The following is a 57671-nucleotide window of genomic DNA, read 5'->3' as shown; positions in this document are numbered from 1 at the left end:
CGGGCTTTCCAGCGCCAGATCGAGGCGGCGGTTTTCATCCCCCAGCGGTAGGTGTAGTAACCCTACGGCGCGTTTTGGCGTCGCGGAACGAGATTTATCACCGGGACGCACCACCAGCGTACTGAGATAGAGATCGTGGCGATTCCAGGTTTTATCCACCGGAATCGTGAGCTCCAGACCTTGTGCCGGCACATCGATCGCCTGCCACCACAGCGGACCATCGCTGGACTCCACCATCGCATAACCTTTACCGGCGACCGGCGCGGCGATATGCAATTTCATGGTGTCGCCTGGACGATAATTCGCTTTATCCAGTTTGAGGGTGACGCGATCCGGACGCGCCGCGCCGCTACCGTCGCTGTTATCCTGCCAGCTATAGCCGGCCCAGAAACGAACGCTGCTGACCGTCTCATTCGGCGCTTTGACCTCCAGACGGTACGCGCCCCATTCCACCGGGAAGCTGACTTTTCCGGTTTCATCCGCGTTCAGATCCAGCGTCTGCTCGCCCTCCACCAGATCTTTTTGATCAAACTGCGACTGCCAGCCTTCGCTTTCCGACCAGTTCCAGTAATAGTCGCGACGCTCGCGGATGAGCCGCACCTGTAAACCGGACACCGCTTTTTTCTCGCCCTGCGCGTTGGCGTAAACAATATCGAATGCGGCGTTGCTGTCTTCGTCGACAATCGGTTGATTAACGGTGGTATCCGTACGGTAGTCGTATACCGCTTTGGCGGCGAACTGTGGACGAATTCCCGGTAACGTATCGGCAGGCCAAATCGCCTGCTCTACGCGACGAGTGACCGGACGACCGCCAGACTCCAGCAGGCTGGCCTGTAGAATTACCTGCAGCGGCGAATGCGCTTCTTGCCACTGGCTGGCAGCACTCACTTCACCACGTCCGCCTTTATCCAACGTCAGTTGAACTTCGTCCAGGCTGCGCGAAAGATTCTCTTCGGCAATATTGCCGAACTGGAAGCCAGGCAACGCCGCGACAGCGTCGCGCAGCGGACGCAGGAAAAGTTGCCCTTGCAGGGTATTGCCGATAGCAGGCGCGCCATACAAGTAATAGCCGACAACGGAGAATTTCACCTCATCCGCAGGCGCCAGCGGTGTTTTTTGCGCCGTCAGGTTGAGCGCCATCCGCTCCGGCATAAAGTCTTCCACATGGAAATCCCAACTCCGCAGCAAATTATCGCCGGTGTTGGCGCGGACATGCCACAAGCCGGTCGGCGCGTTGATATCCAGCGGATAATTCAAACGGTATAGCCCGTTTTCCGGCTGGCTGACGATGGTACTCATCACCTGTCCGTCTGGTTTTACCACTTCCAGCTTAACGGGTTGATCGGGCAGCGTTTTACCGTCGCTATCGCGCAGTAATCCGTTGAGGATAACCGTTTCGCCCGGGCGGTAGAGATCGCGCGGGCCGAACATAAAAAACTGCTTGCTGTAGCCGGGCGCGCCAGCGACATTAAATTCCGACAGATCCAGAGCCGGAAGCGTGAGATCGAGCAGCGTGGTCTGCTCCTCTTTACGCGCCAGTAATAGCGCCGCCGCTTTATCAGCTTCCAGTTGCACATGTCCCTGCGCGTCGCTCGTCGCCTGCGCCAGCGTCTGCCCTTTATCATTCAGAAGAACAATCTCAATTCCCGACTGCGCCGCGCCGTTTTCCAGGCTTTGCGTAAAGATATCCAGCCGATTATGGTAACGGTGCGCGGACACGCCGATATCGCTAAGGGTAAACAACGTAGCGGCATTACTATAGTTGTAGTGTCCAGCCTGATTCATTACCGCCACATATACGCCCGCCTGTTGCAGCGGCTTAATATCGCTTAATGGCAGCAGCAGTTTCTCACGCGTATTGCGCGCCGGATTAAGATCAAAACGACCGGTATAAACCAAATCCGCCATTTTCAGCAGATTGTCGGACTCCCAGTTAGAGAGAGAACTACGGTACTCCCACTGGCTGACAAATGACGCCAGCGATCCGGGCTTAACGCGGAAAAAGTTCACATCAACGTGGTTGACGTTAAGCGCCATGACCGGCAGTCCTTCCGCGATTTTCCCCGGTAGCAGCGATCCCCGGCTGGCAAAGCCGACGCTGGGCTGGACATCACGCGTGGTAATCGTTTTTTCATAAGACTTGCCGAAGGTGGCGTTATTCAGCGCTTTAACGGCGGGATCAACCGTGACCACCAGCACGCGTTCAGGTTCCAGATGACGTAACCTTAGCTCTTTTAAATTTGGCGCCAGCTCCCATGCGCCGTCAACGCTGCCGCTTTTCTTATCAACCACGTGAACCACACGGGAGAAATCCTGTTCAGGATCTAAAGGAATTGAAAACGTCAACACCAGCGTCGCCGCGCCGTCGAGCTGCGCTTCGGAGGCGTCTAATAGCGTGAGCGCTTTGCCCTGGCTTTGCTGCGCCAGCTTTTGTAGCTGTGCCGGGTCTTGCGCGGGCGAGGGCTGCGCTACGGCTGGCGCTTCGCTTTTAGTCGTCGGGGCGGTTTTATCGTTGTTATCGCATCCCGCCAGCGCCAGCATGATCATGCAGGCCACCACGCGTAAATGTTTCATCTTTCATCCCTGGCCTTAACGGCCTGTCAGCAACGGTTGATGAGATATTATGCGCGAGAAATTTTATTGTGTAAGTCCGTATTACTGTGATGATGCGAAAATTTTACGCAGAAATGTGGTTTCGCCAGCCAAAACAGCCTCTTCTACTTGTCCCTTTTCGGGAAACGTCCGACAATTTGTCCATAATCAGGTAACAATGGAGATGCCCATGACCACCGCCTTTTTTGTCGCCGCCGACTGGCTTGCCGAACATATTGATGATCCGGAAATACAGATTCTTGACGCCCGTATGGCGCCGCCAGGACAGGAACATCGTGATATGGCGGGCGAATATCGCGCCGGACATATTCCCGGCGCGCTGTTTTTTAATATTGAAGCGCTTTCCGATCGCGCATCGCCGCTGCCGCATATGATGCCGCGCCCGGAAGCGTTTGCGGTGGCCATGCGTGAACTGGGTGTTCGTCAGGATAAACACCTGGTCATATACGATGAAGGCAATCTGTTCTCCGCTCCGCGGGCATGGTGGATGCTGCGCACGTTCGGTGCCGAGAAAGTGTCCATTCTGGCGGGCGGACTGGCGGGCTGGCAGCGCGACGAATGGCTATTGCGCGAAGGCGAAGAAGCGCATGAAGGAGGCGAGTTTGAGGCGAAATTCGCGCCGCAAGCCGTGGTGCGTCTCACCGACGTATTGCTGGCAAGTCATGAAAAAACCGCGCAAATCGTTGATGCGCGTCCGGCGGCGCGTTTTAACGCTCAGGCTGATGAACCGCGTCCGGGGCTGAGGCGCGGACACATTCCTGGCGCGCTAAACGTCCCGTGGACGGAACTGGTGTATGAGGGCGAATTAAAAACCACTGACGAACTGAATGAGGTTTTTTTCAGCCACGGCGTGAGTTTCGACAGACCGATTATCGCCAGTTGCGGTTCCGGCGTGACGGCCGCGGTCGTGGTGCTGGCGCTCGCCACGCTGGATGTGCCTGACGTCACGCTTTACGACGGCGCGTGGAGCGAATGGGGCGCGCGTACCGATTTACCGGTTGAACCCACTTAATATCTGCCATGCCGGATGGCGCTCACGCTTATCCGGCCTACCGTTCAGGCTGATTTAAAACGAATCTACATAAATACTGTTTAAGCAGGCCACAAAAAAACCGCTCAATTGAGCGGTTTTTTTGTGCTGGTCCGGTTCGCGGCCTTTCCAGCAGGCTTTGTTGCCATAGCAACGCAGGCACACCGTAGGGGATTAATACTCCCTTTTAAGGGAGCAAATGTCAATATAATTTACCAGGAAACTATTCAACATTTGAGGTATTATCTTTCCCGGCCCTTTCCGCCGTCTCGCAAACGGGCGCTGGCTTCAGGAGAGGATAACCCATGGCCGTAAGCGCAGGCACACCGTAGTGCCTGCTATCACGGCATTATCGCCAGCGGTGCTGCCGTGATGCGGTCTTCGCAAGGACCGCAACATGAAGGTACGATGCTTTTGTGTCGTGCTTCTTGTTTCTGGCACGTTATGTCTTCACGCAGACAGAAGCTACCCAGGTAATTCTGTTCCCGTAACGCTCAACGTCCAGAGCAGGTAAGCCAGGAGGCCGCCCTGTTGGGCGGCTTTCTTTTCTTCAGATGATGCGGTTCTGTTTAAAATCGCGCAGGAACCCGCCCCAGCGGCGCTCGTAGAACGGCGCGATATGCTCAGTGATAAAGTGGCTGATACCCTGCTCGCCCTTCCTCACCTGACAAATATCGATCGGTTCGTCACCCGGTAACGTGTCGGTCGCCACATTGCCCGCTGCGTGAATGATCTCTTCAATATCGCCGTCAGCCTCAATGCCAATCAGCAGATTGGGTTGGGCGTCCGCATGTTCTTTAATCGCGCAGAGAAATGCGCGTTTCACCGGTTTGATGGTTTTAAACAGCGTAGTGAGGGAATCAATCATCTGCGACGGCGGCTCGGCCACTTCGGATAAAATAAGCGACTCGCCGCCTTCCAGCACTTCCTGCGTACTTAACGGACTGCCTTCCTCAGCGAGAAGCAGGCTGATTTCACGCGGCATAAACTCTTTGCCGGTCGGCAATTTAGCGTTGAGGAATAACGTTTCGCCAAGCGTCATTTCAAACAGCGTGCGCGCCGGCATCACCACAAACGCCTGTTCGTCTTCCACGGCCTGCTGCAGCGCCTCCAGAGAAGTAAAGAAGGGAATGACGGTCGTGCCGTCTTCTTTTTCCCAGTGCTGCAAATCCAGAGCGCTGTCTTCCACAATCGCCTCGCCTTCGGCAGCGCTGCCCGGCACCCAGACGGTGGACTCCAGTAAGGTACGGAAAAATGCCGGACGATGCGCGGGCTCAGTCGCCGCTTTCTCCAGCAAGATTTCTAATTCATTTTTAGTTTCGGACATAGGAATCACAAATTATGTATATGGGTTGTAGGCCTGATAAGACGCACGGCGTCGCCATCAGGCAAAATGCCGGGTGGCGCTTCGCTTACCCGGCCTACAAAAACACCGTTCAGGCGGTCAGCAAATTCGCGATGGTGCGCACACCCAGACCGGTTGCCCCGGCAGCCCACTGCTCAACCGGCGCTTTGCGATAAGTGGCGGAACAGTCAATGTGCAGCCAGCCTTCGCGGTAATTTTCAACAAAGTGCGACAGAAAACCCGCGGCGGTGCTTGCCCCAGCGGGATACGCCGCGCTGCCGGTGTTGTTCAGTTCTGCAAAGTTAGACGGCAGTTGGTTACGGTGGAACTCTGCCAGCGGCAGACGCCAGAACGGTTCATTCTCTTGCGCCGCGCTGGTCAGCAAGCGCCCCGCCAGCGTATCGTCAAAACTGAATAGCGCATGGTAGTCGTTACCCAGCGCCGTTTTCGCCGCGCCGGTTAACGTCGCCATATCAATGATTAGCTGCGGGTGTTGTGCGCTGGCGTCAATCAGGCCATCCGCCAGCACCAGTCGCCCTTCCGCATCGGTATTCATGACTTCGACATTCTTACCATTACGGTAGCGAATAATGTCGCCCAGTTTAAACGCATTGCCGCTGATCAGATTATCGGCGCAGCACAGGAACAGTTTTACGCGTTTATTCAGCCCACGGGTAATGGCGAACGCCAGCGCGCCTGTTACTGTCGCCGCGCCGCCCATATCGGATTTCATTGAGTCCATAAAAGCGCTTTGTTTGATACTGTAGCCGCCGGAGTCAAAGGTAATACCTTTACCGACCAGGCAGGCATAAACCGGCGCATCTTTGTCTCCCGTCGGGTTGTAATCCAACGCCAGCAGCACCGGCGGACGCTCAGAACCACGGCCTACGGTATGCAACCCCATATAGTTCTGCTCGCGCAGATCTTCGCCTTTGGTGATACGGTAAGTGACGCTATCGCACGCGACGCTACACAGCAGATCCACCGAGCGCTGCGCCAGTTGCTCCGGCCCAAGCTCTTCCGCCGGAGCATTAATGGTGTCGCGCACCCAGTCAATAATAGTCAGGCGGTTATCCAGCTCCTGACGTTGGGCATCGTCTAAATCCGGCCACATTACGGTACGGACGCCTTTTGGTCCTTTGTAACCCGCCCAGAATGCCCAACAACGCTCGGTATCCCATCCTTCGCCTGTCAGCGCGACCTGTTTTATTCCCAGGCCGTCGATTTTACGCGCCGCACGCTGGATCAACCCCAGATCGTCTTTACCGTTAAGATGCAAGGTAATACCGTCGTTATTAATACTGTAAGTGGCTTTATCGCCCCAGCGCGCATCGGCAGGCTGCGTGGAAAGCGTAATTTTCATGGCTTCTGTCATTGTTATTTTCCTTATTAGCAAACGGGCCGCCGTAGGGCAGCCCGTTATTTGACTTACTCTGCTTCATCCAACCAGACTAGCAGAATCGCCTCCAGAATTTTTTCATTGGATGCGTTAGGGTCGTCGTCAAAATCGTCCATTTCGCAGATCCACTGATGCAGATCGGTGAAACGAACGGTTTTAGGATCGACATCAGGATATGCGTCGTATAACGCTTCGCCGATCTCGCGGCTATCGGTCCACTTGAGTCCCATACTACCCTCTGTTAATGCTCACGCGCATGGTTGATTGTGTAACGTGGAATTTCGATAACCAGATCGTCGTCGGTAACGTGGGCCTGGCAGCTCAGTCGACTTTCCGGCTCCAGCCCCCACGCTTTATCCAGCATATCGTCTTCTTCTTCCGAACTTTCCGGCAAGGAGTCGAAGCCTTCACGTACAATACAGTGACAGGTGGTGCAGGCGCACGATTTCTCACAGGCGTGTTCAATCTCGATGCCGTTGCGCAGCGCAACGTCAAGAATGGTTTCACCGGTCTCAGCTTCCAGAACTGCGCCATCCGGACAAAGATCCTGATGAGGCAGAATAACAATCTTCGGCATGTTAAACCTCGTCTACGGAATGGCCTTTCAACGCGCGACGAACCGACTGGTCCATGCGGCGAGCGGCAAATTCCTGGGTTTGTTTATCTACGTTTTTAATGGCTTGTTCTATGGCGTCAACATCATCGCCTTGTGCGACCGCGCTTAAATGTGCGGCGGCATCATCAATGCATTGACGTTCTGCGGCGCTTAACAGCGCGGCGTCGGCAGTTAGCGCGCCGGTCAAACTTTCCAGCACGCGCGCGGCTTCGACTTTTTGCTCCGCCAGCATACGCGCTTTCACGTCCTGCTCGGCAAAACTCATGGAATCCTTGATCATTGAGGCGATTTCACCATCGGTCAGGCCATAGGAGGGTTTGACCTGAATGGAGGCCTCGACGCCAGTGGATTTTTCCATTGCGGTGACGCTCAACAGGCCATCGGCGTCTACCTGGAAGGTCACGCGAATATGCGCCCCGCCCGCCGGCAGCGGCGGAATCCCGCGCAGCGCAAAGCGCGCCAGCGAGCGGCAGTCCTGCACCAGTTCGCGTTCGCCCTGCATCACATGGATAGACATCGCGGTCTGACCGTCTTTGAAGGTGGTGAAATCCTGCGCGCGCGCCACCGGTATAGTGGTGTTGCGCGGAATGACTTTTTCCACCAGGCCGCCCATCGTTTCCAGCCCAAGAGAGAGTGGAATCACGTCCAACAGCAGCATTTCGCTGTCCGGCTTGTTGCCGACCAGAATATCGGCCTGAATCGCTGCGCCGATAGCGACCACTTTATCCGGGTCGATAGCGGTTAACGGCGTGCGGCCAAAAAATTCGCCCACCCGCTCACGAACCAGCGGTACACGGGTCGAACCGCCGACCATGACCACTTCCAGAACGTCCTGGGGCTCAACGCCGGCATCTTTCAATGCGCGACGGCAGGCCAATAGCGTGCGCTTAACCAACGCGGAAATGAGATCGTTAAACTGCTCGCGAGTGATCTCCCCCTGCCAGCCCGCAACATTAACGCGAACGGTATCGGCATCGCTTAAGGCGATTTTCGCCGCAATCGCGGCATCCAGCAGTTCGCGCTGAACGCGATTGTCGCTACGATCGGCAATTCCCGACTGCTCGCGAATATAGTCCGCCAGCAGATGGTCAAAGTCGTCGCCGCCGAGCGCAGAATCACCGCCCGTCGCCAGCACTTCAAACACCCCGCGGCTCAGGCGTAAAATAGAGATATCGAAGGTACCGCCGCCGAGATCGTAAACAGCAATAACGCCTTCTTTGCCTGAGTCCAGACCGTAGGCAATCGCCGCCGCCGTCGGTTCGTTGAGCAGGCGCAACACATGCAGGCCTGCCAGCCGCGCGGCGTCTTTCGTTCCCTGACGTTGGGCATCATCGAAATAGGCGGGAACGGTAATCACCACACCATCCAGCTCGCCGGAGAGCGATTCGCTAGCCCGCGCGGCCAGCGCTTTGAGAATATCAGCCGATACGCGTACCGGATTGAGCAATCCAGCCGCCGTGTCAATCATCGGCAGCCCATTAACGCTTGCCTTAAACCGGTAAGGCAGATGCGGATAGCGCGCCTGGATATCCGCCAGCGAGCGTCCCATCATGCGTTTCACAGAGCTGATAGTGTTGGCCGTATCCTGCGCGGCATTGTCACGCGCAGCGTAACCGACCGTATGGCCCTGCTGCTGATAGTGTACCACTGAAGGCAACAGGTGGCGCCCTTCGTGGTCAGGCAGAGTTTCCGCCTGGCCGCTGCGAACCGTCGCAACCAGAGAGTTGGTAGTGCCTAAGTCGATACCCGCCGCCAGACGACGCTGATGCGGCGCGGCGCTCAGACCAGGCTCACTAATTTGTAATAAGGCCATGTTAGATTCCAGTTAAAAATCGAGCAGCTTTTCTTCGAGTTGTTCTGCGCTGCTTCGTAGTTTATCGAGAAACCGCAGTTTGCGCACCGTATCCGCCGCCGCGTCCCACGCGGCGTTGTCCAACTGTTCCACCATTTGCTGAAGACGAGCATCAAACATCTTTTGTACGCGTTTGATGAAGCTTTCCAGCCGCACGTCGTCTTTTGATTGTTCGATATCGTCCAGCTCTTCGCGAAGCGTGAGTTGTTCCATCAGAAACGCGGTGTCGCGTACCGTATGCTGCTCGCTGGCCAGATCGAACCCGTGTAAGGAAAGCAGATACTCCGCGCGCGTCAAAGGGTGACGCAGCGTTTGCCAGGCCTGGTTGATCGTGGCGGATTGCTGGACGGCGGCAAGCTGCTGCGCCTGAGTGCCGTTGGCAAATTTGTCAGGGTGATACTGGCGTTGCAGATCCTGAAAACGAAGGCTCAGCGCCTGGGTGTCAATCTGATAACGGGCTGGTAAGCCAAAGAGGGTGAAGTAATCCATAACATTCTCAGGGATAGCCTGTCAGAACAAACCCCACACGCAGGCGACCACGGTGGGGTTATACCTTCTTACTTCGCGCCGCAGATGCGTTGTCTGCGCGGGTTCCCCCAGTCATTTACTCAAGTAAGCGCCTGGGGATTCACTCGCTTGCCGCTTTTCTGCAGCACGAATGCTCGGTATAACAGCGGAACACGGTTACACGTGGAAGCTTTCGCCGCAACCACACTCATCTTTCACATTCGGGTTGGAGAATTTAAACCCTTCGTTCAGACCTTCTTTTACGAAGTCCAGCTGTGTACCGTCCAGAAATTGCAGGCTCTTGCCGTCAACCACTACCTTAACGCCTTTGTCTTCAAACACGGTGTCTTCCGCCGTTGGCTCGTCAACAAATTCCAGTACATAAGCCATACCTGAGCAGCCGGAGGTTCTCACGCCCAGACGCAAACCAAACCCTTTACCACGGTTGGCCAGGAAGGTATTAACTCGCGCTGCTGCACTGTCGCTAAGTGTAATCGACATAACAAAACCTCAATGTTAACGTTCTATTTTATTTCGCTTCGCGTTTGCTTTTGTAATCCGCAATAGCGGCTTTAATCGCGTCTTCCGCCAGAATAGAGCAGTGAATTTTCACCGGCGGCAGCTCCAGTTCGTCTGCAATGTCGGTGTTTTTAATCGCCTGCGCTTCGTCCAGGGATTTCCCTTTCACCCACTCCGTTACCAGAGAACTGGAGGCGATAGCGGAACCGCAGCCGTAAGTCTTGAAGCGCGCGTCTTCAATGATACCTTCATCGTTAACTTTAATCTGCAACTTCATGACGTCGCCGCAGGCCGGAGCGCCAACCATGCCGCTTCCCACGTTATCGTCGTTGTTGTCAAACGACCCTACGTTACGCGGGTTCTCATAGTGATCGATTACTTTTTCGCTGTAAGCCATTATAAATTCTCCTGATTCCGATACCGATTAATGATGTGCCCATTCGATGCTGTTCAGATCCACACCCTGCTTGTACATTTCCCACAGTGGAGAAAGGTCACGCAGACGGCCAATGGATTTACGAACCAGATCAATGGTGTAGTCGATCTCTTCTTCAGTGGTAAAACGACCTAAAGAGAAACGGATAGAGCTATGCGCCAGCTCGTCATTCATGCCCAACGCGCGCAGCACGTAGGACGGTTCCAGACTGGCGGAGGTGCAGGCGGAACCGGAAGAGACCGCCAGGTCTTTCAGCGCCATGATCAGCGACTCGCCTTCAACGTAGTTAAAGCTCACGTTGAGAATGTTTGGCGCGCCCTGCTCAAGGTCGCCGTTCAGGTAAACTTCTTCAATATCTTTGATGCCGTTCCAAAGACGGTTACGCAGACCGCGCAGACGGGCCATTTCGGTCTCCATCTCTTCTTTCGCGATACGGTAAGCTTCGCCCATGCCGACGATCTGATGGACAGGCAGAGTACCAGAGCGCATACCGCGCTCGTGCCCGCCGCCATGCATCTGCGCTTCAATGCGAATACGCGGCTTACGACGCACATACAGCGCGCCAATGCCTTTCGGACCATAAATTTTATGACCGGAGAAGGACATCAGATCCACTTTCAGTTGGCTCAGATCGATAGGCAGTTTGCCCACGCTCTGGGTGGCATCAACGTGGTAGATGATACCGCGCGCGCGGCACATTTCGCCGATGGTTGCGATATCCTGCACCACGCCGATTTCGTTGTTCACGTGCATGATGGAAACCAGAATGGTGTCGTCACGCATCGCTGCTTCGAGCTCGTTGAGATCGATGATGCCGTTGCGCTGCGGCGCCAGGTAGGTCACTTCAAACCCTTCGCGCTCAAGCTGACGGCAGGTGTCCAGCACCGCTTTGTGCTCGGTCTTGCTGGTGATGATGTGCTTGCCTTTTTTCTGATAAAAGTTGGCAGCGCCTTTAATCGCCAGGTTATCAGACTCCGTCGCCCCTGAGGTAAAGACGATTTCACGCGGGTCGGCGCCGACCAGTTCAGCAATCTGGTTGCGGGCGATATCGACGGCTTCTTCAGCCTGCCAGCCGAAACGGTGTGAACGAGACGCCGGGTTCCCAAAGGTTCCGTCCAGGGTCAGAAACTGCATCATTTTCTCGGCAACACGCGGGTCCACCGGCGTGGTTGCGGAGTAGTCGAGATAAATCGGTAATTTCATTGCTCTTAAACTCCGTACATCACTCAATGCAAGGAATCAGGCAACCGGCTGGATGTACGACCGTGTTGACGGGACGTCCGCGTCCCGGCCTGATTCTGAATTCTTTTTTACGCTTCATCCTTCAGACGACCGCGGCATTCACCGCATGAGGCCGCCAGAAGAGATGGCGTAATATTTTAATTAAGCACGTAATTTAACGTCGATAGCGTCCTGCGCACGACCACTGGCGCGCGGCGCGTCATGCGTGTGCTGGCGACCAGACACATCCAGAACTTCCTGGTTATTCACCAGCTCGCCTAAGGTAATATTGTTGAGAAAACCGGTCAGGCGATCGCTTAAATCACGCCACAGCGCATGGGTCAGGCATTTATCGCCGCCCTGGCAGCCGCCTTTGCCCTGGCAACGGGTCGCGTCAACGGATTCATCAACCGCGCTGATCACTTCGCCGACCGCGATACTGCCAGCATCTTTACCCAGCAGATAGCCGCCGCCTGGCCCGCGTACGCTGGAAACCAGACCGTTTTTACGTAAACGGGAAAATAGCTGTTCCAGATAAGAAAGGGAAATCCCCTGACGTTCAGAAATATCAGCCAACGGTACCGGGCCCGCTTCGGAGTTGAGCGCAACGTCTAACATTGCGGTCACGGCATAACGCCCTTTAGATGTCAGTCTCATGTCTTACTTAACCTCAAACTCGCCCCTGCCCGGGGTTTTTTATTGTAAAATGGGGGTATTGCATAGCAGGGACAAGTCTGACATTCCCGAGTAATTTGGTCAACTATTTACTTGAGTAAATTAGTCAGGTATTTAGCGTTCCGTGCGGTATTAACGCGGTTACTTGCCTTTATTCTGCTGCTCAATAGACGCCAGAATCCCACGCAGAATATTCAACTCCTGGCTTTCCGGGCGGGCGCGGGTAAACAGACGGCGCAATTTATTCATCACCTGCCCCGGATGGTTTTCGCGAATAAAGCCAGTGGAGAGCAACGTCTGCTCCAGATGGCCGTAGAAACGTTCAAGATCGTCCACCAGCGGATACGGCGTCTCTTCATGATCTGCCGCGTCGCCGTTTTCCTGCGTCGCCAGCCAGGCCATGCGGACTTCATACGCGATGACCTGTACCGCCATCGCCAGATTCAACGAGCTGTACTCCGGGTTAGCGGCAATCGCGACGTGATAATGGCATTTTTGCAACTCATCGTTAGTCAGCCCGACACGCTCACGACCAAAAACCAGCGCAACCGGCGTATTTGCTGCTTCCGCCACGCTTTTTAAGCCGCACTCGCGCGGATCAAGCATCGGCCACGGCAGAGTGCGGGAACGGGCGCTGGTGCCGACCACCAGGCTACAGCCAGCTAACGCTTCATCCAGCGTATCGACGATCTGCGCATTACCGATCACATCGCTGGCGCCTGCCGCCAGGGCGATGGCCTGGGAGTCCGGTTTCACCAGCGGGTTTACCAGCCACAGGTTAGTTAAGCCCATGGTTTTCATAGCGCGAGCCACAGAGCCCATATTGCCGGTGTGAGAGGTTTCCACCAGCACAATTCGAATGTTTTGCAGCATTGTCTTTCTTCAGCTAAAGATTATTCTGACATCTTACCATAAAACCAAGACAGATTCCGATCTCGCTGCTATACTCTGCGCCGTTTTCCCGTTCTTTAACATCCAGTGAGAGAGACCGATGCATCCGATGCTGACCATCGCCGTGCGCGCAGCGCGCAAGGCGGGTAATGTAATTGCCAAAAACTATGAAACTCCGGACGCTGTAGAAGCGAGCCAAAAAGGCAGTAACGATTTTGTGACCAACGTAGATAAGGCCGCTGAAGCGGTGATTATCGACACCATTCGCAAATCTTACCCGCAACACACTATTATCACCGAAGAAAGCGGTGAGCACGTTGGCACAGATCAGGATGTTCAATGGGTTATCGATCCGCTGGATGGCACCACCAACTTCATCAAACGTCTGCCACACTTCTCTGTTTCCATTGCTGTACGCATTAAAGGCCGTACTGAAGTGGCTGTCGTTTACGATCCGATGCGTAACGAACTGTTCACCGCCACCCGCGGTCAGGGCGCGCAACTGAACGGCTACCGTCTGCGCGGCAGTACCGCTCGCGATCTGGACGGCACTATCCTCGCTACCGGCTTCCCGTTCAAAGCCAAACAATACGCGACCACCTACATTAATATTATCGGCAAGCTGTTCACCGAATGCGCCGATTTCCGCCGCACCGGTTCCGCCGCGCTGGATCTGGCCTATGTGGCTGCAGGTCGTGTCGATGGTTTCTTTGAAATTGGCCTTCGTCCGTGGGATTTCGCTGCGGGCGAACTGCTGGTTCGTGAAGCAGGCGGTATCGTCAGCGATTTCACCGGCGGTCATAACTACATGATGACCGGTAATATCGTGGCGGGGAATCCGCGCGTCGTTAAAGCCATGCTGGCGAATATGCGCGACGAACTGAGCGATGCGCTGAAGCGCTAAGTCTCTTCGGCGGATGGGGCCACTCATCCGCCGTGCCTTTTCAGGCGTTTTTCCTAAACACAGCCTCATTGCTTTACTTGCCTGCATGTTTTTGTACGATCGCTCCCTGCTCCGCTATTGGCATAAAGCGGCAAGGAAGCGAACATGACCCTTCAACATACCCGACGCATCGTCAAATCCCTTTTTATTCTGTTTATCATTGTGGTCTGTATTTACCTGCTACCCCGCGTAGCGATCAATGCCTTTTATTACCCGGACAATAAAGTCTATGGGCCACCCCCTGCCGAAGCTGAATCCATTACCTTTACCGCCAAAGATGGCACGCATCTACACGGCTGGTTTATTCCCACTGCTTTCGGCAGGCCGGAAAACGCCGTCGCGACGGTGATTCATGTCCATGGCAACGCCGGAAATATGTCGGCGCACTGGCCGTTAGTCAGTTGGCTGCCAGAACGCAACGTAAACCTGTTTATGTTTGATTACCGTGGTTTTGGCGAATCTGAGGGCACCCCATCACAAGAGGGGCTACAGGACGATACGAAAAGCGCGATAGATTATGTGCGGCATCGCGACGACGTTAATCCCGAGCGCCTGGTACTGCTGGGGCAGAGCCTGGGCGGCAATAATGTACTGGCCGCCGTAGGCCACTGCGTAGGCTGCGCAAATATGCGCTACGCCGACCAGGCGGGCATACGTGCGATTATCCTCGACTCAACGTTTTTATCCTATTCCTCCATCGCCAACCAGATGATCCCGGGCAGCGGCTATTTGCTTGATGACCGCTATAGCGCGGATCGCAATATCGCCAGCGTCAGCCCCATTCCGGTATTGATTCTTCATGGCACGGCAGACCATGTTATTCCCTGGCAGGACAGTGAGAAATTGTATGCCCTCGCCCAAGAGCCCAAACAAAAAATCTTCATTCCTGGCGGCGATCACATTGATGCTCTTTCCGGGCGTTATGAAAACCTTTACCGCGATGCAATGATTAATTTTATTCAGACCGCGCTATCCGCTAAATAGCGCGACGCTGTATATATGCATATTTTATGACTAAGAATATATTTATTATACCGATAGTAAAAACCATTTTTTCCCGTTAGCGAAGGCGGTGGATTAGCGCTAGCGTAACAGTAATATTCAACTGATTTTTATAACAATTTATTTTCATTTGTTTTTCCTGAATATTACTGTGGAGTATGTGATGGCTATCAAAATTACGCCTGACGAGTTTAGTTTGCTTATCCAGCGATTAAACAAAAAATGGCGCGTGTTTGCCCCGTCCGCAGAGTTTCGCGGCGGACGTTTTTCCGACACTGACAACATTATTTATCAACGAATTAGCGGCTGGCGCGATCTCATCTGGCACGAGAAATCGCACATGTCGCCGAATACCATTATTGCCCCTATCACCGAAACGCTCTTTTATTTCGATAAAGACACCATTCAAATTGCCGAGACAGACACCTCCCCGATAATCGTCTTTGCCCGCTCCTGCGACATTAACGCCATGTCGCGGCTGGATTATATGTATTTATCAAATGGGAATAATTCCGATTACAGTTATCAACTGCTACGGGAGCATATTCGTTTCGTCCTTATTGAGTGTGAAGAAAGCTTCGAAAATTGTTTCTGCGTCTCAATGGGTACTAATAAAACTGACTGTTATAGCGCCGCTATGCGTTTTAGCGATGAAGGCGCGCTTGTCAGCATCCGCGATCCCTTTATCGAGGCGGCGATACAAGGGCTGGGGCAGGAGGCTGACTATACCCCCTCTTTCGTCAGCGAAAACCGGGAAACCGTCGTCACGCCGGACAGCGTTTGCCGCGATCCGCAAAAAATTCGCGACATTCTCACCCGCCATCCGCTATGGGACGCCTACGACAGCCGCTGCATCAGTTGTGGTCGCTGCACTACCGGGTGCCCAACCTGTACCTGCTATAGCGTCTTTGACGTCGCCTATGATGAAAATCCGCAGCGCGGCGAACGCCGTCGCCAGTGGGCAAGCTGCATGGTGCCGGGCTTTAGCGACATGGCCGGCGGTCATGGTTTTCGCGAAAAACCCGGCGAGCGTCTGCGCTACCGCGCCCTGCATAAGGTCAATGACTACAAAGCGCGCAACGGCATTGAACATATGTGCGTCGGCTGCGGCCGCTGCGACGATCGCTGCCCGCAATACATCAAATTTTCTTTGATTATCAACAAAATGACCGCTGCCGTTCGGCAGGCGCTGGCAGAGGAGGCATAACGCATGTCACATTGTTCCTGTCATGATAAACCGCAGCACAGTTTGCTGCCTGCGGCGTACCGCATCCTCAGTATTACTCGCCACACGCCGCTGGAGTGGAATTTCCGCGTGGCCGTCGATTTTCCCGCGCACTGGGGGCAATTTGTTGAGGTGTCGCTGCCGCGCGTCGGCGAAGCGCCCATCTCCGTTTCCGACTACGGCGACGGCTGGATAGATCTGCTGATTCGTAATGTCGGAAAAGTGACCAGCGCCCTCTTTACGCTGAAAGAAGGCGACAACGTATGGCTACGCGGCTGCTATGGCAATGGCTATCCGGTCGATACGCTGCGCCATAAACCCTTACTGGTTGTCGCAGGCGGCACGGGCGTCGCGCCGGTGAAAGGCTTAATGCGCTATTTCGTTGAGAATCCCCAGGAAATTGGTCAGCTGGATATGATTCTCGGCTATAAAAATCGCGATTGCGTGCTGTACAAAGAAGAAATGGCGACGTGGCACGGCAAGCATAATCTGGTGCTCACGCTGGATGAAGGCGAGGCTGATGACCGTTACCAGATTGGCCGGGTGACCGATCGGCTTGCCGACATGACGCTTAGCGATATCGACACTATGCAGGCCATCGTCGTTGGGCCGCCAATAATGATTACCTTTACCGTAAAAATGCTGCTGCAAAAAGGGCTCAAGCCGGAGCAAATTTGGGTGGACTACGAACGCCGGATGGCCTGCTCCGTCGGGAAGTGCGGCCACTGCCGTATGGGCGAAGTGTATGTCTGCACCGACGGCCCGATATTTAACTACGCCGTCGCGCAACGTTTTGCCGATTAAGGAGAACATCATGAGCATTGATATTGATATCATTAAAGCCCGTGCGAAAAACGAATATCGCCTGTCAAAAGTGCGCGGCGAAGCCATGATCAGCGTCCGCATTCCCGGCGGTATTTTGCCCGCGCATTTGCTAACGGTGGCGCGTGACATCGCCGAAACCTGGGGCAACGGACAAATTCACCTCACTACCCGCCAGAAGCTGGCGATGCCGGGTATCCGTTACGAAGATATCGACAACGTGAACGCCGCGCTGGAGCCGTTTCTTCGCGAGATTGAAATAGAACTGTGCGACGTCCAGGTTGAGGATACCAAAGCGGGCTATCTCGCTATTGGCGGGCGAAATATTGTCGCCTGTCAGGGGAACCGCATTTGCCAGAAAGCCAACACTGACACGACCGGTCTGTCCCGTCGTCTTGAAAAACTGGTCTATCCCAGCCCTTATCATCTCAAAACGGTCATCGTCGGCTGCCCGAATGACTGCGCGAAGGCGTCAATGGCCGATCTGGGGATTATTGGCGTGGCGAAAATGCGCTTCACTGCCGATCGCTGTATCGGTTGCGGCGCCTGCGTGAAGGCCTGTAGTCACCACGCGGTAGGCTGCCTGGCGCTGAAGAACGGCAAAGCGGTCAAAGAAGAGTCCGCCTGTATCGGCTGCGGCGAGTGCGTGCTGGCCTGTCCGACGCTGGCCTGGCAACGTAAGCCGGATCAGCTCTGGCAAGTCCGTCTGGGCGGACGCACCAGTAAAAAGACGCCGCGCGTCGGCAAGCTCTTCCTCAACTGGGTGACTGAAGATGTGATAAAGCAGGTGATCGTTAACCTGTATGAATTTGAAAAAGAGATGCTCGGCGGAAAACCGATCTATCTCCATATGGGCCATCTGATCGACAAAGGCGGCTACCTGCGTTTTAAAGAACGGGTACTGCGCGGCGTTCAGCTCAATCCGGAAGCGATGGTCGCCGAACGCATTTACTGGGCCGAAGACGAATCCGTCGCGCGGATGCATCTCAAACCCGCCGGGCACTAATCAACCACGCCATGGCCGCAGCCCGCCCACAGGCTGCGGCACGCTAAACCACATGACCAACGCCGCAACAAGCAGTATGACCCCTCCGGCCAGCGCCAGCGTTGACCAGCCTACTTGCCGCCATAACGCCGGCGCTTTGTTTCCACTGAGTTTCACCGCCAGAGCACGAAAAGTGTGTACCAGCAGCGCCAGCGAGGTAATCGTTAGCGAGGTTCCCGCCGCCATCGCCAGTACCGACGCCATTCCCCAGCTAAAAACGCCAATCACTTTACTGAATAACAGCACCATTATCGCGCCGGAACAGGGCCGCATCCCCATAGACAGTACGATCATGAGTCGCGCGCGCCAGTCATCGCCGCTATGCAATTGTTCCTGCGTCGGTAGATGCTGATGTCCGCAGCCGCATTTTTCATGGTGAACATGGCGCGGCGTAAAAGCGATAAAGACAGGTTTACGTAGCAGCGCGCGTAACCTTTTTATGGCCCGCCAGCACAGCAAGATGCCCAGGCCGCCAACTAACGCATAGCTCCCCTTTTCCAGCCAGAAGCCGCTCAGATGGAGCTGTCTGGCCGGAAGTTGCAATACGGTCAGCACGCCCACCACCAACCCGATAGCCACGAGCCCCTGTAATAACGCGGCGGCGAGGGTTAACACGATACTTGATTTCAGCTTCGAAGGATGCGTCGCCAGCCATGTCGAGATCACCACTTTGCCGTGTCCCGGCCCCAGCGCATGAAGCACGCCATACATAAAACTCAGCAGAAGCAACGATCCGCCCGCCCGCTCGGGATGCGTCGCCACCGCGTTAAGCAGCGCGCTCAACTGCTGATTTACGTCCCGCTGCCAAAGAGCGCTTTTCAACATCACCTGCGGCCAGGCCTGCCACATCCACAGACCGCCAACCAGCATCAGTAGCAGGAATAACGCCAATGGCCACAGCGAGAGCCAGCGCCGCCCCGGAGCGCGTTGAGAAAAAATTACTGACATTGCAAGGTCACCGTTTGGGCAAACTGTTTACCTAAATCCATATCCTCCGGCGGCGCGTCCTCTTTATCCAGCGACTGGGCGAAACGTAGCGTCTCTTCGCCGGGCGCAGGAGTATAAACCTGAATCCGACACTTTTCGCGCAGCGGTTCCGGCATCGTGATATCGCTGTCCTGGTCATAATGCATATCGACATAATAAGAGGGATCAAACGTTGAAAAGGTATAAGTCTGACCGCTTAACGGCTGCGGTTCAGCCAGCGGCAGCGTAAAGGTCAATACCGCCTGATGCGCGTCACGCGTCATATCGTATTCTGTCGGCCTGTTTTTAAACTTCACTTTCGCGCCATTGCGCCACACTTCTGTAAAGTAGTGCTGCCCAAGTACGTTAGCCATCACTTCCGCCGCCAACTTTTTCCATATTTCTGACCCCGGCGCCGCGTTTCCGGCGTCATACAGCAGATCTGCGGACGTCAGCGCGTCCATTGTCCAGCGCATTTTTAACGCCACAAATTGCTCATTTTCACTGACCACCTGCGTTTGCAGACGGATGAAGCTGTGCGGATGCGCCGCCGCCACGAAAGATAAAACGGCAAGAAATAGTGTTAAGGCGCTGCGTTTCACTGACTTCATCTGTTCCTCGCGATAAAAATTCTGTGACGCTCCTCAGCATTCCTGGCCTAAAAGCACGCTTATCACATTTTTCACACGCAAACTTTAGCTATCCTTACCAGACAAACTAACGGGAGACCTGACAGATGATGCCGACAATTGCCCCACCATCTGTACTTTCCGCTCCCCAGCGCCGCTGTCAGGTATTGCTGACGCTTTTCCAGCCGGAGCCAATTGCCACGGTGGAAATCTTCAGCGCGCTTAATGGCGTTGATGATGATACTGCCCGTGAAGATATCACTGAGACAAGCCTGGAGATCCAGCGCTATCATCGCCTTGCCATCACAACATGCCAGAACGGTTGCTATCGGATCGAAGGTACAGCACTCGATCAGCGCCTTTGCCTTTTACACTGGCTCAGGCGCGGCCTGCGTTTATGCCCGACCTTCGTCACGCAACAGTTTACCCCGGCCTTAAAAAACGCGCTAAAGCAGCGCGGTATCGCGCGTCCGCTGTATGACGATATTAATCTGCACGCGCTCATCAATCTGTGCGCCCGTCGGTTGCAAAAACCATTTGAACATCGCGACGTGCAGTTCCTGCGTCTCTTTTTACAGTATTGTCTGCTACAACACCATGCCGGCATCACCCCGGAATTCAACCCTGTGCAGCAGATTTGGGCGCAGTCGTGCGCGGAATATCCACTCGCCCAGGAAATTGGTCGTCACTGGCAGCGCCACGTGATGCAGGCCGCACCGCTCAATGAAGCGCTGTTTATGGCGTTACTGTTTTCAATGATTCGCCTCCCCGACCCGATTCGCGACACGCATCAACGGGCACAACAACTGCGACTGGAGGTGGCGCGACTGGTGCTGCGCTTTCGAGAAAAAGGGAACGTACGCTTCAGCGACGAACAAGGGCTTAACGATCAGCTGTATGTCCATCTCGCCCAGGCGCTGAACCGAAGTTTATTCACGATTGGCATCGATAATACGCTTCCGGAAGAGTTCAACCGTCTTTATCCGCGTCTGGTTCGCACCACACGTGAGGCGCTCGCCGGGTTTGAAGCCGAATATGGTATCCACTTTTCCGAGGAAGAGACGGGGCTGGTGGCAGTGATTTTCGGCGCCTGGCTGATGCAGGATAACGATTTGCATGAGAGACAGATCGTATTGTTAGCGGATAAAAATGATGCGCTGGAGACGCATATTGAGCAGCAACTGCGTGAACTGACCCTGTTGCCGCTGAATATCAGACGGATATCGCTCCAGGCGTTTCAAAAAGAGGGATGCCCGCGCGGCGTAGCGCTGATTGTTACCCCTTACGCCACGCCGCTACCGCTCTTCTCACCGCCGTTAATTCATGCGGATCGCGCCCTCACAGAGCACCAACAGCAGCAGATCCGCAAGATCCTGGAATCATGACGCGGCAACCACTTTGGGCCGAAGAAAGATAGCGGGCAATGCCACCAGCGCCATAATCCAGAATACGCCGCCGCCCAGATGTTGATACAGAAAACCGGCAAATACTGTCATAATCGCGATGCTGCCGCCCATCGCCACAGCGGAATAGACGGCCTGCAAACGAATCACCTCGCTTCCCTGACGCGCAGCGATATAACGCATGGCGGCCAGATGGCAAACGGTAAACGTGCCACAGTGCAGGATTTGTATCACAATCAGCCACGGCAGCGCCGTACTCCAGCCCATCAGTCCCCAGCGTACCACGCCGCACACAGCGGAAAGCAACAGCAAGTCGCGGGCGCTAAACCGGCGGAATAGCTTTTTACTCAGGGCGAAAATGATCACTTCCGCCACCACGCCCAACGACCATAAATAGCCGACCGCCGATGCTGAATAGCCAGCCCCCTGCCAGTAGATGGCGCTAAAACCATAGTAGGCGGCGTGCGCCCCTTGCAGCAAACAGACGCAGGCGAGAAAACGCCAACTTTGTGCCACCAGCGTACGCCAGGCGGGCCAGCCTGCGCTCTCCTGCTGACGGCTTTCCCCTTGCGGCGGCACGCTGGGACGTAACAACATACCCAGCAACATCGAGGCGACGCCGAGCGTCAGTAGCGCCAGAATCGCCTGGTAATCGTATAAACTCACCAGCTTACCGGTCAGCGCCGACCCTATCACGAAGGCGATGGACCCCCACAGCCGCACCCGACCATAGTCCAGGGTAATTTGCTTTTGCCAGGTATTGGCCAGCGCATCGGTCAGCGGCACCAGTGGTGAAAAGAAGAGGTTAAACCCAACCATCACCACCATTAGCCACGCGACATGCGTTCCTGCCCAAAATGCCAGCGCAAATACCAGCGTCAGCAATGCCAGTACGCGCAGCGCGGAGATCAACCGCGAAGGATCGCTTACGCGAGGCGCAATGAGCAGACTACCGAGAAAACGCGCGACCAGACCCACGCCCAGCAGAAGACCAATGGTTTCCGGCGTTAGCCCAAGACCTTTGAGCCAGACGCTCCAGAAGGGCAGAAAAATACCGTAACTAAAGAAGTAGGTGAAATAACTGAGCGCCAGCCAGCGCGTGGAATGCAATGCCATGATTCCCTCCCGTTTGGAGGCGATAGTCTGGCGGTAAACGGTTGCGCTGGCAAGGGTAACATAAGATTAACAAGCGGAGGGAGAAGTTCAAACGGCAACGCCGCCGGATAATGACTTCCGGCGGCGTCACGTTATGGCGCATAAGTAATGCCCGACAGACGCAGCGCCATCGGGCCATTTTCACAACATAAGCGCTTACGCGTAAACCGGGAAGCGGGCGCAGATATCCAGTACTTTCGCTTTCACGCGTTCAATGGTGGCTTCATCATTGATGTTGTCCAGCACGTCGCACATCCAGCCAGCCAGCTCTTTCACTTCCGCTTCTTTGAAGCCGCGACGAGTAACCGCCGGAGAACCGATACGGATACCGGAAGTCACGAACGGGCTCTTAGGATCGTTCGGCACGCTGTTTTTGTTCACGGTGATGTTAGCACGGCCCAGCGCGGCGTCAGCTTCTTTACCGGTCAGGTTTTTATCCACCAGGTCCAGCAGGAACAGGTGGTTCTCAGTGCCGCCAGACACCACTTTGTAGCCGCGGTTCAGGAACACTTCTACCATCGCTTTGGCGTTTTTCGCCACCTGCTGCTGGTAAACTTTGAACTCCGGCTCCATCGCTTCTTTCAGTGCTACCGCTTTACCCGCGATCACGTGCATCAGCGGGCCGCCCTGCGCGCTTGGGAAGACGGCGGAGTTCAGTTTTTTATACAGCTCTTCATCGCCGCCCTTCGCCAGGATCAGGCCGCCGCGCGGACCCGCCAGGGTTTTGTGGGTGGTGGTGGTGACCACATGCGCATGGGGAACCGGGTTCGGGTAAACGCCTGCGGCAATCAGGCCCGCCACGTGCGCCATGTCGACAAACAGGTATGCGCCGATGCTGTCAGCGATTTCACGCATTTTTGCCCAGTCAACCACGCCGGAGTAGGCAGAGAAGCCACCGATAATCATCTTCGGCTTGTGCTCTTTGGCCAGCTTCGCCATCTCGTCATAGTCAATTTTACCGGACTCATCGATACCGTAAGGTACGATGTTGTACAGTTTACCGGAGAAGTTAACCGGGGAGCCGTGAGTCAGGTGGCCGCCCTGCGCCAGGTTCATACCCAGAACGGTATCGCCCGGCTGCAGCAGCGCGGTGTAAACAGCAAAGTTAGCCTGAGAACCGGAGTGCGGCTGCACGTTAGCGTAGTCGGCGCCGAACAGTTCTTTCGCGCGGTCGATAGCCAGCTGCTCAACGACATCAACGTATTCGCAACCGCCGTAGTAGCGCTTGCCCGGATAACCTTCAGCGTATTTGTTGGTCAGCTGAGACCCCTGCGCCTGCATCACGCGCGGGCTGGTGTAGTTTTCGGAGGCGATCAGTTCGATGTGCTCTTCCTGACGTACTTTTTCCTGCTCCATAGCCTGCCACAACTCGGCATCATAATCGGCAATGTTCATTTCACGCTTTAACATCCGCATCTCCTGACTCAGCTAACAATAAAATTTGTGCCTGAAAAGGCAGTCCGTGGGACTTCGGCCAACAGTATAACCGAATCATTCTTCGATAACAGGTCTTGACAAAGGTTTTTACGCAAACGATTACCTATGCGTCAGATAAGGGTTTCCTGAACGAGAGCCTGACGAATTTCAACGGATTTCTTTTCAGCTTTGTGATGCAGATTTTTCACGTTGTTACCTCCATAACGTAAAGCAGAGAAGATCCATTTACAATGCAAGGGTATTTTTATAAGATGCATTTGATATACATCATTAGATTTTCACATAAAGGAAGCACGTATGCTTGACGCACAAACCATCGCTACAGTAAAGGCCACCATTCCCCTGCTGGTTGAAACAGGACCGAAACTGACCGCCCACTTCTACGACCGTATGTTTACGCATAATCCGGAGCTCAAAGAAATCTTCAATATGAGCAACCAGCGTAACGGCGATCAGCGCGAAGCCCTGTTTAATGCTATCGCGGCCTATGCCAGCAATATCGAAAATTTACCGGCGTTGCTGCCGGCGGTAGAAAAAATCGCGCAGAAGCACACCAGCTTCCAGATTAAGCCGGAGCAGTACAACATCGTCGGGACGCATCTGCTGGCGACGCTGGACGAAATGTTCAACCCGGGCCAGGAGGTGCTGGACGCGTGGGGCAAAGCCTATGGCGTACTGGCTAACGTCTTTATTCATCGGGAAGCCGAGATTTATCACGAGAACGCCAGCAAAAACGGCGGCTGGGAAGGCACGCGCCCCTTCCGCATCGTTGCGAAAATCCCACGTAGCGCACTGATCACCAGCTTTGAGTTTGAACCGGTCGACGGCGGTACGGTGGCGGAATACCGTCCCGGGCAGTATCTGGGTGTCTGGCTGAAGCCGGAAGGTTTTGCGCATCAGGAGATCCGCCAATATTCACTGACCCGTAAACCCGATGGCAAAGGGTACCGTATTGCCGTGAAGCGTGAAGACGGCGGCCAGGTATCAAACTGGTTACACCACCACGCCAGCGTGGGCGATGTGGTACATCTGGCTGCGCCGGCAGGTGACTTCTTTATGAATGTCGCCGCTGATACCCCCGTTTCGCTGATTTCCGCTGGCGTCGGCCAGACGCCGATGTTGGCGATGCTCGATACGCTGGCGAAAGAACAGCATACCGCGCAGGTGAACTGGTTCCATGCGGCGGAGAACGGCGACGTTCATGCGTTTGCCGACGAAGTAAGCGAGCTGGGCCGTACACTGCCACGTTTCACTGCCCATACCTGGTACCGCGAACCGACCGAGGCCGATCGCGCCCAACGCGTCTTTGACAGCGAAGGGCTGATGGATTTAAGCAAACTGGAAGCCGCAATCAGCGATCCGGCAATGCAGTTCTATCTTTGCGGCCCGGTAGGCTTTATGCAGTTTGCCGCAAAACAACTGGTTTCCCTTGGCGTGAATAACGAAAACATTCATTACGAATGCTTCGGCCCGCATAAAGTGCTGTAATTGCAAGAAATCCGCTGAAAAAACGGGCGTTATCGTTAAGGCGAACGCCCGTTTTCCTTCCCGCCCCCTGCTTATTGCGCTGCTTTTTATGCCTTTCTTTTACAAAAAAGGGGAATAAAAAAAGTCTGTGCAAATCGTGTTATTATTAACGTTTGACTTAGCTCGTTAGGGCATCTTTTTATGCAGCAACCTGTTGTACGCATTGGAGAGTGGCTGGTTACACCTTCTGTTAATCAGATCAGTCGTCAGGGACGCCAGATTACTCTTGAACCACGGCTGATCGATCTTCTGATGTATTTTGCGCATCACCCGGATGAAGTGTTAAGCCGGGATAACATTATTGATCATGTCTGGATGCGCACCATCGTGACCAACCATGTTGTCACCCAAAGCATTTCTGAACTACGCAAATCATTAAGAGATGGCGGAGACAGCAATGCTGAATACATTGTTACCGTACCTAAACGCGGCTATAAGCTGACGGCGCCGGTTATCTGGTGCGAAGAAAATAGCGATGAGATCGATAATTCATCAACGTCGCCGCCGCCGCCGCCGATCGCAGCAACGAATGCAGAACCAGCAGAGGGGGCTACTGCCGCTACGCCTGTGCCGCCCGCCTCTTTGCAAACGCCGACTAAAAAGGCGAAAAAGCCGCGTATCGCCGCTTTCTGGACGTGGGTAATGTTCCTACTCTCGCTGGCGACGCTGGTGGTGTTTATCGTGATGTCGGTGGTAGATCATAATGCCGCGGTAACAAAAACGCGGTTATTACTTAACCCACGAGATATAGATGTTCGTTTTGAAGGCGGCAATTCCTGTAATAACTGGGTCTCGCAGGAGTCCTACGCCATCGGTCTGGGCGGCTTAATCACCGACTTGCTGAACACCTACTCGACCTTTATGGTGCACGATAAAACTAATTACCGGGTCAATGAGCCAAGCAGCTCCGGTAAGACGTTAACCATTCAGTTTGTCAATCAGCGCCACTATCGGGCGCAGCAGTGCTTTATGTCTGTGGTGCTCATTGATAACGCCGATGGTTCAACCATGCTGGATAAGCGTTATTTCGTCACCAATACTAACCAGTTGTCCATCCAGGATGATCTGTTTAATAGCCTGTCTTTCGTTTTAACACAGCCCTGGCCTAATCGTATGCGAGAACAACTGGCCCTGTTCAGAACGCCGCAAAATACCGCGCTGATGCGTTTTTATGAGGCGCGCCAGCTTATTCTGAGCGGCGATGCGCAGGCGCTAGGTAAAGCCAGCGATATTCTGAATGGCATTATTAAGGAAACGCCTGATTTCAACTATGCCTATGAATATAAAGTGCTGGTAGATGTATTACGGCAATCACAACAGCCGTTTGATAAAGAACAAGTGGCCGCACTGAACGAAGAGTTTAAAAAAATAGATCAAATTCCGGGCGTTGAGAAAACGTCTGTTTATTATAAAATCAAGACCGTTGATCTGTTAGGCAAAGGTGATATCGATGCAGCGTATGAGGAAATCAATAAAAGCATCGAGCTTGAAATGTCGTGGTTTAACTATGTCCTGTTGGGGAAAGTTTACGAAATGAAAGGTGAGAATCGTCTGGCCGCTGATGCCTATCTGACCGCCTTTAATTTACGTCCAGGTGAAAACACTCTGTACTGGATCGAGAACGGCGTATTTCAGACATCCGTTCAGAAAATTGTCCCTTATCTGAATAGTTTTCTGGCAGAAGATTAAATTTAACGCTGAACCATGACAAATAAAAGCGAAAAGATATTAAATTTTTCGCTTTTATTTTGTGAAAAACATGTTGCCAAAAATAGCTTATGTTAATTTTGGCAACATATTCATCGCAAAGATATGTAAATATAACTCTTTGTAATTAAACGATGTTTATCCTTTCATGATATTTTTCATGATATTTATATGTTAATTCAAAAAAATCAATCTATCAGTTTTTTCATGTTTGTGTTTATTTCACTTTTTCTTTAGGACTTATCTCAACCCATTCGTTAATCTTGTCGACAGTTGAACGGGCACGCAGCATATATGAAGCATAAGCCCGGTTCTTAAAAATACAGCTCAGGAGAAATGAACATGAGTTCTGTCAAAAAGATCGGGCTATTTGCCTGTACTGGCGTCGTTGCCGGTAATATGATGGGGAGCGGGATTGCATTATTACCCGCCAACCTTGCCAGTATTGGTGGCATTGCCATCTGGGGCTGGGTAATTTCTATTATTGGGGCAATGTCGCTGGCTTATGTTTATGCGAGGCTGGCAACCAAAAACCCTCAACAGGGTGGCCCTATCGCTTATGCTGGGGAAATATCTCCGGCGTTTGGTTTCCAGACCGGTGTTCTTTATTATCACGCAAACTGGATTGGTAACTTAGCCATCGGCATTACCGCTGTTTCTTATCTTTCTACATTCTTCCCGGCATTAAATAATCCAATACCGGCAGGTATTGCCTGTATTGCTATCGTCTGGCTGTTCACCTTTATTAATATGCTGGGCGGGGCCTGGGTCAGCCGCTTAACAACGATTGGCCTATTCCTGGTGCTGATCCCGGTAGTCTTGACCGCAGTCGCCGGCTGGCATTGGTTCGATATCGCGACCTATCACGCGAACTGGAACACGTCTACGACGACCGACTCTCACGCCATTGTTAAAAGTATTCTGCTCTGCCTGTGGGCGTTCGTTGGCGTTGAGTCTGCCGCCGTCAGCACCGGCATGGTGAAAAACCCGAAACGCACCGTACCTCTGGCAACCATGCTGGGTACCGCGCTGGCAGGCATCATCTATATCGCTGCGACTCAGGTTATCGCCGGGATGTTCCCAGCTTCCGTTATGGCCTCTTCCGGCGCGCCGTTCGCTATCAGTACCTCCACGATTCTGGGTGGCTGGGCTGCGCCGCTGGTTTCCGCCTTTACCGCTTTCGCCTGCCTGACGTCTCTGGGCTCCTGGATGATGCTGGTCGGCCAGGCTGGGGTTCGCGCCGCCAACGACGGCAACTTCCCGAAAATTTACGGTGAAATGGATAAAAACGGTATTCCGAAAAAAGGTCTGCTGTTGGCTGCGGTGAAAATGACGGCGCTGATGATTCTGATCACCATCATGAACTCCAGCGGCGGTAAAGCGTCCGACCTGTTCGGCGAACTGACCGGGATTGCCGTACTGCTTACCATGCTGCCGTACTTCTACTCCTGTGTTGACCTGATTCGCTTCGAAGGGTTCAACATCCGTAACTCGGTAAGCCTGATTTGTTCTGTACTGGGCTGCGCATTTTGCTTCATCGCACTGATGGGCGCCAGCTCCTTCGAACTCTCCGGCACCTTTATCGTCAGTCTGATCATCCTGATGTTCTACGGTCGCAAAATGCACCAGCGCCAGAACAACGACAGCGACAACAATACGGCTGAAGCGCTTTAACCGCTAACTCCTTTTTCTCAAAGCCCCTTTCGTCACCTGCTATAGCGTAGCGGGAGGGGCCCACTTTACCAGGAACAAGACTATGAACGTTATTGCTATCATGAACCACATGGGCGTCTACTTTAAAGAAGAGCCTATTCGTGAACTGCATCGTGCACTGGAAGGTTTAAATTTCCGTATCGTCTATCCAAACGACCGAGAAGACCTGCTGAAGCTGATTGAAAATAACTCCCGCCTTTGCGGCGTCATTTTCGACTGGGATAAATATAACCTTGAGCTTTGCGAAGAGATTAGCAAGCTGAACGAGTATATGCCGCTGTACGCCTTCGCCAACAGCTACTCTACGCTGGACGTCAGCCTCAACGATCTGAGAATGCAGGTTCGCTTCTTTGAATATGCTTTAGGCGCCGCAGCCGATATCGCGGCGAAAATTCGCCAGAATACCGATGAATACATCGACAATATTCTGCCGCCGCTGACAAAAGCACTGTTCAAATATGTGCGCGAAGGGAAATATACTTTCTGTACGCCTGGTCACATGGGCGGGACCGCTTTCCAGAAAAGCCCCGTCGGCAGCATCTTTTATGATTTCTTCGGCCCGAACACGATGAAATCCGATATTTCGATTTCCGTTTCCGAACTGGGTTCGCTGCTGGACCACTCCGGCCCGCATAAAGAAGCGGAAGAGTATATCGCCCGCGTCTTTAACGCCGAACGTAGCTACATGGTGACGAACGGCACCTCTACGGCGAACAAAATCGTCGGTATGTACTCCGCGCCGGCAGGCAGCACGGTACTGATTGACCGTAACTGCCATAAATCGCTGACCCATCTGATGATGATGAGCGACATTACGCCGATTTATTTCCGCCCAACCCGTAACGCCTACGGTATTCTTGGCGGTATTCCGCAAAGCGAGTTCCAGCACGCCACTATCGCTAAACGGGTAAAAGAGACGCCTAACGCAACCTGGCCGGTCCATGCTGTTATTACTAACTCAACCTATGACGGTCTGTTGTATAACACTGACTACATCAAGAAAACTCTGGATGTGAAGTCCATTCATTTTGACTCCGCCTGGGTGCCTTATACCAATTTCTCCCCTATTTATCAGGGTAAATGCGGTATGAGCGGCGACCGTGTAGAAGGCAAAATCATTTATGAAACCCAGTCCACGCATAAACTGCTGGCGGCGTTTTCACAGGCATCCATGATTCATGTTAAAGGCGACATTAACGAAGAAACCTTTAACGAAGCCTACATGATGCATACCACCACTTCTCCGCACTACGGTATCGTAGCGTCTACTGAAACCGCAGCGGCGATGATGAAAGGTAATGCGGGTAAACGCCTGATTAACGGCTCTATTGAACGTGCGATTAAATTCCGTAAAGAAATTAAACGCCTGAAAAGCGAATCTGACGGCTGGTTCTTTGACGTATGGCAGCCGGAACATATCGATGGGGCTGAGTGCTGGCCGCTGCGTTCAGATAGCGCATGGCATGGCTTCAAAAATATCGATAACGAACACATGTACCTCGACCCGATCAAAGTCACTATCCTGACGCCGGGGATGAAGAAAGACGGTACGATGGATGAATTCGGTATTCCGGCAAGTCTGGTCGCCAAATATCTCGATGAACGCGGCATCATCGTAGAAAAAACCGGTCCATACAACCTGCTGTTCCTGTTCAGCATTGGTATCGACAAAACCAAAGCTCTGAGCCTGCTGCGCGCGCTCACTGAATTTAAACGCGCCTTTGACCTGAACCTGCGCGTCAAAAACATTCTGCCAGCACTGTACCGCGAAGCGCCTGAGTTTTATGAAAATATGCGCATCCAGGAACTGGCGCAGAATATTCATAAACTGGTCGAACATCATAATCTGCCGGACTTAATGTACCGTGCGTTTGAAGTGCTGCCGAAAATGGTGATGACGCCGTATACTGCGTTCCAGAAAGAGCTGCATGGCGAAACGGAAGAGGTGTATCTTGAAGAGATGGTTGGTCGCGTCAACGCCAACATGATCCTTCCTTACCCTCCGGGAGTGCCGCTGGTGATGCCTGGTGAAATGATCACCGAGGAAAGCCGTCCGGTACTGGAATTCCTGCAAATGCTGTGCGAAATCGGCGCCCACTATCCGGGCTTCGAAACCGATATCCACGGCGCCTATCGTCAGGCAGACGGACGTTACACCGTTAAGGTGCTGAAAGAAAATACGAAATAAGTACCAAAGGGAAGTGGCTTGCCACTTCCCTTTTTTCACGCAGCAAGGAGACTTTATGAAAACACCCTCACAACCGCGCGCGATTTTTTACATCGTGGCGATTCAAATTTGGGAATACTTCAGCTTTTACGGCATGCGTGCCTTACTCATCCTTTATCTTACCCACCAGCTTGGTTTTAATGACAGCCACGCGATCAACCTCTTCAGCGCCTACGCCTCCTTAGTTTACGTTACCCCTATTCTTGGCGGCTGGCTTGCCGACCGCCTGCTTGGCAACCGCGTGGCGGTTATCACCGGCGCCTTATTGATGACGCTGGGTCATGTGGTATTGGGCTTAGAATCTGATTCAACGCTGAGTTTATATGCGGCGCTGGCCATTATTATCTGCGGCTACGGCTTGTTTAAATCCAATATTAGCTGTCTGCTGGGAGAACTTTACGCCCCTGATGACAACCGCCGCGACGGGGGCTTCTCGCTGCTCTACGCCGCCGGGAATATTGGATCGATAGCCGCGCCGATCGCCTGTGGTCTGGCGGCGCAGTGGTATGGCTGGCATGTCGGCTTTGCGCTGGCGGGCGTGGGAATGTTCATCGGCCTGCTCATCTTTTTAAGCGGTCATCGCCACTTTCAGCAGACGCGTGGTGTTAATCGCCCCGCGCTGCGGGCGGTTAAATTCGCCCTTCCAACCTGGGGTTGGCTGGTATTAATGCTGTGTATCGCGCCGGTATTCTTCACCCTCCTGCTGGAAAATAACTGGTCTGGCTATGTGCTGGCCATTGTCTGCGTCTTCGCGGCGCAACTTATCGCCCGTATTATGGTTAAATTTCCCGAACACCGTCGCGCCTTGTGGCAAATCGTTCTGTTAATGATCACCGGCACTCTCTTCTGGGTTCTGGCGCAGCAGGGCGGAAGTTCGATCAGTTTATTCATCGACCGTTTTGTCAACCGCCACTGGCTAAACATGACCGTCCCCACCGCATTGTTCCAGTCGGTCAATGCGATTGCGGTGATGGCGGCGGGCGTGGTGCTGGCGTGGCTGAGCAGCCCGAAAGAGAGCGCCCGCTCGGTGCTGCGCGTCTGGCTTAAATTTGCCGTGGGGCTGGTATTAATGGGCGGCGGTTTTATGCTGCTGGCGCTAAACGCGCATCAGGCCCGGTTAGACGGGCAGGCATCAATGGGAATGATGATCGCAGGGCTGGCGCTGATGGGCTTTGCGGAGCTGTTTATTGATCCAGTCGCGATGGCGCAAATTACCCGCCTCAACCTGCCTGGCGTCACGGGCGTACTGACCGGTATTTATATGCTGGCGACCGGCGCGGTCGCTAACTGGCTGGCTGGCGTCGTCGCGCAACAAACCACGGAATCGCAAATTAGTGATACGGCGGTAGCCGCCTACGGACACTTTTTCTCGCAAATGGGCGAGTGGACGCTAAGTTGCGTGGCGCTGATCGTCGCCATTGTCGGCCTGAGATGGGTTTGCACCCGGACTACGTCGGCGCTACCGCAGGGCGATTAAACGGTGGTTCGCTGCCCACAAGGAGGAGACGGGCAGCGAATCGGCACATCAGATAGCCGCGTCGTCTTCTTCGCCAGTACGGATACGAATAACACGGGCAACATCAAAGACAAAAATCTTACCGTCGCCGATTTTCCCCGTCTGCGCGGTACGAATGATGGTGTCAACACAGGTATCCACGATGTCGTCAGGCACAACGATTTCAATTTTTACCTTCGGCAGAAAATCCACCATATATTCCGCGCCGCGATACAGCTCGGTGTGGCCTTTTTGACGGCCAAAGCCTTTGACTTCAGTTACCGTCATCCCGGTAATACCTACCTCGGCCAGCGCTTCACGGACATCGTCCAGCTTGAAGGGTTTAATAATCGCATCAATCTTTTTCATGCTATTCCTTGAAAAGGTCGCCTGTGTTTTGATCGGTTAAACGTAACATATTTCGCGCTACTTTACGGCATGAAAACTACTCTTTGAAATCATTCGCATCCAGTTCGTGACGGGAGAGTAGCTTATAGAATTCCGTGCGGTTGCGCCCCGCCATCCTTGCCGCGTGCGTCACGTTACCTTTGGTAATTTGCAGTAACTTGCGCAGATAGTTCAGTTCAAATTGGTTTCGCGCTTCGGCAAAGGTGGGCAGCGCGGTATTTTCGCCTTCCAGCGCCTGCTCGACCAACGCATCGCTGATCACCGGCGAAGAGGTTAACGCCACGCATTGTTCAATGACGTTGACCAGTTGGCGCACGTTGCCCGGCCAGCTTGCCGTCATCAGCCGTTTCATTGCATCAGTAGAAAAGGCGCGAACAAACGGTTTATGCCGCTGTGCCGACTGTCTGAGCAGATGATTAGCCAGCAGCGGAATATCTTCGGTACGCTCCGCCAGCGCCGGAATTTTCAGGCTCACGACATTCAGCCGGTAGTACAAATCTTCACGAAATTCGCCCCGCGCCATCGCCTTCGGCAGATCGCGGTGCGTCGCGGAAATAATTCGCACGTCGATATCAATATCGCGATTGCTGCCCAGCGGTCTGACTTTGCGCTCCTGTAACACCCGCAGCAGCTTCACCTGTAACGGCGCGGGCATATCGCCAATTTCATCCAGAAATAGCGTGCCGCCTTCCGCCGCCTGGAACAACCCTTCACGATTGCTCACTGCGCCGGTAAAGGCGCCGCGCGCATGGCCGAATAATTCGGACTCCAGCAACTGTTCCGGCAACGCGCCGCAGTTAATGGCGACAAACGGCTTGTTACTGCGCGGGCTGGCATTATGAATCGCCTGTGCGAAAATCTCTTTCCCGGTGCCGCTTTGTCCGTTAATCAATACGCTGACATCCGACTGTGCGACCATGCGCGCCTGTTCAAGCAGTCGCAGCATCAGCGGGCTACGGGTAACGATAGCGTTGCGCCAGCTATCGTCCGTCGCGGGAGCGGACTGCTCCAGCGCTTCATCTATCGCTTTATATAACGCGTCTCTGTCGATCGGCTTCGTCAAAAAGCTGAATACGCCTTTCTGGGTAGCGGCCACCGCATCCGGAATGGAACCATGCGCCGTCAGAATGATAACCGGCATTCCCGGCTGTACTTTCTGAATTTCTGTGAACAGTTGCATACCATCCATTTCATCCATGCGCAGGTCGCTTATTACCAGATCCACTTTTTCCCGATGCAGTACCCGCAGTCCTTCCTGACCGCTCTCTGCGGTCACGACACTGTATCCTTCACTGGTAAGGCGCATACCGAGCAATTTCAGTAATCCGGGATCGTCATCGACCAGCAACAGGTGCGCCGGTTTACGGCTTATCATGGCGTTACCTCATCTTGTGACGGCGACGGCGCCGCGCCATCTTCAGACGTCGCGGGTTTGTCATTGGTATGCGGCGTATCGGCGTTGTAATTCCCTGACGGTTTTCGTGTCGAAAGCTGGCGCTCAATATCGGTTAAACTCTCCAGCTTACGGGTGGTAAGATCGAGCTGCGTTTGCAAGGCCTGTTGCTGCTGGCGCAGCGCATCCAGCTCACTATCTGACGTTTGCTGGAGTTTGCTATAACGCTGACGTTCGGCAGAAAGCGCTAATTGCAGCGCCTGACCGTCATGCCAGATTTGGTAGACGGGCCGTACCTGAGCCGGTATTTGCGCGCTTAACGCCTCCAGACGGGTCACTATGGCGCGCCGCTCCGGCGGCGTAATTTTTGCATCCGCCAGTAAGATCCCGCGCCTGAAGGCATTCTGCCAGTTATCATCCGTCAACGCGCGCGCCTCTGCGCGCGACTGAACCGGCATCAGACGATCGGCGCAGTCAATCGTGCGTAGCCAGTACAGCGGATTCGTCTCTACCGCCTGCCCGCGTAGCGACCAGATATCCGCGCACGCCGTCGGGAGATAATCCGCCAGTTGATAATGGGGGAGCGTGTCCTGCGCTGCGCTGCCGGGCAGTTGCTGTGAAGCATGGGGAACACATGCGGTCAGCGCCAGACACGATATGCCCACCGGTATTCCCCACCGCAAAAGGCATCGTTTAATAGTTTGGACTAAAACGTGTGACATACGCACCAGGCTTAAATTCATATTAGTGTTTGTCAGATGCAGGCAGCGGCAGTGAGATGCGAAAACAAACTTCCTGCGCTTTGTCATCCACCAGTTGGATCTCTCCCTGCATTCGACGAATACAATCTCTGGCGATACTCAGCCCTAACCCACTGCCTTTTACCGCCCCTTTTCGCTGGTGACTTCCCTGGAAAAAAGGCTCAAAAATCATTTCTCTTTCGGTTTGCGGAATCGGCTCGCCGCTATTAACCACATCGATATAAACCGTGGAGCCCTGAGAACGACTACGGATACAAATGTTACCGGATTCAGCGCCATAGTGCACCGCGTTGGAATAGAGATTATCCAGCACGCTCATCAGCAACATGGGCTCTGCTATGCAGCGTTCGGCCTCCAGGTCGACATCGGTATGCATCATTTTAGCGCGGGCAGGCAAACTGTGGGCGGAAACCACCATATCCACAAGCGGCGCGATATCGACCGCTTCCAGCTCTGTGGCACTGTCTACCAGTTTCCGGTTGTAATCAAGCAATTGCTCAATCAATTTTTGTAAATTACGACTGCTGTCATCCAGAATATCGACCACCTCTTTTTGCTCCGGCGTCAGCGGCCCAACCACCTGATCGGCCAGCAGCTCTGTCCCCTCGCGCATACTGGCCAGCGGAGTTTTCAGCTCATGGGACAAGTGACGTAGAAACTGATGGCGCTGGGATTCCAGCCACGCCAGACGCTCACTCAGCCAGATAATGCGCTGCCCCACCGATCGTAATTCACGCGGACCGGTAAAGGTGACGGTATTCCCCAAAGAACGGCCTTCGCCCAGGCGATTAATCATCCGTTCAATTCCTTTCACCGGCCCGATAATCATGCGGGTAAAAAGTAGCACCATCGCCAGGCTCACCAGAAATAGCACCAGCGCCTGCCAGCCGAAAAATTGTCCGCGCTCGGCGATTTCTTGTTGTAACTGCTGCCCACGCGAGTAAACCACAGTACGCGTCGCCTGCACCATTTCCGTATTAGCGTTGGCAAAGGCCTCCAGACGCGCGGCCGCTGCCGCTTCCGGGCCGCTATCTTTACACTGCAATTGCGCCAGCGCGTTTAAATCCTGGCGTAACGCCTGATACAACTTATCATCCGGCAAGACGCCGGCATGGGCGTCCAGCATATCGCTATAGCGCTTACGCTGGCTTTGATACACTTTTGCCAGCGTCGGATCGTCAAGCACGCAATACTGTCGGTAGCTTCGCTCCATCTCCAGCGCGACGTTGGTCATCGCCTCGCTGCGCCGGGCGTCAATAAGCGTGCTGCGGTTAGTCACCGCAGCCTGATCGCTTAACGCGTTAAGGCTTTGCCACGCCTGCCAGGCCAGAACCAGCAACGGCAGCAGGATCAGCAAAAAGGCCAGCATGACCAATTGTCGTAAAGAACGGGGGAAAACAGACCAGCGCTTCAACGTGTCGCTCACATAAAAGAAGAATAAAAAAGATGCTAACCGAGGGAAGCGCCAGATACAACAAAGCCGGGCTAACCCCGGCTTTGTTATGGAATAAGGCGGTGCCTAACTCGACGTTTCGCCCGGAGGTTGATAAAGCTACGCTATTATCAGAAGTTGGACGGCAGGCACCTTGTTGTGCGTCATTCGAAGTTTATGTAGCGCATCCCTAAGGGGCTGACATAAGAAGGTGAATGAGCCACTGGTTACCATTATGCAGTAATTGTGCCAACATTCAAAAGACTTTGTTAACATAATGATAGATATGAAAAATATCGTTATTCATGCTCAAAATGGCTCTGCCTGTTTTTTACCCTTTCTGTCTCCAATCAGCAACACCTGCAACACCCAAAAATAAAATCATTTAAAATCAAATTGTTAAATGTCTCTTTTTGGCGACAAGCTACCCCCGCTCATGTCGGGATTTCCCGACACTTTAATCTTGCGGCATAAGCACTAGTTTATTGCCGGATGGCGGCGTAAACGCCTTATCCGGCCTACCGCTTGACGTTCAAGACGGTAGCTACAACCACGCTTCCCCGTGGGCCTGATAAGCGCCGTCTACAAAAAGCCCCTCGTGAAGAGGGGCTTAATGGCTATCGGGCTAATTAACCAAGCTGCTTACGCGCATTACGGAAGATACGCATCCACGGGCTATCCTCGCCCCAGTTTTCCGGGTGCCAGGAGTTGGCGACGGTGCGGAATACGCGTTCCGGATGCGGCATCATAATCGTCACCCGACCGTTTTCGGTCGTCACCGCCGTGATGCCGTTCGGCGAACCGTTCGGGTTAGCCGGATAGGTTTCGGTCACGTGGCCGAAATTGTCTACATAGCGCAGGGCGACCAGGCCTTTGCTCTCAAGCGCGGCAAGATGCGTATCGTCACGCACCTCAACGCGCCCTTCCCCATGGGAAACCGCAATCGGCATCTGTGAGCCTACCATTCCTTGCAGCAGCAGCGATGGGCTTTGCGTCACTTCCACCAGGCTGAAGCGGGCTTCGAAGCGGTCAGAATGGTTACGTACAAAACGCGGCCACAGTTCGCTGCCCGGGATCAGCTCGCGCAGATTCGACATCATCTGGCAACCGTTGCACACCCCAAGCGCCAGCGTCTGCGGACGATGGAAGAAGGTTTCGAATTCGTCGCGCACCCGATGGTTAAACAGAATGGATTTTGCCCAGCCTTCACCCGCCCCCAGCACGTCGCCGTAGGAAAAGCCGCCGCAAGCCACCAGCGCATGGAAGTTGCCCAGACCGATACGACCGCCCAGCAGGTCGCTCATATGGACGTCAATCGCGTCAAAGCCCGCACGATGGAACGCCGCCGCCATCTCCACGTGAGAGTTCACTCCCTGCTCGCGCAGTACAGCGACTTTCGGTCGTGCGCCTGTCGCAATGTACGGCGCGGCGATATCTTCATTAATATCAAACGACAGCTTCACGTTGAGGCCCGGATCGGCATCATTCGCTTTCGCCTCGTGTTCCTGGTCGGCACATTGCGGATTGTCGCGCAGACGCTGCATCTGCCAGGTGGTTTCCGCCCACCAGACACGCAGCGTAGTACGGCTTTCGCTGAATACCGTCCGATCATTAGCGGTAATTACAAAGCGATCGCCAGCCAGGGCCTGACCAAGGTAGTGGACGCAGTCAGCAAGACCGTACTGCGCCAACAGCGTTTCGACCGCGTCTCTGTCTTCAGCGCGTACCTGAATCACGCCGCCCAGCTCCTCGTTGAACAGTGCGGCCAGATGGTCATCGCCCAGCGCGGCAATATCGACCTGCACGCCGCAGTGGCCGGCAAAGGCCATCTCGGCCAGCGTCACCAGCAGACCGCCGTCGGAACGGTCGTGCCAGGCCAGTAATTTACGCGCAGCGACCAGCGCCTGCATGGCGTCATAGAAGCCTTTCAGTTGCGCGACGTCACGCACGTCCGCGGGTTTGTCGCCAAGCTGACGATAGACCTGCGCCAGCGCCGTTGCGCCCAGCGCGTTGTGGCCCTTGCCAAGATCGATCAGCAGCAAGGCGTTATCTTCCGTTGACAGCTGCGGCGTAAGGGTGTGACGCACGTCTTCCACGCGGGCAAACGCGGAAATCACCAGCGACAGCGGCGAGGTCATTTCGCGCTGTTCGTTGCCTTCCTGCCAGCGGGTTTTCATCGACATCGAATCTTTGCCCACCGGAATCGTCAGGCCAAGCTGCGGACAGAGTTCCTCTCCCACCGCTTTAACCGCGTCATACAAACCGGCATCTTCGCCAGGATGACCGGCTGCCGCCATCCAGTTAGCGGAAAGTTTGATGCGCTTGATATCGCCAATCTGCGTCGCGGCAATGTTAGTCAACGCTTCACCGACGGCCAGACGGGCGGAGGCGGCAAAGTCCAGCAGCGCCACCGGCGCGCGCTCGCCAATCGACATCGCTTCGCCGTAGTAGCTGTCGAGGCTGGCGGTAGTGACCGCGCAGTCAGCCACCGGGACCTGCCACGGGCCAACCATCTGGTCACGCGCCACCATACCGGTGACGGTACGGTCGCCAATAGTGACAAGGAAGGTTTTTTCCGCCACGGTCGGCAGATGCAGAACACGATTTACCGCGTCGGCAATCGTGATATCCGCGCGGTTCAGCGCATCGCCTTTCGCCTTCAATGTTTGCACATCGCGGGTCATTTTCGGCGTTTTGCCCAGCAGGACATCCAGCGGTAGATCGATCGGCTGATTGTCGAAATGGTTATCATGCAACGAGAGATGCTGTTCTTCGGTAGCGTCGCCAATGACCGCATACGGCGCACGTTCGCGCTTACACAGTTCATCGAACAGCGGCAACTGGTCAGCCGCGACCGCCAGCACATAGCGCTCCTGGGATTCGTTACACCAGATTTCCAGCGGGCTCATGCCCGGCTCGTCGCTAAGAATGTCGCGCAGTTCGAACTTCCCGCCGCGCCCGCCGTCGCTCACCAGCTCCGGCATCGCATTGGAGAGACCGCCCGCGCCCACATCATGGATAAACAGGATTGGGTTGGCATCACCCAACTGCCAGCAGCGGTCGATCACTTCCTGGCAGCGGCGTTCCATTTCCGGGTTGTCGCGCTGTACGGAAGCAAAGTCGAGGTCAGCGTCAGATTGGCCGGAAGCCATTGACGATGCCGCGCCGCCGCCGAGGCCGATATTCATCGCCGGGCCGCCAAGGACGATCAGCTTCGCGCCGACGACGATCTCGCCTTTCTGCACGTGATCGGCGCGAATGTTACCGATCCCGCCCGCCAGCATGATCGGCTTATGGTAGCCGCGCAGCTCTTCACCGTTATGGCTGTTCACTTTCTCTTCATAAGTACGGAAGTAACCGGTCAGCGCCGGGCGACCAAATTCGTTGTTAAACGCCGCGCCGCCCAGCGGACCTTCGGTCATGATATCCAGCGCGGTGACAATACGTTCCGGCTTGCCAAAATCCTCTTCCCACGGCTGTTCAAAGCCCGGAATACGCAGGTTGGAAACGGAGAAGCCCACCAGCCCGGCTTTTGGTTTCGCGCCACGCCCGGTGGCACCTTCATCACGAATTTCGCCGCCGGAACCGGTCGCCGCCCCCGGCCACGGAGAGATGGCGGTTGGGTGGTTATGCGTTTCGACCTTCATCAGAATGTGCGCGGGCTCCTGATGAAAATCGTAACGGCCGGTATGGTGGTCGGCGAAGTAGCGCCCCACCGCAGATCCTTCCATCACCGCGGCATTGTCTTTATAGGCAGAGAGCACATAGTCCGGCGTGGTTTCGAAGGTGTTTTTAATCATTTTAAACAGCGACTTCGGCTGCGGTTTACCGTCGATAATCCAGTCGGCGTTAAAAATCTTGTGGCGGCAGTGCTCGGAGTTCGCCTGGGCGAACATGTACAATTCGATATCGTTCGGGTTGCGCCCCAGTTTGGTAAACGCCTCCTGCAAATAGTCGATTTCATCTTCCGCCAGCGCCAGACCGAGACGCAGGTTGGCGTCAATTAACGCCTGACGGCCTTCTCCCAGCAGATCGACACTGGAAACCGGCGCAGGCTGATGGTGGATAAACAATTTTTCCGCATCGGTTAAAGAAGAGAACACCGTCTCCATCATACGGTCGTGCAGCTCTGCGGCCACTTGTCGCCACTGTTCCGCCGTCAACGTCGAAGCCTCGATATAGTACGCTACGCCACGCTCCAGACGATCAACCTGTTGCAGGCCGCAGTTGTGGGCGATATCCGTTGCTTTTGAAGACCAGGGGGAGATGGTACCAGGACGCGGTGTGACCAACAGGAGTTTACCCGCCGGCGTATGGCTGCTAAGCGCCGGGCCGTATTGCAGCAGACGGGTAAGCTGCGCCTGCTCGCTATCATTTAACGGGGCGTTCAGGTCAGCAAAATGGACATACTCAGCGTATATATTGTGGACCTGGAGGTTGGCAGCCTGAAAGCGCGCCAGCAGTTTATTGATACGGAATGCAGACAGTGCAGGCGAACCACGCAGAATTTCCATCATAAGTCTCTCGTCTTCTAAGCTTCGGTGTGCGCAAGGGGGGAAACGGCCGTCATTATAAAGAATCTGACGCGCCGACGAAACCGTTTGCGTAGAAATAAAATCACCGCTTTTTCTTGTCATACGGTGCGGCTATCGTTGCGAATAAGTTGCCAACTGGCGCATTGTTACGCAAAATGCCGCTCATTAATGACTTATCTATTGCAGCAAAACATCTTTTTCAGCCCGAGGCAACGCACGATCCAGAGAATTAACTAATTGAAAAAATTAAAGATTAATTATCTGTTCATCGGCATATTGACGCTGCTGCTGGCAGCAGCCCTTTGGCCCTCAATCCCCTGGTTCGGTAAAACCGAAAACCATATCGCCGCGATTCAAGCCCGGGGGGTACTGCGCGTCAGTACGATCGACTCGCCATTAACCTATTCCGTTATCAACGGTAAAAAATATGGTCTGGACTATGAACTGGCGCAGCAGTTCGCCAACTATCTCGGCGTGAAGCTGAAAGTGACGGTGCGCCAGAATATCAGCCAGTTGTTTGACGATCTGGATAACGACAATGCCGACCTGCTCGCGGCTGGGCTGGTCTACGACAGCACGCGCGTTAAAAACTATCAGCCCGGCCCCATGTATTACTCGGTTTCGCAACAGCTCGTCTACCGGGTCGGACAATATCGCCCACGCTCGCTGGCGACCGTTAACGAGAATCAGCTTACCATTGCGCCAGGGCACGTCGTGGTCAATGATTTACAGCGTTTAAAAGAGACAAAGTTTCCCGACCTGAGCTGGAAGGTGGATGATAAAAAAGGCTCGACGACGCTGCTGGAAGAGGTCATCAGCGGCAAACTGGATTACACCATTGCCGATTCAGTGGCGATCAGTCTGTTTCAGCGCGTTCATCCCGAACTGGCCGTGGCGCTGGATGTCACGGATGAACAGCCCGTGACCTGGTTTAGCCGACTGGACGACGATAATACGCTCTCCGCCGCGCTGCTCGATTTTTTCAATTCGATCAATGAAGACGGTTCTCTGGCGCGGATCGAAGAGAAATATCTGGGGCATGGCGATGATTTCGACTACGTTGATACCCGCTCTTTCCTGCGAGCGGTGGATAACGTCCTGCCGGAGCTGGAACCGTTATTTAAAAAATATGCCAAACAGATAGACTGGCGCCTGCTGGCGGCGATTTCTTATCAGGAATCGCACTGGGATCCGCTGGCGACCTCGCCAACCGGCGTGCGCGGCCTGATGATGCTGACTAAAAATACCGCCCAAAGTCTGGGGCTGACCGACCGTACCGATGCGGAGCAAAGCATCAGCGGCGGCGCTCGCTATCTTGAAGATATGATGGCTAAAGTTCCCGAAACCGTTCCGGAAGACGAGCGTATCTGGTTTGCCTTAGCCGCCTACAATATGGGTTATGCGCACATGCTCGATGCCAGATCGCTGACGGTAAAAACCAAAGGCAATCCGGATAGCTGGACCGATGTGAAGCAGCGTTTGCCGCTGTTAAGCCAAAAACCGTATTACAGTAAGCTAACCTACGGTTACGCGCGTGGACATGAGGCTTATGCTTATGTGGAAAATATCCGTAAATACCAGATAAGTTTAGTGGGGTATTTGCAGGAAAAAGAAAAGCAGGAAGCGGAAGCCATGAAACTGGCGCAGGATTACCCGGCGGTGTCGCCGGAGGAGCTGAATAAAGCGCCCTTCCCCCTCCTGTCGTTTTTATCGCAGTCATCAGGCTACCTGACGCATTCGCCGTCTTTACTGTTTACGCCGCAGAAGAAAGAAGAAAAATAGTGCGATGGTCTTATCGGATGGCGACGCGCAACGTCTTATCCGGCATTGCGCTATAGTGCCGGCCCCGCGCCTTCCGCACGGTCGGCTTTCTTCAGGGCTTTAATTTCCTGACGACGCATACGGAAAAAATCACTGAGCAGCGTCGCACATTCATCGCGCAGCACCCCTTCAATAATGTCGACCCGGTGATTCATTCCCGGATGGTGCAGCACATCAATTAGCGATCCGGCCGCGCCGGTTTTTGCATCGCGCGCGCCAAAGACAACGCGTCCAATGCGGCTATGCACCATAGCGCCTGCGCACATCACACAGGGTTCCAGTGTGACATACAGCGTGGTATCCAGTAACCGATAATTCTGCAATACCAGACCTCCCTGACGCAGCGCCATTATTTCAGCATGCGCAGTAGGATCGTGGCGGCCAATGGGTCGGTTCCAGCCTTCGCCAATGACACGATGGTTATGCACCAATACCGCGCCAACCGGAACCTCGCGTTCGTCCCAGGCGCGTTTCGCCAGCGTCAGCGCGTGGCGCATCCAGTATTCGTGATCTAATTCGACATCAGACAAAGAGATAACTCCGGTAATGAAAGCGGGCGGCATTATACACAGACGCTATGCGTTTCACTATTCGAGCTGCTGCAGCTCGCCGTGCGGCGTCACCCGCCAGCGATGCTGGCAAAAATAAAGCAGCGGGTTATCCTGTTTGCTGTCGCTGTAGCCGCTATAAAGACGCAGCGGCGTACCGATTTTACGTTCCAGTTGCGCGACTTTTTCATGGCCCAGACAGCGCACGGTTAATACCCAGCCGCCATACCGTCGCGCCATCTGGCTGGCGATGAGGTTAACGCGCGGCAACCACGGCGTATCAAAATAGACTTGCTCTACCAATGATTGCGGAGAACCGGTAATAAGCCAGATATCCGCGTCAGAGCTCAATAGATAGGTGGTCAGACGCTCCTGTACAACCGGAAACGCCGTGACGTTAGCGCGAAACCAACGGACAAAATCCGCCTGATGCGCCTGCAAACGCGTTTCGCTATGGCCAAAAGTACAGCCCCACAATAACAGACTCATCGGCCAGCGGGCCGCACGCCCTTTTACCAGTAAACCGATACCGATAATGGGCAACAGCGGCAGTACGAGCAGCGCATTTAGCGGCTGACGGCACAGCAAATAACGCAGAAAACTGCCGAACATATCCTGTTGATGTAACGTTCCATCCAAATCAAAAAAGACGACACGACGCTCGTGGCTGACCAAATCTTACTCCTCTGGATCATTGAACCCCAGCAGCCAGGTAAAAATAAACCCGGCAATTACCGCTATTAAATAGCCTAACAGATAGAACAGGACTTTTCCGGCAACAATTGTTAATGCCAGCGGCAAACCGGAAATACCAAAGGTAATTACCGTCGCCACTTTCCAGTAGCTGATCAACGCCCCGCCTACCGCGCCGCCAAGGCAAGCGCCAATAAATGGCTTACCCAATGGCAGCGTGACGCCAAAAATCAGCGGCTCGCCAATTCCCAGCAGTCCGACCGGAAGCGCGCCTTTAATCACCTTTTTGAGTCGCGCATTGCGGGTTTTCATCAGTACGGCAATGGCCGCGCCTATCTGACCAACGCCCGCCATCGCCAGGATGGGAAACAACGCGTTATAGCCGTGTGCTTGCACCAGCTCCACATGAATAGGCACCAGCCCCTGATGTAGCCCGGTCAGTACCAACGGCAGGAAGGTTCCGGCTAACACCGCGCCCACCAGAAAACCGCCGCGATCGATAGCCCAGGACGCGCCGTGAGCGATAGCGTCTGAAATCCAGCCGCCAAGCGGTTGCAGAGCGACAATCGCTACCGCGCCGGTGATAACAGTCGTCAATAAAGGGTTAAGAATTAACTCCAGCGACCCCGGCAGCAGCTTACGGAACTGGCGCTCAATCCAGCACATTAACGCCACCACCAGCAGGACGGCGATGACGCCGCCCCGTCCCGGCTGAAGCGCCTCGCCAAAGAGCGTAATCTGCGCCAGTTGCGGGCTGGAAAGGATCCCCGCCATCACGCCGCCTAACGCCTGCGATCCGCCAAAGACTTTCGCGGTATTGACGCCAACCAGAATGTTCATGATAGCGAATACCGCGCTGCCAAATATCCCCATCAGGCCCAGCAGGTTAGGATAGTGGACGGCAACGTCGCCGACGATATCCGGACGTTTAAGAATGTTGATAATGCCGGTAATCAAGCCGGATGCGATAAAGGCGGGGATAAGCGGAATAAAAACATTCGCCAGCTTACGCAACGCATCGCTCATCGGCGCTTTATACTTCGCTTTCGCCTCGGATTTGGTACGCGCCATAGCGTCATCCGGCTTTACACCACCTGCGGCAATCTGCACGCGCATCGCATCAACCACCTGTGCAGCCTTCCCCGGCCCAACGATCAGCTGATGTTGCTCCCCTTGCTTTACGTATCCACTGACGCCAGGCAACGCTTTTAAGCGCGGAATATCCAGTTGGCTGTCGTCCTGTACCTCCACCCTGACTCGCGTCATACAGTTTTCCAGGCGCAGAATATTTTGCTCTCCGCCGATACCACGTAAAATGTCGCTGGCGAGCGCTGCCGTCTTATCCATACACACCTCTTTAGTGTTCTAACGCCGCCCTTAAAAAGCCCTGATGAGCAGCGAGTTTTTCCCTGGCGGCTGCAGCATCCAGCCCCGTAAGCGCCATCAAAATGGCGGGCTTAACCTCAAAATCGGTCTGTTTCAGCAACGTTTCCGCCTCTTCACGACCTATCCCGGTCGCTTCAACGACCATCCGACACGCGCGATCGACTAGTTTGACGTTGGTGGCTTTCATATCCACCATCAGGTTTTGATAGACCTTGCCGAACTTCACCATCGCGCCGGTAGAAATCATATTGAGCACCATTTTCTGCGCGGTGCCGGATTTCAGCCGCGTGGAGCCGGTAAGCGCTTCCGGCCCGACAACGGGCGAAATAGCGATATTAGCCTCCCGCGCAATAGGCGAATCTGGATTACAGGAGACGGCAACAGTGGTACAACCGGACTGTCGCGCATAGCGCAGGCCGCCAATCACATAGGGTGTACGACCCGACGCCGCGAGCCCCACGACCAGATCCTGTTCTTGCAGATTTAGCGCGACAAGATCGTCTTCGCCTGCCTGTTGGCTGTCTTCCGCGCCTTCGACCGCTTTCAACAACGCGCCCGGCCCGCCGGCAATCAGTCCGACGACCAGACCGTGCGGAACGCCAAACGTCGGGGGGCATTCTGAGGCATCCAGTACGCCAAGCCGACCACTGGTGCCCGCGCCCATATAGATGATACGTCCGCCAGCCTTCAGCGCCGCCGCTGCGGCATCCACCGCACGCGCGACGTCAGGCAGAGTGGCTTTTACTGCTTCCGCTACCAGCGTATCCTGTTCATTAAAACGCTTAACTAATTCAGGGGTAGGCAACGCATCCAGATCCATCGTTTGCGGGTTACGGGTTTCAGACACTAAGGTACCAAGATTCATTTTTGTCCCTCTGGAATTTTTAATTCATAATAAGCGTCCATGATGGAATAGAATATTCCCCCAGGCGAGTGAAATTTCGTTTTGTCGTCGCCATCACGTTTCGCAGGAGCTGCTCATGAACTGTTTGATTCGTATTCGCCAGCGTTATCCGGATCTCGCGCAAAGCGACAGGAAACTGGCGGATTATCTGCTCGCGCAACCGGATACGGCGCGACATCTGAGCTCGCAGCAACTGGCGGCCGAAGCGGGCGTCAGCCAATCCAGCGTAGTCAAGTTCGCGCAAAAACTGGGGTTTAAAGGGTTTCCGGCGTTGAAACTGGCTCTCAGCGAAGCGTTGGCCAGCAATCCTAATCCGCATTCCGTTCCCGTTCATAACCAGATTCGCGGCGACGATCCGATGCGCCTGGTCGGGGAAAAATTAATTAAAGAGAATGTGGCGGCGATGCACGCCACGCTGGACGTTAACAGTGAAGAAAAGCTGTTAGAAAGCGTCACGATGCTGCGCCACGCCCGCCGTATTGTGATCACCGGGATTGGCGCCTCTGGGCTGGTGGCGCAAAATTTTGCCTGGAAGCTACTGAAGATTGGCATTAACGCGGTGGTTGAGCGCGATATGCACGCCCTGCTGGCGACGGTGCAGGCGCTGGCACCGGAGGATCTGCTGCTGGCGATCTCGTATTCCGGGGAGCGGCGCGAGCTGAACCTGGCGGCGGACGAAACATTACGCGCAGGCGCGAAGATCCTGGCCATTACCGGTTTTTCTCCCAACGCCTTGCAGCAGCGCGCCACCCGCTGTCTGTATACGATTGCCGAAGAGCAAGCGACGCGTAGCGCCGCTATCTCCTCGACACATGCGCAAATGATGTTGACCGACTTACTGTTTATGGCGCTGGTACAACAGGATTTAGAGCGGGCGCCGGAGCGTATTCGCCATAGCGAGGCGCTGGTAAAAAAACTGGTTTGAAAATGGCTCTTCCGCCTCATGCAGAAGCGCCATCAAGTTTATTGTGCTTCTTTAGCGTGAATCAATTGCGTCAGGAGTGTGTTAACCGGTACGGCAATATTGTTCTGAGCGCCGATTCGCGCAATCGCACCATTTAAATAGTCGATTTCAGTCAGTCGGCCTTTATGTAAATCCTGATGCATAGAAGGATAGTGGTGGCCGCTCTCACGCGGATCGAACACTTTCTTCACCGTATTCATCACCATTTGCTCAGTCAACGGAATATTCTGGCTGGCAGCAACTAACACAAACTCATCAACTACCGCTTGCGCTAAATCTAAAGCACCAGGCCGCTGACCAAATCCGCCGACATTACAATCCAGTAGCGCGCAATAGGTGTTCATTACGCTATTAAAGGCTGCTTTCTTCCAGATCGATAATAATACGTCAGGGCTTATTTCAGCATTCAATCCAGCGCTATTAAGGGTGGCAATGACCTTAGCCTCTTGAGCCGAATCATGGCTGGCAATCGGCTGCAGTTCAATCGTTCCGGTACCGGTGGCCATAATATGCCCAGCCCCCTCCAGTTCGCTGGACCATAACGTCACACCCGCATAGATTTTCTGCCGATCGACATATTTCTCCAGCGTTTCGATATTTCCCAGGCCGTTAGATAAAATCATCACTACTTTCGCGGCTGGCAGTAATGGCTTAATACGCTGTAACATGCTATCCAGCTGCATGGCTTTGGTAAACAGAATAACCAGCTCAAACTCCCCCTGGGATTCATCAGCCAACATAGCAGGGATGGGGTAATACTTCTGAGTCGTTTCCGTTTCGACAAACAACCCCTTGCTACGAATAGCGTCAACATGCTCCTGCCAGCTATCGATAAGCGTCACGTCGTGCCCGGCCTCCAGCAGCATATAGCCAAAACGACATCCCATAGCGCCTGCACCTGCGATTGCAATTTTCATTTTTATTTCCTTATTATCTGATTAATGAATTTTGGCTAAAACCGTTGCGACATATTTCTTCGTTATCAGGGTCAACACGACTCCAATAAGCAATAGCACCGTTGTCAAAATAAATACCGTATTGTAGCTTCCGGTATATTTTGCAATAGCGGACGTGACGTAAGGAGCAATAACCGCACCGACGGCAAAACCAAAATACATAAAGCCGTAGTTTAGTCCCTGGTTACGCATACCAAAATTCTGGCTGGTCAAGCCAGGGAAGATAACTAATATACCGGCATAAGCAAAGCCCACGCCCAAAGCGCTGAAATAGAATACCGAAGTATTACCGTTGAAGAACAACAGCAGCAGCATACAGACGCAGGTAAAAAGATAAACGATAACCAGAGTATTGTAGCCGCCTAATTTATCGGTTAACCCTCCCCAGAACAGGCGACCAATTGAGTTAAATATCGATACCAGGCTAACGACTAATGCACCGGACAGTAAACCGTACTGCGTCATACCAATTTGCGCAGAGCTTGAGCTAATTACCATCCCAGAGAACACGCCCAGCGCCAGAATCATAAACAGCAGCCAGAAGCGCAGATCTTTCAGCATGTGCCGATAGTCTTTATCCAGTGGCGACGCTTTAATTCCTCCGCTATCTTTTGCTGGCGCGCTACGAATAAAGAACTGGACGATAAAAATAACCACCAGATAAACAATACCAAGATATAACAACGCCCGACTAACATCGTGAGTTTGCGCCATAAAATATTCGGCCAGGCGGGTGCAAAGTAGCGTCCCGACGCCAACACCCGCCAGTACGATACCGCTGGCAAGACCGCGACGGTCAGGGAAAAATTTCAGAATATTATTAAGATTACCCGTAAAAGCCAGGCCCGATCCCAACCCGGCAATGACGCCGTAGGTTAAAAACAGCATTGGCAAATTATCCACAAACCCGGACAAGATAAAACCTAAAGAAAACAGGATACCGCCGATAACTATCGCCTGCTTTCCTTTACCATTGTCGATCATTCTCCCGCCCCAAATCATCGGTAAAGGAATGATCCCCATGTTGATAGAGAATGCTAACGCCAGCGTAGCCGGATCCCAGTGATATTGCGCCATGAGTGGTGTTTTGAAATAGCTAAATGCGTAGACGCCCCCGAGCACAAAATTGATGCACACGTGAGCGGCAAGCATTCCCCAGCGGTTGATTGATGCCGACATAATTTTCCCTTTTTAAAATGCACTGATCACAGTTTAAAAAAAGCAAAATAGGCAAACAATTTGGTATTTTTTATAATCGTTATAACAAAACCCAATCGATTGGCATTAAATTTTAATGAATATCAAACAACTACATTCCTTCCTGATATTGTGTGATGAATTACATTATAGTCGGGCAGCCAGTCGCCTGTTTATCACTCAGCCATCATTAAGTCAGCAAATCAAACAACTTGAGTCATCACTTAAAACAATATTATTTAAGCGAAAAGGTAGAGGAATTAAATTAACAAAAGCAGGCATTATTTTGCAACGACATGCTAACAAAATAATGCTGGATTTAAAAAATGCCGAAAATGAACTTCTTCCCTACCAGGATCAACAGCGCGATACTATTTCAATCGGGGTGTCAGGCAGCTACCTGGTCCTGCCCGCTTTTCGCAACTTTATGGCACACCATCCGGAAATATCTTTAAATGTTAAAGAGTTCTCAACTGAGCAAACCATTAAAAAGCTGACGGATAGCGCCGTTGATATTGGCATTGTTTATCGAACAGCGCTCCCTGCCCAGCTAAGCTCGACCATGCTGTTTGAAGATGAAATTATCGCTGCAATCCCACTTTCTCATCCTCTGGCGACACGCGAACGTCTGCAGCTAAAAGATTTAAACGACCAGCCCATTATCGTGCTTAATGACTCTCTGCTATTAAGAGGGATCATCACCACTGAATTTAATAACCGCAAAGTCGTTCCTAACGTCATCTGCGAACTGGATAACCACTACTCATGCCTTGAGTATGCCGAAGCGCAGATTGGCATCGCATTTATTACCCGCTCGCTAACCCATTTATCGACACCCAAAAATGTTCGCCTGGTTTCACTGGGCATCCCCGCATTCTTTATTCCTGTCATGCTGGTGCACAGTAATGACCTTTCACTGGATAACGCAACCATCTGCCTGCTCAAGCAGATCAAAAATTTTTACACTGTAGATAACAAATCAGCGCCAGAAAAGAGCTGGCCCGAGCAGAAAATAGGCGTATAATGCCCGCCCGATTTGTGTTGTTTCTGAGAATTTCCTGATGGCGCTGTTAATCACCAAAAAATGTATCAACTGCGATATGTGCGAGCCGGAGTGCCCGAATGAGGCGATTTCAATGGGCGACAGCATTTATGAGATTAACAGCGACAAATGCACCGAGTGTGTAGGCCATTACGAAACGCCGACCTGTCAGAAAGTCTGCCCAATCCCCAATACGATTTTGCAGGATCCCGCCCATGTCGAAACCGAAGAACAGTTGTGGGATAAGTTTGTTCTGATGCATCACGCAGATAAACTGTAAGCGGGTTAACGCACTTCCAACGCAACAATGCCTGATGGCGCTATGCTTATCAGGCCGACAACATGTCGGCCTGTAGGTCAGATAACGTGTTTACACCGTCATCCGGCAAATCTAACTTTCCAGAATGACCGTAGCGCAGGCGTAATGGCGCTCATCGGCCAACGTGACATGCATGTGCGCCACACCGAGTTTTTCCGCCAGCGTTAACGCCTCGCCCCACAGCCGCAAACGTGGTTTTCCCAGCTCATCGTTAAACACTTCGAACTGATTAAACGCCAGACCGTTGCGGATGCCGGTGCCAAAAGCTTTCGCTGCCGCCTCTTTGACCGCAAAACGCTTGGCGAGAAAACGCACCGGCTGCTGATGCGTCTCCCAGATAGCCCACTCGTTGTCACTGAGCACACGCCTTGCCAGACGTTCGCCGGAACGGGAGATCACTGCCTCAATGCGGGCAATCTCTACAATATCCGTTCCCAGGCCGAGAATCGCCATTAGCCGCGCGCTTCCAGCATCAAACGTTTCATTTCAGCCACCGCCTCTTTCAGGCCCGTCATCACCGCCCGACCAATAATGGCATGACCGATATTAAGTTCGTGCATTTCCGGCAGCGCGGCAATAGCTTTGACGTTATGGTAGGTCAGGCCATGACCCGCATTTACTTTTAGCCCCAGGCGAGCCGCCAGGGTCGCGGCGCTGGCAATACGCGCCAGCTCTTTTGCCTGTTCCGCATCGGTTTCTGCGTTGGCGTAGCAGCCGGTATGGATTTCGATAAACGGCGCGCCGACTTCCGCCGCCGCGTTGATTTGCGTTTCATCGGCATCGATAAAGAGCGAAACCTGGATGCCAGCCGCCGCCAGGCGCGCACAGGCATCACGCATTTTATCGCGCTGTCCGGCCACATCCAGACCGCCTTCGGTGGTGACTTCCTGGCGTTTTTCCGGCACCAGACAACAGAAATGCGGCCTGGTTTCTACGGCGATCGCCAGCATCTCTTCGGTCACCGCCATCTCCAGATTCATACGCGTATGCAGCGTCTGACGCAAAATGCGCACATCGCGATCGGTAATGTGGCGACGATCTTCGCGCAGGTGTACGGTAATGCCGTCCGCGCCTGCCTGTTCAGCAATAAACGCCGCCTGTACCGGATCCGGATAGTCGGTGCCGCGCGCATTACGTAACGTGGCAATGTGGTCAATATTGACGCCTAACAGTAATTCAGCCATGACAATCCTCGTTAATCTTTCTTCGTTTTTACTGTGCGTTTGGGCATAAATTGCCGGAACAGCTCCCGGCTTTTTAACGGTTTTCCCCCAAGATACGGCTTTAATGCCATACGGGTAAAGCGTTTAGCGGCACGCAAGGTATCTACATCCGGAAATTCCCGCGCCTCCAGCGCTTTCAGGTGCCGTCCGGTAAAGGTGTTGTTATCAATGACGACGCTGGCGAAAAAGCCTTTTTCTTCGCGGTAACGGTAGGTCATGGTGTCATCCACCCGTTCGCCGCTGCCTGCACAGTGGGTGAAATTGACGCCATACCCCAGATGTCCCAGCAACGCCAGTTCGAAACGTCGCAACGCCGGTTCAGGCGAGCCGGTGGTTCCCGCCAGCGCCTGAATACAGTTCAGATAATCAAAAAAGAGTTCGGAGAAGCGCGTTTCATATTCCAGTACGCGAGAGAGGAGTTCGTTGATATACAGGCCGCTATAGAGCGTAATACCGCTTAACGGCAGCGCCAGAGAAACTGCCTCGGCGCTGCGCAGGGTTTTCACCTCGCCGCGTCCGCTGTAGCGTAGCAATAACGGCGTAAAAGGCTGCAACGCGCCTTTCAGATTGGAACGTTTAGATCGCGCGCCTTTGGCGACAAGGCGCACGCGCCCCGATTCTTCCGTGAAGACGTCCAGCATCAGGCTGGTTTCGCTCCAGGGGCGACTGTGCAGGACAAATGCGCGCTGCCACCCTTCCACGCTGTGTTAACTCACAGATCGTCTACGTAACCGAGACTGCGCAGAGCGCGTTCGTCATCGGCCCAGCCGGATTTCACTTTCACCCACAATTCCAGGTGTACCGGCGCTTCGAACATCTCCTGCATGTCTTTACGCGCTTCAATACCAATGGTTTTGATCTTGGCGCCTTTGTTGCCAATCACCATCTTCTTCTGCCCTTCGCGCTCGACGAGGATCAGCCCGTTGATATCATAGCCGCCGCGTTCGTTGGTAACAAAACGTTCAATCTCAACGGTAACGGAATACGGCAGCTCGGCGCCGAGAAAACGCATCAGCTTTTCACGGATGATTTCAGACGCCATAAAGCGCTGAGAGCGATCGGTGATGTAATCTTCCGGGAAGTGATGAATAGCTTCCGGTAAATGTTTACGCACGATACCGGCAATGGTATCGACGTTCATACCCGTTTCAGCAGAGATCGGTACGATATCAAGAAAGTTCATCTGGCTTGCCAGGAACTGGAGGTGCGGCAGCAAATCGGCTTTTTCCTGCACGTTATCCACCTTGTTAACGGCGAGAATAACCGGCGCTTTGCCATCGCGCAGTTTGTTCAGGACCATTTCGTCGTCCGGCGTCCAACGGGTGCCCTCCACAACGAAAATCACCAGCTCAACGTCGCCAATCGAACTGCTCGCTGCCTTATTCATCAAACGGTTAATGGCGCGCTTTTCTTCCATATGCAGACCCGGGGTATCGACATAGATTGCCTGATACGGGCCTTCGGTATGAATACCGACAATGCGGTGGCGCGTGGTCTGCGCTTTACGGGAAGTGATCGAAATCTTCTGCCCGAGCAGTTTGTTCAGCAAGGTGGATTTGCCAACGTTCGGACGTCCGACGATGGCAATAAATCCGCAGTAAGTTTTGTCGGTGCTCATTCCAACTCCAGTTTTTTCAGCGCCTGTTCGGCGGCAGCCTGCTCCGCCTTACGACGGCTGGAACCCGTGCCAACCACCGGTTCGCTCAGGCCGCTGACCTGGCAGTGGATAGTAAATTCCTGATCGTGCGCCTCGCCGCGTACCTGCACAACCAGGTAAGATGGCAGCGGCAGATGGCGACCCTGCAAATACTCCTGCAAGCGCGTTTTAGGATCTTTTTGTTTATCGCCCGGACTTATCTCATCCAGACGGGTTTTATACCAGTTAAGGATTAACTGCTCGACGGTCTGGATATTGCTATCGAGAAATACTCCGCCGATTAACGCTTCAACGGTGTCCGCCAGAATGGACTCTCGACGGAATCCGCCGCTTTTTAATTCGCCCGGCCCTAAACGCAGGCACTCGCCTAAATCAAATTCACGGGCTAATTCCGCCAGCGTATTACCACGTACCAACGTGGCGCGCATACGGCTCATATCTCCCTCATCCACCCGTGGGAAACGATGATAAAGCGCGTTAGCGATAACGAAGCTCAGGATTGAATCGCCTAAAAACTCCAGGCGTTCGTTATGTTTACTGCTGGCGCTGCGGTGAGTTAATGCCTGCTGCAACAGCTCCTGATGATTAAAAGTGTAGCCCAGCTTCCGTTGAAGCCGATTAATTACGATGGGGTTCATGCGATACCAATAAATGAATGCGTCAACAATCCAGCACACGAAACAGACCTGATACACGTCATCTGTCCTGCCGCATCGCTGCAGCGGAAAGAAGGTTGTCTATAACCAACGCTGTTTCGTGTGCCGTGGCGACCAAACGGCGCCAACCTAAAACTTCGGGGGAATATTCTATACACAACGACAGGGGATGTCGTTAGTCTGAGGGAATTTATCCAGGAAATAATTCACGCTGCCGCTAAAAAGACGGCAGCGTGAACGATCATTTCGTCACAGTTAGTAAATACCGCCGATACGACTCAGGCGTACGCCTGTCGGCCACTCCCCTTCCTGCTTGTCAAAGCTCATCCAGATAGCGACCGCTTTACCGACCAGATTCGCTTCCGGAACAAATCCCCAGTAACGGCTATCCGCACTGTTATCGCGGTTGTCGCCCATCATGAAATATTGTCCCGGTGGTACAACCCAGGTCGCCAGCGGTTGTCCTGGCTGTTGGTAATACATGCCCAACTGATCCTGGGCTATCGGCACCATCAGGATGCGATGAGTTACATCGCCTAACGTCTCTTTACGTTCGGTCAGGCGAATGCCGTTTTCTTTTGTCTCGTTTAGCGGAACCTCAAAGAAACCGCTGGTCGCTTCTCCACCGTTACGGCGGGCAAAGGTCTGTACAAAATCGCTCGGCTCAACGTTAGAGTAGGTAACCGGCAGCGCATTTTCGCACGCCTGACCGGAGCTACAGCCAGGCTGAATCGTCACCTCTTTTGCAACCGGATCATAAGTGATTTTATCGCCCGGCAAACCGACGGCGCGTTTGATGTAATCTAACTTAGGATCTTCCGGATATTTAAATACCACAATATCCCCGCGCTTTGGATGACCGGTTTCAATCAGGGTTTTCTGGTAGATCGGATCTTTAATGCCGTAGGCAAATTTTTCCACCAGAATAAAATCGCCGATAAGCAGTGTCGGCATCATTGAGCCTGACGGGATCTGAAAGGGTTCATAAAGAAATGAACGAACGATCAGAACGATCGCCAGAACCGGGAAAACCGACGCCCCGGTCTCTAGCCAGCCCGGCTTAGGCGCCACTTTATTGAGCGTAGCGTTATCCAGCGCATCTCCCGACGCCGTTTGCGCGGCAGCCTGGCGCGCCCGACGTTTTGGCGCGAAAACAAACTTATCAACGCACCATAAAATGCCCGTCACCAGTGTGGCTATCACCAGAATCAGGGCAAACATGTTCGCCATGCCAACTCCTTAGGGATTATTTATTGTCTTTACCGACATGCAGAATGGCGAGGAACGCCTCCTGAGGCAGCTCGACGTTACCGATCTGCTTCATGCGTTTCTTACCTTCTTTCTGTTTCTGCAGCAGTTTTTTCTTACGACTGATATCACCGCCGTAGCACTTCGCCAGCACGTTTTTACGTAACTGTTTTACCGTCGAACGGGCAATAATATGCGTACCAATCGCCGCCTGAATCGCGATATCAAACTGCTGGCGTGGGATCAAATCTTTCATCTTCTCCACCAGCTCGCGACCACGGCTTTGCGAGTTATCACGGTGCGTGATCAGCGCCAGCGCATCGACACGTTCGTTGTTGATTAACACATCAACACGCACCATGTCGGAAGCCTGGAAGCGCTTGAAGTTATAATCCAGAGACGCATAGCCGCGCGACGTCGATTTCAGACGGTCAAAGAAGTCGAGCACCACTTCCGCCATCGGGATTTCATAGGTCAACGCGACCTGGTTACCGTGATACACCATGTTAGTTTGTACGCCGCGTTTCTCAATACACAGCGTAATAACGTTACCTAAATAGGCTTGTGGTAACAGCATATGACATTCGGCGATAGGCTCGCGCAGTTCATAAATGTTATTCAACGGCGGCAGCTTGGAGGGGCTATCAACATAGATAGTCTCTTTCGCCGTTGTTTCTACTTCATAAACCACGGTCGGCGCAGTGGTGATCAGATCCAGATCGTATTCGCGTTCCAGACGCTCCTGAATGATCTCCATGTGCAACAGGCCGAGGAAGCCGCAGCGGAAACCAAAGCCCAGCGCCGAGGAGCTTTCCGGTTCATAAAACAGTGAGGCGTCGTTCAGGCTTAGCTTGCCGAGCGCGTCGCGGAAACTTTCATAATCGTCGGAGCTGACCGGGAACAGACCTGCATAGACCTGCGGTTTCACCTTCTTAAAGCCCGGCAACGCTTTTTCCGCTGGGTTACGCGCTGAGGTTAAGGTATCGCCAACCGGCGCGCCGAGGATATCTTTAATGGCGCAGACCAGCCAGCCTACTTCGCCGCACTTCAGCTCGGTACGATCAACCTGTTTCGGCGTGAAGATCCCCAGGCGGTCAGCGTTGTAGGTCTGCCCGGTGCTCATCACTTTAATTTTGTCGCCTTTACGCATGGTGCCGTTTTTAATACGCACCAGCGATACCACGCCCAGGTAGTTATCGAACCAGGAGTCAATAATCAGCGCCTGCAGCGGGCCGTCCGGATCGCCTTGCGGCGGCGGGATATCGCGCACCAGGCGTTCCAGAACATCCGTCACGCCGACACCCGTTTTGGCGGAGCAGCGTACCGCGTCCGTCGCATCGATACCGACAATGTCTTCGATTTCTTCCGCCACACGCTCCGGATCGGCGGCCGGCAGGTCAATCTTGTTAAGCACCGGCACCACTTCAAGATCCATTTCCATCGCGGTGTAGCAGTTCGCCAACGTTTGCGCTTCTACGCCCTGGCCGGCATCCACCACCAGCAGCGCGCCCTCGCAGGCGGCTAACGAACGGGAAACTTCATAGGAAAAGTCAACGTGTCCCGGCGTGTCGATAAAGTTCAGTTGATAAGTTTCACCATCAGACGCTTTAAAATCCAGCGTCACACTCTGGGCTTTAATAGTAATACCGCGCTCACGCTCAAGATCCATCGAATCAAGTACCTGAGCTTCCATTTCACGGTCAGACAGGCCACCGCAGATTTGGATAATACGGTCAGACAGCGTCGATTTACCGTGGTCAATGTGAGCAATGATGGAGAAATTTCTTATATTCTTCATAAATATGAATTTTTTAACTCGCTATGCTGATAAATTTTTCTTGATGGACACAGCGGTGGACATTCCACAATAACTACCCCATCAACGACTGGCGTGCATATTACACTGTAGCTTTGAAATCGTCAGCATACGATCTGCTGATCAACTTACGATGTTACATCACAATAGAGGTCTGTACGATCTATAAACCTATAAACACGGTTACAGTCAGTCCTGACTAAACAGCGGCCGGCCTGCGCCCATTGCTCCGGGGTGAGCTTTGGACGCCTGCCACCAATACGACCTTTTGAACGCACCACTTCCAACCCGGCTCTGGTACGCTCAACGATC

52 protein-coding genes and 1 pseudogene (1 of these 53 running past the window's edge) are annotated in these 57671 nt (G+C 53.7%); 18 read left to right on the top strand and 35 right to left on the bottom strand.

What is annotated here, in order from left to right; all coding sequences use genetic code 11:
* On the bottom strand, positions 1–2574 hold the 5' portion of the coding sequence (locus tag ACLJPE_RS17220) for an alpha-2-macroglobulin family protein (RefSeq protein ID WP_039514329.1). The gene continues 2361 nt to the left of window position 1, outside the view; the window shows 2574 of its 4935 coding nt (coding positions 1–2574); the start codon lies at positions 2572–2574; its stop codon lies off the left edge, out of view.
* Between the two features lie 208 nt (positions 2575–2782).
* On the opposite strand from ACLJPE_RS17220, the gene sseA reads away from it, so the two are divergent.
* Positions 2783–3625, top strand: coding sequence for a 3-mercaptopyruvate sulfurtransferase (sseA, locus tag ACLJPE_RS17215; RefSeq protein ID WP_039514331.1), 843 nt, complete (start codon positions 2783–2785; stop codon positions 3623–3625).
* A 415-nt stretch (positions 3626–4040) separates the two neighbouring features.
* Positions 4041–4157 (top strand): small toxic inner membrane protein TimP, encoded by a 117-nt coding sequence (gene timP / locus ACLJPE_RS17210; protein ID WP_242617172.1) that lies wholly within the window; start codon positions 4041–4043, stop codon positions 4155–4157.
* A gap of 36 nt (positions 4158–4193) precedes the next feature.
* On the opposite strand, the gene sseB is transcribed toward timP, so the two are convergent.
* From sseB to trmJ, 11 genes are all read right to left on the bottom strand, one after another.
* On the bottom strand, positions 4194–4970 hold the full coding sequence (gene sseB, locus ACLJPE_RS17205; protein WP_001522413.1) for an enhanced serine sensitivity protein SseB: 777 nt from the start codon (positions 4968–4970) through the stop codon (positions 4194–4196).
* Positions 4971–5079: 109 nt separating this feature from the next.
* Entirely contained in the window at positions 5080–6363 is a 1284-nt protein-coding gene (pepB, locus tag ACLJPE_RS17200; RefSeq protein WP_000133546.1) for an aminopeptidase PepB, read from the bottom strand.
* A gap of 53 nt (positions 6364–6416) precedes the next feature.
* A complete protein-coding gene (gene iscX, locus ACLJPE_RS17195) occupies positions 6417–6617 on the bottom strand; it encodes a Fe-S cluster assembly protein IscX (protein ID WP_000523623.1) in 201 nt (66 codons plus the stop codon).
* 11 nt (positions 6618–6628) lie between these two features.
* Positions 6629–6964: an ISC system 2Fe-2S type ferredoxin gene (fdx, locus tag ACLJPE_RS17190; RefSeq protein ID WP_001124465.1), complete on the bottom strand. Its 336-nt coding sequence runs from the start codon at positions 6962–6964 to the stop codon at positions 6629–6631.
* 1 nt (position 6965) lies between these two features.
* Positions 6966–8816 carry a Fe-S protein assembly chaperone HscA gene (gene hscA, locus ACLJPE_RS17185; RefSeq protein WP_039514333.1) on the bottom strand — a complete coding sequence of 617 codons (1851 nt, stop codon included), beginning with the start codon at positions 8814–8816 and terminating at the stop codon, positions 6966–6968.
* A gap of 12 nt (positions 8817–8828) precedes the next feature.
* Positions 8829–9344: a co-chaperone HscB gene (hscB, locus tag ACLJPE_RS17180; protein WP_000384398.1), complete on the bottom strand. Its 516-nt coding sequence runs from the start codon at positions 9342–9344 to the stop codon at positions 8829–8831.
* A 195-nt stretch (positions 9345–9539) separates the two neighbouring features.
* Positions 9540–9863 carry an iron-sulfur cluster assembly protein IscA gene (gene iscA / locus ACLJPE_RS17175; protein WP_000028952.1) on the bottom strand — a complete coding sequence of 108 codons (324 nt, stop codon included), beginning with the start codon at positions 9861–9863 and terminating at the stop codon, positions 9540–9542.
* A 28-nt stretch (positions 9864–9891) separates the two neighbouring features.
* Entirely contained in the window at positions 9892–10278 is a 387-nt protein-coding gene (iscU, locus tag ACLJPE_RS17170) for a Fe-S cluster assembly scaffold IscU (protein ID WP_000331704.1), read from the bottom strand.
* A gap of 27 nt (positions 10279–10305) precedes the next feature.
* Positions 10306–11520 (bottom strand): cysteine desulfurase, encoded by a 1215-nt coding sequence (gene iscS, locus ACLJPE_RS17165; RefSeq protein ID WP_000775263.1) that lies wholly within the window; start codon positions 11518–11520, stop codon positions 10306–10308.
* Positions 11521–11700: 180 nt separating this feature from the next.
* Positions 11701–12195: a Fe-S cluster assembly transcriptional regulator IscR gene (gene iscR, locus ACLJPE_RS17160; protein WP_001241346.1), complete on the bottom strand. Its 495-nt coding sequence runs from the start codon at positions 12193–12195 to the stop codon at positions 11701–11703.
* 159 nt (positions 12196–12354) lie between these two features.
* Complete coding sequence (trmJ, locus tag ACLJPE_RS17155) at positions 12355–13086, bottom strand: tRNA (cytosine(32)/uridine(32)-2'-O)-methyltransferase TrmJ (RefSeq protein WP_000940032.1); 732 nt, start codon at positions 13084–13086, stop codon at positions 12355–12357.
* A 118-nt stretch (positions 13087–13204) separates the two neighbouring features.
* On the opposite strand from trmJ, the gene suhB reads away from it, so the two are divergent.
* From suhB to asrC, 5 genes are all read left to right on the top strand, one after another.
* Positions 13205–14008: an inositol-1-monophosphatase gene (suhB, locus tag ACLJPE_RS17150; protein WP_000553473.1), complete on the top strand. Its 804-nt coding sequence runs from the start codon at positions 13205–13207 to the stop codon at positions 14006–14008.
* A gap of 144 nt (positions 14009–14152) precedes the next feature.
* Positions 14153–15031 (top strand): alpha/beta hydrolase, encoded by an 879-nt coding sequence (locus ACLJPE_RS17145; RefSeq protein ID WP_039514335.1) that lies wholly within the window; start codon positions 14153–14155, stop codon positions 15029–15031.
* 181 nt (positions 15032–15212) lie between these two features.
* Positions 15213–16256, top strand: coding sequence for an anaerobic sulfite reductase subunit AsrA (gene asrA, locus ACLJPE_RS17140; protein ID WP_039514337.1), 1044 nt, complete (start codon positions 15213–15215; stop codon positions 16254–16256).
* Positions 16257–16259: 3 nt separating this feature from the next.
* Positions 16260–17078: an anaerobic sulfite reductase subunit AsrB gene (gene asrB / locus ACLJPE_RS17135; RefSeq protein ID WP_000017585.1), complete on the top strand. Its 819-nt coding sequence runs from the start codon at positions 16260–16262 to the stop codon at positions 17076–17078.
* A 10-nt stretch (positions 17079–17088) separates the two neighbouring features.
* Positions 17089–18102 (top strand): sulfite reductase subunit C, encoded by a 1014-nt coding sequence (asrC, locus tag ACLJPE_RS17130; RefSeq protein ID WP_000020685.1) that lies wholly within the window; start codon positions 17089–17091, stop codon positions 18100–18102.
* Here asrC and ACLJPE_RS17125 read toward each other — a convergent pair whose 3' ends face one another.
* The gene (locus tag ACLJPE_RS17125) at positions 18103–19089 is read right to left on the bottom strand and encodes a nickel/cobalt transporter (protein WP_023219888.1); all 987 of its coding nucleotides are present in this window, start codon (positions 19087–19089) and stop codon (positions 18103–18105) included.
* A complete protein-coding gene (locus tag ACLJPE_RS17120; RefSeq protein ID WP_000843761.1) occupies positions 19080–19718 on the bottom strand; it encodes a DUF1007 family protein in 639 nt (212 codons plus the stop codon). Before ACLJPE_RS17120 ends, ACLJPE_RS17125 begins: the two co-directional genes overlap by 10 nt.
* A gap of 125 nt (positions 19719–19843) precedes the next feature.
* Between ACLJPE_RS17120 and csiE the strand changes: the two genes are divergently transcribed.
* Entirely contained in the window at positions 19844–21121 is a 1278-nt protein-coding gene (csiE, locus tag ACLJPE_RS17115; protein ID WP_000982961.1) for a stationary phase inducible protein CsiE, read from the top strand.
* Here the strand turns inward: csiE and ACLJPE_RS17110 are convergent.
* Together ACLJPE_RS17110 and glyA are read right to left on the bottom strand one after the other, a co-directional pair.
* Complete coding sequence (locus tag ACLJPE_RS17110) at positions 21116–22255, bottom strand: 3-phenylpropionate MFS transporter (RefSeq protein ID WP_001173729.1); 1140 nt, start codon at positions 22253–22255, stop codon at positions 21116–21118. The two genes, csiE and ACLJPE_RS17110, sit on opposite strands and share 6 nt — an antisense overlap.
* Before the next feature lie 195 nt (positions 22256–22450).
* Positions 22451–23704 carry a serine hydroxymethyltransferase gene (gene glyA, locus ACLJPE_RS17105; RefSeq protein ID WP_000919178.1) on the bottom strand — a complete coding sequence of 418 codons (1254 nt, stop codon included), beginning with the start codon at positions 23702–23704 and terminating at the stop codon, positions 22451–22453.
* Positions 23705–24028: 324 nt separating this feature from the next.
* Here glyA and hmpA point away from each other — a divergent pair, with 324 nt between their 5' ends.
* The 5 genes from hmpA to dtpD all read left to right on the top strand — a co-directional run bounded on the left by hmpA (position 24029) and on the right by dtpD (position 32382).
* Positions 24029–25219: an NO-inducible flavohemoprotein gene (gene hmpA, locus ACLJPE_RS17100; protein WP_039514340.1), complete on the top strand. Its 1191-nt coding sequence runs from the start codon at positions 24029–24031 to the stop codon at positions 25217–25219.
* A gap of 180 nt (positions 25220–25399) precedes the next feature.
* Positions 25400–26947, top strand: coding sequence for a lysine decarboxylation/transport transcriptional activator CadC (gene cadC / locus ACLJPE_RS17095; protein WP_001187155.1), 1548 nt, complete (start codon positions 25400–25402; stop codon positions 26945–26947).
* 360 nt (positions 26948–27307) lie between these two features.
* Positions 27308–28639 carry a cadaverine/lysine antiporter gene (gene cadB, locus ACLJPE_RS17090; RefSeq protein WP_000100008.1) on the top strand — a complete coding sequence of 444 codons (1332 nt, stop codon included), beginning with the start codon at positions 27308–27310 and terminating at the stop codon, positions 28637–28639.
* A gap of 82 nt (positions 28640–28721) precedes the next feature.
* Positions 28722–30866 carry a lysine decarboxylase CadA gene (cadA, locus tag ACLJPE_RS17085; RefSeq protein ID WP_001100652.1) on the top strand — a complete coding sequence of 715 codons (2145 nt, stop codon included), beginning with the start codon at positions 28722–28724 and terminating at the stop codon, positions 30864–30866.
* A 55-nt stretch (positions 30867–30921) separates the two neighbouring features.
* A complete protein-coding gene (gene dtpD, locus ACLJPE_RS17080) occupies positions 30922–32382 on the top strand; it encodes a dipeptide permease DtpD (RefSeq protein ID WP_000856793.1) in 1461 nt (486 codons plus the stop codon).
* A 48-nt stretch (positions 32383–32430) separates the two neighbouring features.
* Here dtpD and glnB read toward each other — a convergent pair whose 3' ends face one another.
* From glnB to purL, 5 genes are all read right to left on the bottom strand, one after another.
* Complete coding sequence (glnB, locus tag ACLJPE_RS17075; protein ID WP_000717694.1) at positions 32431–32769, bottom strand: nitrogen regulatory protein P-II; 339 nt, start codon at positions 32767–32769, stop codon at positions 32431–32433.
* 76 nt (positions 32770–32845) lie between these two features.
* Complete coding sequence (glrR, locus tag ACLJPE_RS17070; RefSeq protein ID WP_024131115.1) at positions 32846–34180, bottom strand: two-component system response regulator GlrR; 1335 nt, start codon at positions 34178–34180, stop codon at positions 32846–32848.
* On the bottom strand, positions 34180–34944 hold the full coding sequence (gene qseG, locus ACLJPE_RS17065; RefSeq protein WP_001054248.1) for a two-component system QseEF-associated lipoprotein QseG: 765 nt from the start codon (positions 34942–34944) through the stop codon (positions 34180–34182). Before qseG ends, glrR begins: the two co-directional genes overlap by 1 nt.
* A gap of 1 nt (position 34945) precedes the next feature.
* Positions 34946–36376, bottom strand: a complete 1431-nt coding sequence (gene qseE / locus ACLJPE_RS17060) for a two component system sensor histidine kinase QseE/GlrK (RefSeq protein ID WP_001676035.1) — start codon at positions 36374–36376, stop codon at positions 34946–34948.
* A gap of 647 nt (positions 36377–37023) precedes the next feature.
* The gene (gene purL / locus ACLJPE_RS17055; RefSeq protein ID WP_039514343.1) at positions 37024–40911 is read right to left on the bottom strand and encodes a phosphoribosylformylglycinamidine synthase; all 3888 of its coding nucleotides are present in this window, start codon (positions 40909–40911) and stop codon (positions 37024–37026) included.
* Between the two features lie 24 nt (positions 40912–40935).
* Here purL and ACLJPE_RS17050 point away from each other — a divergent pair, with 24 nt between their 5' ends.
* Together ACLJPE_RS17050 and mltF are read left to right on the top strand one after the other, a co-directional pair.
* Complete coding sequence (locus tag ACLJPE_RS17050; protein ID WP_001667158.1) at positions 40936–41166, top strand: hypothetical protein; 231 nt, start codon at positions 40936–40938, stop codon at positions 41164–41166.
* Positions 41167–42711, top strand: a complete 1545-nt coding sequence (gene mltF, locus ACLJPE_RS17045; protein ID WP_000734244.1) for a membrane-bound lytic murein transglycosylase MltF — start codon at positions 41167–41169, stop codon at positions 42709–42711. It abuts the gene before it with no gap.
* Positions 42712–42761: 50 nt separating this feature from the next.
* Here the strand turns inward: mltF and tadA are convergent, their stop codons facing one another.
* Genes tadA through murQ form a run of 4 tightly spaced genes read right to left on the bottom strand, consistent with a single transcriptional unit; the run spans position 42762 to position 46242 of the window.
* Positions 42762–43313 (bottom strand): tRNA adenosine(34) deaminase TadA, encoded by a 552-nt coding sequence (gene tadA / locus ACLJPE_RS17040; RefSeq protein ID WP_001134558.1) that lies wholly within the window; start codon positions 43311–43313, stop codon positions 42762–42764.
* A 24-nt stretch (positions 43314–43337) separates the two neighbouring features.
* The gene (gene yfhb, locus ACLJPE_RS17035; RefSeq protein ID WP_000253554.1) at positions 43338–43973 is read right to left on the bottom strand and encodes a phosphatidylglycerophosphatase C; all 636 of its coding nucleotides are present in this window, start codon (positions 43971–43973) and stop codon (positions 43338–43340) included.
* 3 nt (positions 43974–43976) lie between these two features.
* Positions 43977–45338 carry a PTS transporter subunit EIIC gene (locus ACLJPE_RS17030; protein WP_000361660.1) on the bottom strand — a complete coding sequence of 454 codons (1362 nt, stop codon included), beginning with the start codon at positions 45336–45338 and terminating at the stop codon, positions 43977–43979.
* 10 nt (positions 45339–45348) lie between these two features.
* A complete protein-coding gene (gene murQ, locus ACLJPE_RS17025) occupies positions 45349–46242 on the bottom strand; it encodes an N-acetylmuramic acid 6-phosphate etherase (protein ID WP_001048527.1) in 894 nt (297 codons plus the stop codon).
* 115 nt (positions 46243–46357) lie between these two features.
* On the opposite strand from murQ, the gene ACLJPE_RS17020 reads away from it, so the two are divergent.
* Positions 46358–47206, top strand: a complete 849-nt coding sequence (locus ACLJPE_RS17020; RefSeq protein ID WP_000995703.1) for a MurR/RpiR family transcriptional regulator — start codon at positions 46358–46360, stop codon at positions 47204–47206.
* A 38-nt stretch (positions 47207–47244) separates the two neighbouring features.
* On the opposite strand, the gene ACLJPE_RS17015 is transcribed toward ACLJPE_RS17020, so the two are convergent.
* On the bottom strand, positions 47245–48162 hold the full coding sequence (locus ACLJPE_RS17015; protein ID WP_000684033.1) for an oxidoreductase: 918 nt from the start codon (positions 48160–48162) through the stop codon (positions 47245–47247).
* A 21-nt stretch (positions 48163–48183) separates the two neighbouring features.
* Complete coding sequence (locus ACLJPE_RS17010; RefSeq protein WP_001276365.1) at positions 48184–49380, bottom strand: OFA family MFS transporter; 1197 nt, start codon at positions 49378–49380, stop codon at positions 48184–48186.
* 115 nt (positions 49381–49495) lie between these two features.
* Here ACLJPE_RS17010 and ACLJPE_RS17005 point away from each other — a divergent pair, with 115 nt between their 5' ends.
* Positions 49496–50422 carry a LysR family transcriptional regulator gene (locus ACLJPE_RS17005; protein ID WP_001022476.1) on the top strand — a complete coding sequence of 309 codons (927 nt, stop codon included), beginning with the start codon at positions 49496–49498 and terminating at the stop codon, positions 50420–50422.
* Between the two features lie 37 nt (positions 50423–50459).
* Positions 50460–50720, top strand: coding sequence for a YfhL family 4Fe-4S dicluster ferredoxin (locus ACLJPE_RS17000; RefSeq protein WP_001196291.1), 261 nt, complete (start codon positions 50460–50462; stop codon positions 50718–50720).
* A 111-nt stretch (positions 50721–50831) separates the two neighbouring features.
* Here the strand turns inward: ACLJPE_RS17000 and acpS are convergent, their stop codons facing one another.
* The 8 genes and pseudogenes from acpS to ACLJPE_RS16960 form a co-directional block, all read right to left on the bottom strand.
* Positions 50832–51212 (bottom strand): holo-ACP synthase, encoded by a 381-nt coding sequence (acpS, locus tag ACLJPE_RS16995; protein ID WP_000986043.1) that lies wholly within the window; start codon positions 51210–51212, stop codon positions 50832–50834.
* Complete coding sequence (pdxJ, locus tag ACLJPE_RS16990; RefSeq protein ID WP_000818972.1) at positions 51212–51943, bottom strand: pyridoxine 5'-phosphate synthase; 732 nt, start codon at positions 51941–51943, stop codon at positions 51212–51214. Before pdxJ ends, acpS begins: the two co-directional genes overlap by 1 nt.
* Positions 51944–51954: 11 nt before the next feature.
* Positions 51955–52683, bottom strand: coding sequence for a DNA repair protein RecO (gene recO, locus ACLJPE_RS16985; protein ID WP_000399380.1), 729 nt, complete (start codon positions 52681–52683; stop codon positions 51955–51957).
* A gap of 11 nt (positions 52684–52694) precedes the next feature.
* Positions 52695–53600 (bottom strand): GTPase Era, encoded by a 906-nt coding sequence (era, locus tag ACLJPE_RS16980; RefSeq protein WP_000102230.1) that lies wholly within the window; start codon positions 53598–53600, stop codon positions 52695–52697.
* Positions 53597–54277: a ribonuclease III gene (gene rnc, locus ACLJPE_RS16975; protein ID WP_001068341.1), complete on the bottom strand. Its 681-nt coding sequence runs from the start codon at positions 54275–54277 to the stop codon at positions 53597–53599. The genes era and rnc overlap by 4 nt, the downstream gene beginning before the upstream one ends.
* A gap of 273 nt (positions 54278–54550) precedes the next feature.
* Complete coding sequence (lepB, locus tag ACLJPE_RS16970) at positions 54551–55525, bottom strand: signal peptidase I (protein WP_000002560.1); 975 nt, start codon at positions 55523–55525, stop codon at positions 54551–54553.
* Positions 55526–55541: 16 nt separating this feature from the next.
* Entirely contained in the window at positions 55542–57341 is a 1800-nt protein-coding gene (lepA, locus tag ACLJPE_RS16965) for a translation elongation factor 4 (protein WP_000790154.1), read from the bottom strand.
* 218 nt (positions 57342–57559) lie between these two features.
* Positions 57560–57671 (bottom strand): annotated as a pseudogene (locus ACLJPE_RS16960) (DNA-invertase); the annotation flags it as partial.

The sequence above is a fragment of the Salmonella sp. SAL04196 genome (genome assembly GCF_046550835.1).
Classification (GTDB): domain Bacteria; phylum Pseudomonadota; class Gammaproteobacteria; order Enterobacterales; family Enterobacteriaceae; genus Salmonella; species Salmonella enterica.
This window is presented reverse-complemented; position numbering and strand designations above follow the sequence as displayed.

What these genes read in the sequence shown, in the direction of transcription:
- purL (WP_039514343.1), bottom strand. Translation starts at nt 40,911, where the DNA reads ATGATGGAAATTCTGCGTGGTTCGCCTGCACTGTCTGCATTCCGTATC.
- suhB (WP_000553473.1), top strand. Translation starts at nt 13,205, where the DNA reads ATGCATCCGATGCTGACCATCGCCGTGCGCGCAGCGCGCAAGGCGGGT.
- acpS (WP_000986043.1), bottom strand. Translation starts at nt 51,212, where the DNA reads ATGGCGATTCTCGGCCTGGGAACGGATATTGTAGAGATTGCCCGCATT.
- fdx (WP_001124465.1), bottom strand. Translation starts at nt 6,964, where the DNA reads ATGCCGAAGATTGTTATTCTGCCTCATCAGGATCTTTGTCCGGATGGC.
- asrA (WP_039514337.1), top strand. Translation starts at nt 15,213, where the DNA reads ATGGCTATCAAAATTACGCCTGACGAGTTTAGTTTGCTTATCCAGCGA.
- trmJ (WP_000940032.1), bottom strand. Translation starts at nt 13,086, where the DNA reads ATGCTGCAAAACATTCGAATTGTGCTGGTGGAAACCTCTCACACCGGC.
- iscU (WP_000331704.1), bottom strand. Translation starts at nt 10,278, where the DNA reads ATGGCTTACAGCGAAAAAGTAATCGATCACTATGAGAACCCGCGTAAC.
- glnB (WP_000717694.1), bottom strand. Translation starts at nt 32,769, where the DNA reads ATGAAAAAGATTGATGCGATTATTAAACCCTTCAAGCTGGACGATGTC.
- ACLJPE_RS17015 (WP_000684033.1), bottom strand. Translation starts at nt 48,162, where the DNA reads ATGAAAATTGCAATCGCAGGTGCAGGCGCTATGGGATGTCGTTTTGGC.
- iscR (WP_001241346.1), bottom strand. Translation starts at nt 12,195, where the DNA reads ATGAGACTGACATCTAAAGGGCGTTATGCCGTGACCGCAATGTTAGAC.
- csiE (WP_000982961.1), top strand. Translation starts at nt 19,844, where the DNA reads ATGATGCCGACAATTGCCCCACCATCTGTACTTTCCGCTCCCCAGCGC.
- glyA (WP_000919178.1), bottom strand. Translation starts at nt 23,704, where the DNA reads ATGTTAAAGCGTGAAATGAACATTGCCGATTATGATGCCGAGTTGTGG.
- rnc (WP_001068341.1), bottom strand. Translation starts at nt 54,277, where the DNA reads ATGAACCCCATCGTAATTAATCGGCTTCAACGGAAGCTGGGCTACACT.
- iscS (WP_000775263.1), bottom strand. Translation starts at nt 11,520, where the DNA reads ATGAAATTACCGATTTATCTCGACTACTCCGCAACCACGCCGGTGGAC.
- ACLJPE_RS17125 (WP_023219888.1), bottom strand. Translation starts at nt 19,089, where the DNA reads ATGTCAGTAATTTTTTCTCAACGCGCTCCGGGGCGGCGCTGGCTCTCG.
- asrC (WP_000020685.1), top strand. Translation starts at nt 17,089, where the DNA reads ATGAGCATTGATATTGATATCATTAAAGCCCGTGCGAAAAACGAATAT.
- iscX (WP_000523623.1), bottom strand. Translation starts at nt 6,617, where the DNA reads ATGGGACTCAAGTGGACCGATAGCCGCGAGATCGGCGAAGCGTTATAC.
- ACLJPE_RS17010 (WP_001276365.1), bottom strand. Translation starts at nt 49,380, where the DNA reads ATGTCGGCATCAATCAACCGCTGGGGAATGCTTGCCGCTCACGTGTGC.
- cadB (WP_000100008.1), top strand. Translation starts at nt 27,308, where the DNA reads ATGAGTTCTGTCAAAAAGATCGGGCTATTTGCCTGTACTGGCGTCGTT.
- murQ (WP_001048527.1), bottom strand. Translation starts at nt 46,242, where the DNA reads ATGAATCTTGGTACCTTAGTGTCTGAAACCCGTAACCCGCAAACGATG.
- ACLJPE_RS17005 (WP_001022476.1), top strand. Translation starts at nt 49,496, where the DNA reads ATGAATATCAAACAACTACATTCCTTCCTGATATTGTGTGATGAATTA.
- ACLJPE_RS17030 (WP_000361660.1), bottom strand. Translation starts at nt 45,338, where the DNA reads ATGGATAAGACGGCAGCGCTCGCCAGCGACATTTTACGTGGTATCGGC.
- ACLJPE_RS17020 (WP_000995703.1), top strand. Translation starts at nt 46,358, where the DNA reads ATGAACTGTTTGATTCGTATTCGCCAGCGTTATCCGGATCTCGCGCAA.
- tadA (WP_001134558.1), bottom strand. Translation starts at nt 43,313, where the DNA reads ATGCCGCCCGCTTTCATTACCGGAGTTATCTCTTTGTCTGATGTCGAA.
- lepB (WP_000002560.1), bottom strand. Translation starts at nt 55,525, where the DNA reads ATGGCGAACATGTTTGCCCTGATTCTGGTGATAGCCACACTGGTGACG.
- asrB (WP_000017585.1), top strand. Translation starts at nt 16,260, where the DNA reads ATGTCACATTGTTCCTGTCATGATAAACCGCAGCACAGTTTGCTGCCT.
- qseG (WP_001054248.1), bottom strand. Translation starts at nt 34,944, where the DNA reads ATGAATTTAAGCCTGGTGCGTATGTCACACGTTTTAGTCCAAACTATT.
- pdxJ (WP_000818972.1), bottom strand. Translation starts at nt 51,943, where the DNA reads ATGGCTGAATTACTGTTAGGCGTCAATATTGACCACATTGCCACGTTA.
- lepA (WP_000790154.1), bottom strand. Translation starts at nt 57,341, where the DNA reads ATGAAGAATATAAGAAATTTCTCCATCATTGCTCACATTGACCACGGT.
- sseA (WP_039514331.1), top strand. Translation starts at nt 2,783, where the DNA reads ATGACCACCGCCTTTTTTGTCGCCGCCGACTGGCTTGCCGAACATATT.
- ACLJPE_RS17110 (WP_001173729.1), bottom strand. Translation starts at nt 22,255, where the DNA reads ATGGCATTGCATTCCACGCGCTGGCTGGCGCTCAGTTATTTCACCTAC.
- ACLJPE_RS17120 (WP_000843761.1), bottom strand. Translation starts at nt 19,718, where the DNA reads ATGAAGTCAGTGAAACGCAGCGCCTTAACACTATTTCTTGCCGTTTTA.
- iscA (WP_000028952.1), bottom strand. Translation starts at nt 9,863, where the DNA reads ATGTCGATTACACTTAGCGACAGTGCAGCAGCGCGAGTTAATACCTTC.
- ACLJPE_RS17000 (WP_001196291.1), top strand. Translation starts at nt 50,460, where the DNA reads ATGGCGCTGTTAATCACCAAAAAATGTATCAACTGCGATATGTGCGAG.
- era (WP_000102230.1), bottom strand. Translation starts at nt 53,600, where the DNA reads ATGAGCACCGACAAAACTTACTGCGGATTTATTGCCATCGTCGGACGT.
- dtpD (WP_000856793.1), top strand. Translation starts at nt 30,922, where the DNA reads ATGAAAACACCCTCACAACCGCGCGCGATTTTTTACATCGTGGCGATT.
- cadC (WP_001187155.1), top strand. Translation starts at nt 25,400, where the DNA reads ATGCAGCAACCTGTTGTACGCATTGGAGAGTGGCTGGTTACACCTTCT.
- hscA (WP_039514333.1), bottom strand. Translation starts at nt 8,816, where the DNA reads ATGGCCTTATTACAAATTAGTGAGCCTGGTCTGAGCGCCGCGCCGCAT.
- hmpA (WP_039514340.1), top strand. Translation starts at nt 24,029, where the DNA reads ATGCTTGACGCACAAACCATCGCTACAGTAAAGGCCACCATTCCCCTG.
- timP (WP_242617172.1), top strand. Translation starts at nt 4,041, where the DNA reads ATGAAGGTACGATGCTTTTGTGTCGTGCTTCTTGTTTCTGGCACGTTA.
- sseB (WP_001522413.1), bottom strand. Translation starts at nt 4,970, where the DNA reads ATGTCCGAAACTAAAAATGAATTAGAAATCTTGCTGGAGAAAGCGGCG.
- hscB (WP_000384398.1), bottom strand. Translation starts at nt 9,344, where the DNA reads ATGGATTACTTCACCCTCTTTGGCTTACCAGCCCGTTATCAGATTGAC.
- cadA (WP_001100652.1), top strand. Translation starts at nt 28,722, where the DNA reads ATGAACGTTATTGCTATCATGAACCACATGGGCGTCTACTTTAAAGAA.
- pepB (WP_000133546.1), bottom strand. Translation starts at nt 6,363, where the DNA reads ATGACAGAAGCCATGAAAATTACGCTTTCCACGCAGCCTGCCGATGCG.
- ACLJPE_RS17145 (WP_039514335.1), top strand. Translation starts at nt 14,153, where the DNA reads ATGACCCTTCAACATACCCGACGCATCGTCAAATCCCTTTTTATTCTG.